The organism is Microcoleus sp. B9-D4 (assembly GCF_036705105.1).
Lineage (GTDB): Bacteria > Cyanobacteriota > Cyanobacteriia > Cyanobacteriales > Microcoleaceae > Microcoleus.
Window position 1 is genome coordinate 1 of the sequence record NZ_JAUBTS010000021.1, and the last position, 57,234, is coordinate 57,234.

54 protein-coding genes and 1 pseudogene (1 of these 55 only partly in view) are annotated in these 57,234 nt (G+C 46.0%); 26 read left to right on the forward strand and 29 right to left on the reverse strand.

Features of this window, described 5'->3' with window-relative positions:
* The first annotated feature begins 77 nt into the window (after positions 1-77).
* Positions 78-527 (forward strand): tRNA (adenosine(37)-N6)-threonylcarbamoyltransferase complex ATPase subunit type 1 TsaE, encoded by a 450-nt coding sequence (tsaE, locus tag QUB24_RS14780; protein WP_333153989.1) that lies wholly within the window; start codon positions 78-80, stop codon positions 525-527.
* Between the two features lie 148 nt (positions 528-675).
* On the opposite strand, the gene QUB24_RS14785 is transcribed toward tsaE, so the two are convergent.
* The 3 genes from QUB24_RS14785 to QUB24_RS14795 are packed head-to-tail and all read right to left on the reverse strand — an operon-like array spanning position 676 to position 2,736.
* Positions 676-1,008 carry a DUF5615 family PIN-like protein gene (locus QUB24_RS14785; RefSeq protein ID WP_333153906.1) on the reverse strand — a complete coding sequence of 111 codons (333 nt, stop codon included), beginning with the start codon at positions 1,006-1,008 and terminating at the stop codon, positions 676-678.
* Between the two features lie 3 nt (positions 1,009-1,011).
* Positions 1,012-1,353: a DUF433 domain-containing protein gene (locus QUB24_RS14790; protein ID WP_333153907.1), complete on the reverse strand. Its 342-nt coding sequence runs from the start codon at positions 1,351-1,353 to the stop codon at positions 1,012-1,014.
* A 60-nt stretch (positions 1,354-1,413) separates the two neighbouring features.
* Positions 1,414-2,736 (reverse strand): dihydroorotase, encoded by a 1,323-nt coding sequence (locus QUB24_RS14795; RefSeq protein ID WP_333153908.1) that lies wholly within the window; start codon positions 2,734-2,736, stop codon positions 1,414-1,416.
* Positions 2,737-2,825: 89 nt separating this feature from the next.
* Between QUB24_RS14795 and lepB the strand changes: the two genes are divergently transcribed.
* A complete protein-coding gene (lepB, locus tag QUB24_RS14800; protein WP_333153909.1) occupies positions 2,826-3,434 on the forward strand; it encodes a signal peptidase I in 609 nt (202 codons plus the stop codon).
* A gap of 172 nt (positions 3,435-3,606) precedes the next feature.
* On the opposite strand, the gene QUB24_RS14805 is transcribed toward lepB, so the two are convergent.
* Together QUB24_RS14805 and QUB24_RS14810 are read right to left on the reverse strand one after the other, a co-directional pair.
* Positions 3,607-5,142, reverse strand: a complete 1,536-nt coding sequence (locus QUB24_RS14805) for a peptide ligase PGM1-related protein (RefSeq protein WP_333153910.1) — start codon at positions 5,140-5,142, stop codon at positions 3,607-3,609.
* Positions 5,143-5,507: 365 nt separating this feature from the next.
* Entirely contained in the window at positions 5,508-7,121 is a 1,614-nt protein-coding gene (locus QUB24_RS14810; protein WP_333153911.1) for a glycosyltransferase family 39 protein, read from the reverse strand.
* Positions 7,122-7,419: 298 nt separating this feature from the next.
* On the opposite strand from QUB24_RS14810, the gene recA reads away from it, so the two are divergent.
* From recA to QUB24_RS14830, 4 genes are all read left to right on the forward strand, one after another.
* On the forward strand, positions 7,420-8,556 hold the full coding sequence (recA, locus tag QUB24_RS14815; protein ID WP_333153912.1) for a recombinase RecA: 1,137 nt from the start codon (positions 7,420-7,422) through the stop codon (positions 8,554-8,556).
* 511 nt (positions 8,557-9,067) lie between these two features.
* Complete coding sequence (locus QUB24_RS14820) at positions 9,068-9,322, forward strand: type II toxin-antitoxin system prevent-host-death family antitoxin (protein ID WP_333153913.1); 255 nt, start codon at positions 9,068-9,070, stop codon at positions 9,320-9,322.
* Complete coding sequence (locus tag QUB24_RS14825; protein ID WP_333153914.1) at positions 9,315-9,503, forward strand: type II toxin-antitoxin system YoeB family toxin; 189 nt, start codon at positions 9,315-9,317, stop codon at positions 9,501-9,503. Before QUB24_RS14820 ends, QUB24_RS14825 begins: the two co-directional genes overlap by 8 nt.
* Before the next feature lie 25 nt (positions 9,504-9,528).
* Positions 9,529-9,582: a hypothetical protein gene (locus QUB24_RS14830; protein WP_333153990.1), complete on the forward strand. Its 54-nt coding sequence runs from the start codon at positions 9,529-9,531 to the stop codon at positions 9,580-9,582.
* Between the two features lie 337 nt (positions 9,583-9,919).
* Here QUB24_RS14830 and QUB24_RS14835 read toward each other — a convergent pair whose 3' ends face one another.
* Together QUB24_RS14835 and QUB24_RS14840 are read right to left on the reverse strand one after the other, a co-directional pair.
* Complete coding sequence (locus QUB24_RS14835) at positions 9,920-10,192, reverse strand: hypothetical protein (RefSeq protein WP_333153915.1); 273 nt, start codon at positions 10,190-10,192, stop codon at positions 9,920-9,922.
* A 109-nt stretch (positions 10,193-10,301) separates the two neighbouring features.
* Positions 10,302-11,021: a hypothetical protein gene (locus QUB24_RS14840; protein ID WP_333153916.1), complete on the reverse strand. Its 720-nt coding sequence runs from the start codon at positions 11,019-11,021 to the stop codon at positions 10,302-10,304.
* A gap of 609 nt (positions 11,022-11,630) precedes the next feature.
* On the opposite strand from QUB24_RS14840, the gene QUB24_RS14845 reads away from it, so the two are divergent.
* Positions 11,631-11,840, forward strand: coding sequence for a hypothetical protein (locus QUB24_RS14845; protein WP_333153917.1), 210 nt, complete (start codon positions 11,631-11,633; stop codon positions 11,838-11,840).
* A gap of 293 nt (positions 11,841-12,133) precedes the next feature.
* Positions 12,134-12,358: a response regulator transcription factor gene (locus QUB24_RS14850; protein ID WP_083888111.1), complete on the forward strand. Its 225-nt coding sequence runs from the start codon at positions 12,134-12,136 to the stop codon at positions 12,356-12,358.
* A gap of 73 nt (positions 12,359-12,431) precedes the next feature.
* On the opposite strand, the gene QUB24_RS14855 is transcribed toward QUB24_RS14850, so the two are convergent.
* The 3 genes from QUB24_RS14855 to QUB24_RS14865 form a co-directional block, all read right to left on the reverse strand.
* Positions 12,432-13,328, reverse strand: a complete 897-nt coding sequence (locus tag QUB24_RS14855; RefSeq protein WP_333153918.1) for an alpha/beta hydrolase — start codon at positions 13,326-13,328, stop codon at positions 12,432-12,434.
* A 217-nt stretch (positions 13,329-13,545) separates the two neighbouring features.
* Positions 13,546-14,988 (reverse strand): D-alanyl-D-alanine carboxypeptidase/D-alanyl-D-alanine endopeptidase, encoded by a 1,443-nt coding sequence (dacB, locus tag QUB24_RS14860; RefSeq protein ID WP_445300411.1) that lies wholly within the window; start codon positions 14,986-14,988, stop codon positions 13,546-13,548.
* 81 nt (positions 14,989-15,069) lie between these two features.
* Complete coding sequence (locus tag QUB24_RS14865) at positions 15,070-15,396, reverse strand: (2Fe-2S) ferredoxin domain-containing protein (protein ID WP_333153920.1); 327 nt, start codon at positions 15,394-15,396, stop codon at positions 15,070-15,072.
* A 245-nt stretch (positions 15,397-15,641) separates the two neighbouring features.
* Between QUB24_RS14865 and QUB24_RS14870 the strand changes: the two genes are divergently transcribed.
* The 4 genes from QUB24_RS14870 to QUB24_RS14885 all read left to right on the forward strand — a co-directional run bounded on the left by QUB24_RS14870 (position 15,642) and on the right by QUB24_RS14885 (position 19,409).
* Positions 15,642-16,103: a CBS domain-containing protein gene (locus tag QUB24_RS14870; protein ID WP_333153921.1), complete on the forward strand. Its 462-nt coding sequence runs from the start codon at positions 15,642-15,644 to the stop codon at positions 16,101-16,103.
* Positions 16,104-16,248: 145 nt separating this feature from the next.
* Positions 16,249-16,923: a phycobilisome degradation protein NblB gene (nblB, locus tag QUB24_RS14875; protein ID WP_333153922.1), complete on the forward strand. Its 675-nt coding sequence runs from the start codon at positions 16,249-16,251 to the stop codon at positions 16,921-16,923.
* A 511-nt stretch (positions 16,924-17,434) separates the two neighbouring features.
* On the forward strand, positions 17,435-18,706 hold the full coding sequence (locus QUB24_RS14880) for a CAP domain-containing protein (RefSeq protein ID WP_333153923.1): 1,272 nt from the start codon (positions 17,435-17,437) through the stop codon (positions 18,704-18,706).
* A gap of 172 nt (positions 18,707-18,878) precedes the next feature.
* A complete protein-coding gene (locus QUB24_RS14885; protein ID WP_333153924.1) occupies positions 18,879-19,409 on the forward strand; it encodes an adenylate kinase in 531 nt (176 codons plus the stop codon).
* A gap of 62 nt (positions 19,410-19,471) precedes the next feature.
* Here QUB24_RS14885 and murQ read toward each other — a convergent pair whose 3' ends face one another.
* Together murQ and QUB24_RS14895 are read right to left on the reverse strand one after the other, a co-directional pair.
* Positions 19,472-20,386 carry an N-acetylmuramic acid 6-phosphate etherase gene (murQ, locus tag QUB24_RS14890; RefSeq protein ID WP_333153991.1) on the reverse strand — a complete coding sequence of 305 codons (915 nt, stop codon included), beginning with the start codon at positions 20,384-20,386 and terminating at the stop codon, positions 19,472-19,474.
* A gap of 292 nt (positions 20,387-20,678) precedes the next feature.
* Entirely contained in the window at positions 20,679-21,053 is a 375-nt protein-coding gene (locus QUB24_RS14895; RefSeq protein ID WP_333153925.1) for a DUF3110 domain-containing protein, read from the reverse strand.
* Between the two features lie 497 nt (positions 21,054-21,550).
* Between QUB24_RS14895 and QUB24_RS14900 the strand changes: the two genes are divergently transcribed.
* The 4 genes from QUB24_RS14900 to QUB24_RS14915 all read left to right on the forward strand — a co-directional run bounded on the left by QUB24_RS14900 (position 21,551) and on the right by QUB24_RS14915 (position 31,228).
* Positions 21,551-28,294: a translocation/assembly module TamB domain-containing protein gene (locus QUB24_RS14900; RefSeq protein ID WP_333153926.1), complete on the forward strand. Its 6,744-nt coding sequence runs from the start codon at positions 21,551-21,553 to the stop codon at positions 28,292-28,294.
* Positions 28,295-28,350: 56 nt separating this feature from the next.
* Positions 28,351-29,580, forward strand: a complete 1,230-nt coding sequence (locus QUB24_RS14905) for a clostripain-related cysteine peptidase (protein WP_333153927.1) — start codon at positions 28,351-28,353, stop codon at positions 29,578-29,580.
* Positions 29,581-29,745: 165 nt separating this feature from the next.
* Positions 29,746-30,111 carry a hypothetical protein gene (locus QUB24_RS14910; RefSeq protein WP_333153928.1) on the forward strand — a complete coding sequence of 122 codons (366 nt, stop codon included), beginning with the start codon at positions 29,746-29,748 and terminating at the stop codon, positions 30,109-30,111.
* Between the two features lie 142 nt (positions 30,112-30,253).
* Positions 30,254-31,228 (forward strand): Rpn family recombination-promoting nuclease/putative transposase, encoded by a 975-nt coding sequence (locus QUB24_RS14915; protein ID WP_333153929.1) that lies wholly within the window; start codon positions 30,254-30,256, stop codon positions 31,226-31,228.
* 128 nt (positions 31,229-31,356) lie between these two features.
* On the opposite strand, the gene QUB24_RS14920 is transcribed toward QUB24_RS14915, so the two are convergent.
* The 8 genes and pseudogenes from QUB24_RS14920 to QUB24_RS14955 all read right to left on the reverse strand — a co-directional run bounded on the left by QUB24_RS14920 (position 31,357) and on the right by QUB24_RS14955 (position 35,236).
* A complete protein-coding gene (locus tag QUB24_RS14920; protein WP_333153992.1) occupies positions 31,357-31,908 on the reverse strand; it encodes a Uma2 family endonuclease in 552 nt (183 codons plus the stop codon).
* 241 nt (positions 31,909-32,149) lie between these two features.
* Entirely contained in the window at positions 32,150-32,374 is a 225-nt protein-coding gene (locus tag QUB24_RS14925; RefSeq protein WP_333153930.1) for a hypothetical protein, read from the reverse strand.
* Positions 32,361-32,657, reverse strand: coding sequence for a hypothetical protein (locus QUB24_RS14930; protein ID WP_333153931.1), 297 nt, complete (start codon positions 32,655-32,657; stop codon positions 32,361-32,363). Before QUB24_RS14930 ends, QUB24_RS14925 begins: the two co-directional genes overlap by 14 nt.
* Positions 32,658-32,674: 17 nt before the next feature.
* Positions 32,675-32,836 (reverse strand): annotated as a pseudogene (locus QUB24_RS14935) (YgiT-type zinc finger protein); the annotation flags it as partial.
* A gap of 93 nt (positions 32,837-32,929) precedes the next feature.
* The gene (locus QUB24_RS14940) at positions 32,930-33,154 is read right to left on the reverse strand and encodes a hypothetical protein (protein WP_333145626.1); all 225 of its coding nucleotides are present in this window, start codon (positions 33,152-33,154) and stop codon (positions 32,930-32,932) included.
* An 8-nt stretch (positions 33,155-33,162) separates the two neighbouring features.
* Complete coding sequence (locus QUB24_RS14945) at positions 33,163-33,393, reverse strand: hypothetical protein (RefSeq protein WP_333145624.1); 231 nt, start codon at positions 33,391-33,393, stop codon at positions 33,163-33,165.
* 146 nt (positions 33,394-33,539) lie between these two features.
* A complete protein-coding gene (locus tag QUB24_RS14950) occupies positions 33,540-34,982 on the reverse strand; it encodes a serine/threonine-protein kinase (RefSeq protein WP_333153932.1) in 1,443 nt (480 codons plus the stop codon).
* 74 nt (positions 34,983-35,056) lie between these two features.
* Complete coding sequence (locus tag QUB24_RS14955; protein ID WP_333153933.1) at positions 35,057-35,236, reverse strand: hypothetical protein; 180 nt, start codon at positions 35,234-35,236, stop codon at positions 35,057-35,059.
* A gap of 40 nt (positions 35,237-35,276) precedes the next feature.
* On the opposite strand from QUB24_RS14955, the gene ispG reads away from it, so the two are divergent.
* On the forward strand, positions 35,277-36,497 hold the full coding sequence (gene ispG, locus QUB24_RS14960; protein WP_333153934.1) for a (E)-4-hydroxy-3-methylbut-2-enyl-diphosphate synthase: 1,221 nt from the start codon (positions 35,277-35,279) through the stop codon (positions 36,495-36,497).
* A gap of 315 nt (positions 36,498-36,812) precedes the next feature.
* Positions 36,813-38,168 carry a carboxyl-terminal processing protease CtpC gene (gene ctpC / locus QUB24_RS14965; protein WP_333153935.1) on the forward strand — a complete coding sequence of 452 codons (1,356 nt, stop codon included), beginning with the start codon at positions 36,813-36,815 and terminating at the stop codon, positions 38,166-38,168.
* 113 nt (positions 38,169-38,281) lie between these two features.
* Here the strand turns inward: ctpC and QUB24_RS14970 are convergent, their stop codons facing one another.
* The gene (locus QUB24_RS14970) at positions 38,282-38,494 is read right to left on the reverse strand and encodes a DDE transposase family protein (protein ID WP_333153936.1); all 213 of its coding nucleotides are present in this window, start codon (positions 38,492-38,494) and stop codon (positions 38,282-38,284) included.
* Positions 38,495-38,794: 300 nt separating this feature from the next.
* Between QUB24_RS14970 and QUB24_RS14975 the strand changes: the two genes are divergently transcribed.
* Entirely contained in the window at positions 38,795-41,302 is a 2,508-nt protein-coding gene (locus QUB24_RS14975; protein WP_333153937.1) for a heavy metal translocating P-type ATPase, read from the forward strand.
* A 197-nt stretch (positions 41,303-41,499) separates the two neighbouring features.
* Here the strand turns inward: QUB24_RS14975 and QUB24_RS14980 are convergent, their stop codons facing one another.
* A complete protein-coding gene (locus QUB24_RS14980; protein ID WP_190659999.1) occupies positions 41,500-41,847 on the reverse strand; it encodes a hypothetical protein in 348 nt (115 codons plus the stop codon).
* A gap of 105 nt (positions 41,848-41,952) precedes the next feature.
* Here QUB24_RS14980 and tmk point away from each other — a divergent pair, with 105 nt between their 5' ends.
* From tmk to QUB24_RS15000, 4 genes are all read left to right on the forward strand, one after another.
* Positions 41,953-42,621 (forward strand): dTMP kinase, encoded by a 669-nt coding sequence (tmk, locus tag QUB24_RS14985; RefSeq protein WP_333153938.1) that lies wholly within the window; start codon positions 41,953-41,955, stop codon positions 42,619-42,621.
* A 391-nt stretch (positions 42,622-43,012) separates the two neighbouring features.
* Complete coding sequence (locus QUB24_RS14990; protein ID WP_333153939.1) at positions 43,013-43,975, forward strand: DNA polymerase III subunit delta'; 963 nt, start codon at positions 43,013-43,015, stop codon at positions 43,973-43,975.
* Positions 43,976-44,002: 27 nt separating this feature from the next.
* Complete coding sequence (msrA, locus tag QUB24_RS14995) at positions 44,003-44,488, forward strand: peptide-methionine (S)-S-oxide reductase MsrA (RefSeq protein WP_445300410.1); 486 nt, start codon at positions 44,003-44,005, stop codon at positions 44,486-44,488.
* A gap of 520 nt (positions 44,489-45,008) precedes the next feature.
* Positions 45,009-45,845, forward strand: coding sequence for a metallophosphoesterase (locus QUB24_RS15000; protein WP_333153940.1), 837 nt, complete (start codon positions 45,009-45,011; stop codon positions 45,843-45,845).
* 109 nt (positions 45,846-45,954) lie between these two features.
* Here QUB24_RS15000 and rppA read toward each other — a convergent pair whose 3' ends face one another.
* From rppA to QUB24_RS15015, 3 genes are all read right to left on the reverse strand, one after another.
* Positions 45,955-46,641, reverse strand: coding sequence for a two-component system response regulator RppA (rppA, locus tag QUB24_RS15005; RefSeq protein WP_333153941.1), 687 nt, complete (start codon positions 46,639-46,641; stop codon positions 45,955-45,957).
* Positions 46,642-46,700: 59 nt separating this feature from the next.
* Positions 46,701-47,351: a glutathione S-transferase family protein gene (locus QUB24_RS15010; RefSeq protein WP_333153942.1), complete on the reverse strand. Its 651-nt coding sequence runs from the start codon at positions 47,349-47,351 to the stop codon at positions 46,701-46,703.
* Positions 47,352-47,875: 524 nt separating this feature from the next.
* Positions 47,876-48,133 (reverse strand): hypothetical protein, encoded by a 258-nt coding sequence (locus tag QUB24_RS15015; protein WP_333153943.1) that lies wholly within the window; start codon positions 48,131-48,133, stop codon positions 47,876-47,878.
* Positions 48,134-48,331: 198 nt separating this feature from the next.
* Here QUB24_RS15015 and hisG point away from each other — a divergent pair, with 198 nt between their 5' ends.
* The gene (hisG, locus tag QUB24_RS15020; protein ID WP_015174599.1) at positions 48,332-48,976 is read left to right on the forward strand and encodes an ATP phosphoribosyltransferase; all 645 of its coding nucleotides are present in this window, start codon (positions 48,332-48,334) and stop codon (positions 48,974-48,976) included.
* Here hisG and QUB24_RS15025 read toward each other — a convergent pair.
* From QUB24_RS15025 to QUB24_RS15040, 4 genes are all read right to left on the reverse strand, one after another.
* Entirely contained in the window at positions 48,973-49,155 is a 183-nt protein-coding gene (locus tag QUB24_RS15025) for a hypothetical protein (protein ID WP_333153944.1), read from the reverse strand. The genes hisG and QUB24_RS15025 overlap by 4 nt on opposite strands.
* A 308-nt stretch (positions 49,156-49,463) precedes the next feature.
* Positions 49,464-50,930, reverse strand: a complete 1,467-nt coding sequence (locus QUB24_RS15030; protein ID WP_333153945.1) for a response regulator — start codon at positions 50,928-50,930, stop codon at positions 49,464-49,466.
* Positions 50,931-51,155: 225 nt separating this feature from the next.
* Positions 51,156-53,369 carry an ATP-binding protein gene (locus tag QUB24_RS15035; protein ID WP_333153946.1) on the reverse strand — a complete coding sequence of 738 codons (2,214 nt, stop codon included), beginning with the start codon at positions 53,367-53,369 and terminating at the stop codon, positions 51,156-51,158.
* Between the two features lie 964 nt (positions 53,370-54,333).
* On the reverse strand, positions 54,334-55,047 hold the full coding sequence (locus QUB24_RS15040) for a DUF1997 domain-containing protein (RefSeq protein WP_333153947.1): 714 nt from the start codon (positions 55,045-55,047) through the stop codon (positions 54,334-54,336).
* Between the two features lie 121 nt (positions 55,048-55,168).
* On the opposite strand from QUB24_RS15040, the gene QUB24_RS15045 reads away from it, so the two are divergent.
* Both QUB24_RS15045 and QUB24_RS15050 read left to right on the forward strand, forming a co-directional pair.
* Complete coding sequence (locus tag QUB24_RS15045; RefSeq protein ID WP_333053110.1) at positions 55,169-55,828, forward strand: NAD(P)H-binding protein; 660 nt, start codon at positions 55,169-55,171, stop codon at positions 55,826-55,828.
* Between the two features lie 469 nt (positions 55,829-56,297).
* Positions 56,298-57,234: the 5' portion of a glycoside hydrolase family protein gene (locus QUB24_RS15050; RefSeq protein ID WP_333153948.1), read on the forward strand. It continues 350 nt past the right edge of the window; only the first 937 of its 1,287 coding nucleotides appear in the window; the start codon lies at positions 56,298-56,300; the stop codon falls past the right edge of the window.

The following is a 57,234-nucleotide window of genomic DNA, read 5'->3' on the forward strand; positions in this document are numbered from 1 at the left end:
GACTAATGACTAATGACTAATGACTAATGACTAATGACTAATGACTAATGACTAATGACTAATGACTAATGACTAATATGATACTTTCGCTTCCAGATTCTGAGGCTACGCGCAAGTTTGGTGTTGCGTTAGGTCGATCGCTCCCCCCCGGCACTGTAATCTTATTACAAGGAGATTTAGGTGCAGGCAAAACTACCTTGGTTCAAGGTATCGCTGAAGGTTTAGGAATCTCGGACTCGATTGAGAGTCCTACTTTTACGCTGATTAACGAGTATTTTGGAGGGAGAATTCCGCTGTATCATCTAGATTTGTATCGACTAGAACCCGAAGAAGCCGAGGCTTTGCACTTAGAAAGTTATTGGGACGGATTAGAAAGGGATTTGGGAATTGTGGCGATCGAATGGGCGGAAAGATTGCAGTACAAACCAGAAAATTATTGGCAAATTTATTTGACTTATCTAGATAACGGGCGGCAAATTGAAGTAATTGGTAATGGCGAGTTATTGGATTGGCAATTGGAAATTTGAGAAAAGGCGATTTAATTTAGATGTTGCACCATTCTCACTTAGCCTTCTCTGAACAGGCTTTTCGGCCTGTTCCCCAAGAAAATTCACTCTTTGTGGAACAGGCAGAAAAGCCTGTTAAGAGAGAATGGTGTAACATCTCAGCGCGTACTTACTGCGGACGGTTGACACGAATCAATTTGCCTCTCAAACTTTCTTCACCAGCAATAGCATCATTGATGCGTGTTGCCAACCTTTCTAGATTTTTATCGTCTGTACACACTATAATACCAGCATGGTTGGGTTGTTGAGCGTGCAAGCGAATGAAATGCCGACGATTTTGCGTCATAACCGCCCGATCGTTATTGACAGCAAAAGCTAATACTTCGGGGTCATCATCTCCGGCATTTCCTGCCTCTTGAATAGTCAGGGCATCGTGACCGAAATTTCGCAGCAATGCCACAACAGGAAACGGGAACTGTTCATCTGCATAGAGACGTGCCATAAATTATACTTCCTGCATCATTGCTGCTGCTTCTTCTCGGAGTGCTGTTTCAATTTCTTCGGAGTTAGCCTCAGCATAAGTCCAGACATTTACTAAGTTGGCAGCATTCAACTGGGGATAAAATTGTAGAAGTTCAGCATCACTTGAACCTTGACGGCGCAAACTCACGAACAGCCAAACGGGAAGTCTAGTTTTGGCAATGCAAGCATCGCCGCCACACAGGTCGGGAGTTTTGGTAATTCCTGGCCAGCTATTGTTTAAACTTTGGGTTAAAAGCCGGATGGCTTCAGCTTTCTCAGTAGGAGTTAAGGCCAGGAGTTGTGTTTCTAGTTCTTGGAGAAGCATGGGTAAAATCGCCTTTGCGAGCGGGAATACCCAATTATAACACTTGAGTTAAATTCATGCTTACTGAGCGTCAAATGTCAATGCTTCTCCCCTCACATTCGTATCCAATTTACCATCCTCAAAAACAACTTTTCCTCCCACAACCGTGACCACAGGCCATCCAGTTAAATTCCATCCTTCAAAGGAACTCCAGCCGCACTTGCTCGCCATCTCTGCGCCCACCACCGGGCGGTATTTCTCCAAATCAACTAATACCAAATCGGCGTCAAAACCCGGTGCAATTTGCCCTTTTTTCGGAATCTTATAAGCCTTAGCAACTGCCGCCGACATCCAATGAGAAACTTGCGCCACTGTACATCTTCCTTCTACTGCTTGGGTCAGCATCAAAGGCAAAGAAGTTTCGACACCGGGCATTCCCGACGGCGTATTCGGATAATCTTGAGCTTTTTCTGCTAATGTATGCGGCGCGTGGTCGGTGGCGATAAAATCAATTACGCCGTCTAGTAAAGCTTGCCAAAGTATTTCGTTATCGCGGGGTTCGCGCAAAGGCGGATTCATCTGAGCTAAACTGCCAATTTTTTGATAGGCGCTGGTATTTAACAACAAATGCTGCGGCGTTACTTCTGCCGTTACCCAACTCGGTTTTTCCTGGCGCAACAACTCAGCTTCATCCCCAGTTGAAAGGTGCAGAATGTGCAGTCGGCGCTGATATTTGTTAGAAAGTTTTAAGGCTAGCTGAGTTGCTAACAAAGCTGCTTGATTGTCTTGAATTTGGGAGTGAATCGCGACATCGGAAATCCCGGCAAATTCCTGACGCCTCTGGTTGATTCTAGCTTGGTCTTCTGCGTGCACTGCAATTAGCCGATCGCCCTTAGCAAAAATCGCCTCTAAAGTTGCTTCTCCATCCACCAACAACTGCCCGTGCATCGAACCCATAAACACCTTAATTCCCGGAGTCGGATTGGCATTCAACAAATCCGGCAAATTCTCCGGCGTTGCACCAATAAAAAAGCCGTAATTCACCAAACACTTCTCGGCAGCGCGACTTAGTTTATCATCTAAGGCAGCTTGGGTTGTGGTCAAAGGTCGCGTATTCGGCATTTCCAGAAACGATGTCACGCCGCCTTTAGCGCAAGCACAGCTAGCGGTAAATAAGTCTTCCTTGTGTTCTAAACCCGGTTCCCGGAAGTGTACCTGGGGATCAATTACTCCGGGTAACAGAGTTAAGCCTTTGGCATCTATTTCTCGATCGCCAGATTCGACAATTTCCGCAGCAACTTGGACAATTTTGCCATCGCATATTTGTACATCTCCTACCAAAAACTCACCATTGGGCAAAAGAATGCGAGCGCGACGGATTAACAAACTTGATTGGGTAGTCATAAGATATCCTTAATTCAGTAAACAGCGTGCTAGCATGGAAGCATTATTAAGTTTATAATTCGTATCCAGCTCAGTCACTACAATACCCTATGACTCGTCTAGACAAGTCAGCCGACGAAAAACCTCCGCAAGACACTGAAAATCCTTGGATCGAAGGAATTAAGACGATCGGCTTAGCAGCATTCTTAGCCTTTGGTATCCGCACCCTGGTTGCCGAAGCTCGCTACATTCCCACCGGCTCGATGCTCCCAACCCTACAAATTAACGATCGATTAATTATAGATAAGGTAAGCTATCGATTCCAAGAGCCCCAGCGAGGAGATATTATCGTATTTATGCCTCCTGACCAGGCTAGTTTGTGCACGGGACAGCCACCACCGATCAAAGATGCCTATATCAAGCGAGTGATCGGACTTCCAGGGGACACTGTGGAAGTCAGAGAGGGAAAAGTTTTTATTAACAAGCAGCCGCTACAGGAAAAATATATTGAAGAAATTCCACAGTATCCCTACGGGCCTGTAGTTGTAGCCCCAAATTCTTACTTGGTGCTCGGCGACAACCGCAACGCAAGCTGTGACAGTCATTACTGGGGCTTTGTACCCAAGCAAAATATCATCGGTAGGGCAATTGTGCGTTTTTGGCCACTCAACCGCACAGGTTCGATCGATCCCACGCCCATTTATCCCGCTAAAAATTAGCTCTAACGGAACCAAGAAGACCAATTCAATAATAGCAATGATTTGGGTGATTAAGAAGATCCTAATCGTCTTATCGTTTGCTATACAAAACGCTAACGATATTAGATCCCCAACTTCTTCAAGAAGCCGGGGATTTAAGCTGACTGGCTGGATCAATTCTAAATTCTAAAATCTAAAACCTCAAATCGCCTGACGTTTCGCGATCGAGAACTTTCACAACTTTGTTATACATATCCTCAGCTTCTTGCTGCGAATTGCCAATACTCGTCACTCCCAATTTGCCAAACTCCGACAAACAACCCATTAAATGAAACACACTGCCCGTCTCAGTACCGCTGTCAAAGTGCAGTTGATTGTCAGCAATAATATCCATCAAATCGTTCGGTAATAATCCCCGATAGCGCTCTTTTTTCAAATTGTCCGAAGCAACATAATATTTTGGACGGCCCTGCAGGCTGTAAAATAATCCTGTCGAACGTTCGTACCGACCATTGGTTAACAGCTTCAGCGCCATAAAAGGATGAGTTGTCCCTCCTTTACGTAAGTTAATTTCTATTGCTTGAATATCCCATTTCCCATCGGATTGCTTTACAGCGAGAAAATCTACTCCAAATCTCTCTAAAGCCCCTTTTTTAGCTAAGTTTTGCCCGACTTTCCATCCCAATTCTTGCAACGCCAGCCGGTAAGATTCGTCCGCAGGAAATCGGCAACCTAAGAAAATTTGGCCGTCTGGGCCTCCTAAAATCTGGTCGTGGGTTGAGAGAATTTCTACTTCGCCACTGGGGACAATTCTGCCTTGAACACTAGGCGAGAACTTTTCTTCTCCTTCGATAAATGCTTCGGCAATAGCCCCTAATTCTGGAATGCGGCTGCTAAAATTTTCCCAGGTTTCGCCCGTTGCTTGAAAGCGCAAATTATGGAAGTGATCGCCAATTGCCTTCGCTCTTTCTGTAGGTGCTTTACTCGCCAGGGAACGCAGATCGAGAATTGCATTTCCTTCCCCCGAAAAACCTTCATTTAACTTAATTACGATCCGCTGCAAATGTGGCTGCCGTTCCCACAACTTGGCTGCAGCTTCTGCTAAATCTTCCGCATTCCAAACCAACTCGGAACCGTCAGGATAAGGCACGCCACATTCTTTAAAAATTTGCCGGCTACCGCTTTTGGTTCCCCAGTATAACAGATCGGGATCGCTGGCCCACAAAGGAATCCCCAATTGAACAGATAACTCGCGTTCTAAGGGCGTCGAGTTGTAACAAACCATATAAGATTTTGTCGGCCGCACTGCTTGACGAATGCGCTCCATTAAGCGGGGACGATCTAAAATTTTATGGGTGAGGGATTTGGCAGAAGCATCGTAAGCACTGAATAGCACAAGCCGATCGCGCGCGTGAGAAAAAGGAATTCCCGGCAGCAATTGCAGGTAATAATCCACAATCATCGGGTGCAAGGGCTCGGAGGTAATGTAAATTAAGCGCGTGCGGGGATTTCGCAGGCGAATCAATGAAAATAAATGCCGCTCTTCGTAATGGTAAGCACCCTCAACTTTCTGCATTTCTTGCTGATCTAAGCTGACAGAAGGAATGATAATAATGTCACAATCTCCGCCGTCGAATTCTTCTATCGCTCGCCAACGTTCCCGTAATTGTGCCTGAAGATTGCGAAACTTCTGCGCGGATTCGGAAGATGAATTATTTAACTCTTGCATTGTGTTTAATCCTAAGTATTCAAATAATTATTGCTGATGATGATGTCGGGTGTGTCAGCCCGAATAGTTGAGACAACTCACACAGTTTTTTTCTAACGCACCTTACCGGGAATATTGACAAAAATGCCCAAATAGTGATTTAAGGTGCGTCAGTCGAAATATTTGAGGCAATTAAAACAGTTTTTTCTGCCCCCGGCCAAAAACCGATACCCTGCCACGTACTCCTATCGTGAAGAGCCAAAAATTTTAGACCAAAGTTTAATCTCCCAGATTCATCTGTGGAATAAATCTAAAATCTAAAATCTAAAATCTAAAATCCACTGACGTACACTATCGGGACGATCGTCCATTTCTGTCAATCTGCTCTAAGAAGCTCGCCGCGCTCGAAAAAGTCTGGCAGATTCCAATATCGGCTCTAAGCGGCGTTGATTTTGCTTGAGTGCCGAGATCAATTTTTCCGAAGGGCGGAACACCAGGGGAGCCGAATATTTGTTCAGCATCTCGATTTCTGGCGACTGGCTCATCAGCATCAGCCGCACGTCTTTGTCGAGCAAATAACTCAGAGACAGCAAATCTCCCATGTTCGTAAAATCGTTGCCGCGATCGCTAATTACAATTGTATCTTTAATCGATCGATTAGCTATCGCCTCTTTGTTAATAATTTTCGCAACTTCAGCATTAAAATAGCTCAAGTCTTTGCTCCACCAAGTATCAGAAAAAGCGCTAACCGTACAGGATGCTATACTTGCTGTAAAAACCAGGGCTAAAATGACTTGCCAAAACCGCTGCTGAGTTTTCAGGTAACAGGCGAGCAAGTAAGCAACTGCTAGCTGCACTCCCGGAAAGCAGGAAATCAGATACCGGCTGACGGCCGAACGTTGGCCGCCTAGGATTAGATCCGGTAAAGCCAAAAGCAAAAAAGGTACAAAAATTGATGTTACAATAAACACCCAAGTTGAGATGCTAGTCCGGCGGCATATTTGGTAAATGGCTACCGCAATTAACAGCAAAAAAGGCAATCTCAGCAGATAAATCCAGATATTTTTAGAGCTCGATTCGATGTCAAAAAATAAAGCTGTAAAGCTGAGCAGCCACATTCTGAGAATATACAGCCAGCCAGGAGACACTCGCGTCCAAGCTGCCCTAGCTGATGCTCGATCCAGGTTGGTCGCCATGACGTAGATCCACGGACTATACAATACTAAACCTGCTGTTATTGCTAAAAAAAATTTAGAAGTAGTTAAGTTACCTCGCAATTCTCTTTTGTTGACAAACAGCCAGTAAGAAATGATAAAAACTCCGTGTCCGATGAGTGTTAAACCGAAGAAAGGGTGAGTGTAGAAACCAATCGCGACCGCCAGCGAGTAACACGCCCAATTTTGCCAAGCCCGCAACCGCACTGCTCTCAGCAGCAGCCAACTGCTGCCAATAACTGCGACGGTCAGCAAACTGTACTGCCTTGCTGTCTGAGCCAACAAGATGTCAATGGGAGATAAAGCCAACAGTGCTGTTGCTAATAACGCTGCCAAATTCGAGGCGAAAAGTTCCTGAGCTAAAGCATACATCAAAGGTAACGACAGCAAACTCAATAGTGCAGGCAAACTGCGGGATGCTGTTAGAGAACTGCCAAATTGTTGCATCCAAACACGAGCCATCAGAAAGTACAAAGGCGGATGTTTCGGGTCTAGTGCTAAAGAACGAATTGTGTCTGCTGCTGTACTTCCCGGTTTGATCCGCTGGTATTTCTGCAATTCGGGTGCGGGAAAAATCCGGTTTTGGAAGAGTTCGTAGTGAATTTCTTCCGAGGTGAAACCAGCGGCGCGGATTGATGTGTAAGCTTCGTCGTGCCAGTAAACTTTGCGATCGATCTCAAAAAACCGAAATCCGATACCTAGTAAGATGCCGATCGCCAATAAGCTGATTAGCCACCGGGAATTTTTGGTATTAACAGATGTGTCTTGATGTGTTGTAGATTCCATGCTTGTCCTACCTAATTGTGGCGCTCGTCCGAGAGGAACTGTAGATCATCCTAGACCTCACTCCGAGAGCGATCGATACCCCGTACATACCCCAACAGACGATCATTCTACCCTCTGCCGGATGCCCAATACATCTACATCAGTGCCTTCTGAAAGCTGGCTCAGGCTGAACCACCCCCAAAATCAAGAATCTTCAGCCAGATCCTCCCAGAACCTCCAGACCCCAAAAATAACTGCTAACATACGTGTTGTACAGTTAATCAACAAGCTCCGCAAGGGGCCTACCCGCGTACCGCAAATGGCAAAAAAAGAAGCGTCTATAAAAACTTCCACTGAAAACTCAGAAAAGCAAAAAGCTCTAACTTCCGTACTCTCCCAAATCGAGCGCAGCTTTGGCAAAGGGGCGATCGTCCGATTGGGAGACTCCACTCGCATGAGGGTAGAAACCATTCCCACCGGAGCCCTGACACTGGACATTGCTTTGGGCGGCGGTTTGCCAAAAGGTCGAGTTATTGAAATTTACGGCCCGGAAAGTTCCGGTAAAACAACTCTAGCCCTCCACGCGATCGCCGAAGTCCAAAAATCCGGCGGTATCGCAGCCTTCGTCGATGCCGAACACGCCCTCGATCCCACCTACGCCTCAGCTTTAGGCGTGGATATTGAAAATCTCTTAGTTTCCCAGCCGGATACCGGCGAAATGGCCCTAGAAATAGTCGATCAACTCGTGCGTTCCGTCGCCGTCGATATCGTAGTAATTGACTCCGTAGCCGCCCTCGTCCCCCGCGCCGAAATCGAAGGCGACATGGGCGACTCCCACATGGGTTTGCAAGCGCGTTTGATGAGCCAAGCTTTGCGGAAAATCACCGGCAACATCGGCAAATCAGGCTGTACCGTCATCTTCCTCAACCAATTGCGGCAGAAAATCGGCATAACTTACGGCAACCCGGAAACAACAACCGGCGGTAACGCACTCAAGTTCTACGCCAGCGTGCGGCTTGACATTCGCCGCATTCAAAGCTTGAAAAAAGGTACAGAAGAATACGGCAACCGCACGAAAGTTAAAGTTGCTAAAAATAAAGTTGCTCCGCCTTTCCGTATTGCCGAATTTGACATTGTATTTGGCAAAGGCATTTCTACTTTAGGCTGTCTGACTGACTTGGCCGACGAAATGGGAGTAATTCTGAAAAAAGGTTCTTGGTATAGCTACAACGGAGAGAACATAGCTCAAGGACGAGACAAAGTGATCCAGCACATGGAGAAAAACATCGATTTCAAAAATGAAATTGAGGAGCTAGTTAAAAAGAAACTTGAGACTGGTGCTGTGGTTTCTGCTAATTCTGTCGCTCCTGTTGAGGTAGATGATGTAGATGATGTAGATGATGTAGATAATGTAGATGATGTAGATGAGGTAGAAGATTTGGACGAAGAAATCTAAGTTTTTTAGTCCTCAATTATTACTCCTTTACTGGTTGTTTACTCGTGTTATACCAATTTTTTATGAGGTTGCATAGAATCCGATCCCCCCTAGCCAAGAGGGCGGGCACTCTTAGCACCGCCCCTACAAGGGGGGGACAAGATTCTTCTCAAAGTCAACCCCTACTCCCCAACAATCAGGGGGATTTAGGGGGATCGAGATATGTGCAACTTCACATTAAATTGGTATTACTCGTTACTTTCACAAAGAACGAAAGTAACGCTCAACAGCGACAAGCGAGCCTCGAATTTAATTTTCGCTCGGCTTCGGCTCGCTTGTCGCTTAAATGGGTTAAGAAGCACAGCCCGTAAACCAGTAAACCAGTAATATCAATTCCGGCTGCACCGGAATGATATAAACCAGTAACAGAGCCATAGAACCAGTAAATTGACCGACATGATATGAGATCGGGATTGCCGAATATATTGCGGATTGGTATACTTGTACAGTAAGTAGTACAAATGTCAAGTACATGAATATTGTTTCTTTTAGCGAAGCGAGAAATAACCTCAAGGCTGTTTTAGACAGAGTAGTGGAAGATAGGGACTATACCATCATCACTAGACGGGATGCGGAGGATGCCGTGGTGATGTCGCTAGAGTTCTTTAATAGTTTGCTGGAAACAGTTCATTTACTCAAATCTCCCACCAATGCTGCCCATTTGGAGCGTTCTATCGCTCAGTTTAAGCAGGGGAAAGTGGTGGAGCGACATTTGTTGGATGACTAGAAAGTTAGCATGGACGGATGAGGCTTGGGGCGATTATTTATATTGGCAACGGCAAGACAAGAAAACGTTAAAACGAATTAACAAGCTAATTGAGGCAACAATCCGATTGCCGTTTGAGGGGGCTCGGAAAGCCAGAACCACTGAGGGAGAATCTGGCTGGTTTTTGATCGAGGCGAATTGATGATACGAATCGATTAGTTTATGGTATGGATGACGAGGATCTAACGATTATCTCTAGTCGATACCACTATTCTGATTGACATCCTCCTTGGCAGGCTGTAGCTATGGTGCGACGTTTTTGTTTAACAGGAAAGTCGGCGATTCTTTGAGCAGTTTAATTTTAATGTTATGACCAGGAATTTCTTGATGCTACCCGCCACGTGATTTATCCGTGGAATCAATCCCAAATCTCAAATCGAAGATCCTCAAGCCCCCGCATTTATCCGTGAGGTCGCCTCTAAAATCTAAAATCTAAAATCTAAAATCGATTGACGCAATACGCTTGGGTTAGTGCTAAAAAAACCGATCGTGCGTAGGTTGGGCCCGTGGAACGAACCCTCCGTTTCACTCCGCCCAACATTTTCGCTACAATTTTCCTTAACTGAATCGTATTGACTTATAAACAGGTTTATTCTTGAGCAAATCCTGTGGAAAAGAACCTGAATTATGAAAGGGATAAGCATATCGACGGTCTACATAACCCGTGCCTGGTAAAAACATTCCGTCCCCATCATATTCAATAACTTCCTGAACCATAAACCACGTAAAGTGATGCTCTATTCCAACAGAATTGTTTTCAAAATACTCCTTGTAAACTGGATTCATGTCTTTTGGTAAGCCGCGTGGCTCTGACAGCGGAACTGGGAGCATCTCATATTTGTAAAAATACTTCTCCTGGCTCCTTCCTTCTGCCTATTGCCTCAAAACTCCAATTTCAAGCTGGGCTGCTTTCATTGAGATGCTCCCTATTTACGAACACTTATTCAGGCATAGAAACTGGCTGAACGTATTGAGAATTAGCGCGCACATAACAGCCTTGTCTTGTCAGCAACCAGGGTTTACCGTTCGCCATCGTAATCGCATTTGCTCCCCTGAGTTCAGCAGCAATTGTATCTCTATCCGCGCGGTAAACTTGTTGAATTGCTCCGTTTGCGGTCTTGCGGCAGTTGAGTTGTCCATCTCGCGAGGTGACTCGCCAAGCAGGCCAAGTTACAAAACCATTTGTTGGACTCGACCAAGTATTAGCATTGCTAGAAGTATAGTCGCCACTTGCATTAGGACGCGGTAAAGCTTCGACTAAATTTACTTTAAATGTCTGGCCAATAGAAGGACAATTTTCTCCGGCTTTCACCTTCCAAGTAACTTCGGCTCCCAATTGGCTGCTTCTTCCAACTTGACGCCTGACAATGGCAATATCTCCAGAACAAACAATTTTTATACCAGGGCCAGTCGCACTGTCTTTGAAAGTTCCATTGTAATAGTAAGAGCCTGCTGCTCCTTCGGAACGGGTAATTTGAATATTGCCCAAAAATTCCCGATTGCCTACTTTGGTTAAGTAAAAACCGCTGCGATTGTTTCCTTTTTCTGACAAGTTTAAAGTAGTTTTACCGTTAGGATTAACATAAGTGGTAGCGCTAGCAGCAGCGCACCAAATCAATGACACAACTCCTGTGGATAACAAAATGGAAAGTTTTTTCATAGTAACACCTTGTATGAATCTCTACTTTATTTGTAGCTGTTGGTGAACATATTTGACCAGTCGCTCAAATGAGTGACACTCATTTGAGCGGCATTCTAACGACGGGCAATCGCCCATGATGACCACTACAAATTCGGCAACCACGGGGGATTGGCACTACTGCGTAATTCCTAAACATCAACTCTGGATAACTTCACCTTACTTCATCTCCCTTCTACTCTCTTCACTTGTATGCACCTGCATCACGAGGCCTGCAAGCTTCAACTTCTGACTCATTGCAGGTTCTAATAATTAGCAGCAGAATAAATTTATATACGTAAGTAAGGGAGTTCCAATCACCGCTAAATACTGTGGATTTTACGGCTACTCCCCGGTGGGTCAAGTTGCGATTACAAACACTCGGGCGATTTTTACAGGTAGCAGATTTCAAATCTAAGAATGCTTGTAAAGAAATGTAAAAGCTCCTGATCGCCGATTGGTTTGACAGAAAGTACGATTTCTAAGCTGAGTCCGTAAAAAAATTCGTCTTGATTCATCGCAAAAATGAACTTCACAAACACAAATTAAGTTTGCCAGAGAGTTAAATCATTGTTCGAGGGAGAATAAATCATGGCTGACGGTCAATTAGAAGTTATATTAAAGATTGCTCAAACAATTAATCCTCAAATTGAGAGCGATCGACACTTTGAAATAGACTTGGCAAAATTGCGCCAACTGCCAGCAGGAACATTAGGGTGCTCAGTGGCGCGATTTCTAGACGAACAAGGCTTTGAGCCGATCGCATCGGGAGACTGGATTCAGCGAAACCACGGCGTTTAACCGGTTCTGACCGGTCTATCGGCTTCAACAGAAGATGAATTTATACTTCAAGCGTTTACTCGCGCTCAAGTATTTCGTCCTTCTTGTGCGATTTTAGTGTTAGTTGGACTGATCGGCTGCCAATGCGCGATCGGACAAATTATCAAAGGCTTAAAACATGGAAAATTAGCCACTCGGTTAATTAATTGGGACGTTGCATCTGATTGGGAAACTCCTTTATCTGAAGTTCGAAAGAAACTCGGAATTCTACCCTTAATTGATTAGATTTTAACTCATTACCTCATTGCAAAAGTATGCAAAGCACAAGTTACAAACCGGAAATTAGCCTGAGTCCACGGGAAAGAGCGATCGCGCAATTAGTAGCCCAAGGCCTGCCAAACAAATGTATTGCCAAAAATTTAAATATCAGTCACTGGACGGTTGCTACTTACGTGAGGCGGATTTTTATCAAACTCGGTGTTTGTTCCAGAACAGCGATGATTGCACTGCTGATCCAAGAAAATTTGCTCTGGGACTAATAAATAAGTAGGGTGCGTCAGATATTAGGAACGGGCATCTTGCCCGTTCTTATGTGCAAGCGTTAATTTTTTTCTATGCCAAAGCCAAAGAAGGAGAAGAATTTCTCAGAAAACTCAGCAATTCTCGATTCACCGTCTGCGGCGCTTCCTGCTGAATCCAGTGACCGCAGTGAGGAACTAATTTCAACTTAAACGGAGCCGTAATTAATCTGTCTAAACCTTCTACAAGTTTGTGGCTCAAAAACGCATCTTCTTCTCCCCAAAGTACCAAAGTAGGCACTGTCACAGGTTCTAATTTCTGCCCCAAATTCCAAAGCCTCTGCGGATGAAACATCTGCCGATAATAATTGATAGCGGCGGCTAATACTCCCGGCTTTTCTAAAGCAGTCTGATAAATCTTAGTTTCCTCAGCGCTAAAAGCTCCTTTGCGAACAGCTTGTCCTTGGAAAACATTGTGAACAAAATCTTTCAAGTTTTGCCGGATCAACCATTCGGGAATGCCGGGAACCTGAAACGCCAAAACGTACCAACTGCGGCGGATTTGATCTAAATTGCTCGCCATTTCCTGCACGAATCGCTGCGGGTGCGGAGCGTTTAAAATTGCCAAGCGGTTGAGTTGTTCGGGGAATTTTTGAGCTAAGTGCCACGCAATCGCCCCTCCCCAATCATGACCTACAACGTGAGCTTTTGTATAACCGAGGCTCGAAATCAAACCGCGAATATCCGCGCTCAGCGTATCTAAATCATAGCCGCTTTCCGGCTTGTCGGAATCGTTGTAGCCCCGCAAATCCGGCACTACCACCTTGAAATGACGCGCTAAAGCAGGGATTTGATGACGCCAAGAGTACCAAAACTCTGGAAACCCATGCAGGAGGAGAACGAGCTCGCCTTCTCCTTGAGAAACGCAGTGCAGGCGGATGTTGTTGGTTTCGACAAAGATGTGTTGCTGTTCGGAATCTAAAGAATTCATAGTGGGAAAGTTAGACTTATTTTCGGTCAGTACAGAACCCGCCGACTGGTAGCAGGCTAAAACGTCCCAATGGTGTTAATTTTTCTACTTTTATTGTAGCTGCTTTTCGATCCCCGCCGCTGCAATCTAATTAAACTTAAAACTTGTAAGGTTTTGGGGTGTCCTGTGTTTTAGGTGTAACTACTGAGTTCAAGTTTATCACCTTAAATGTATTGTTTTAACAGCGGCGGAGGCGATTCAATAATAGCACAATTTCGTCCGTTGCCGATCGCATTTTTGCAGTCGATAGGTCAGATTGATTGACGATAATGCTAAACACCAGCGGCTCGTAATTCGGAACTTCGATATATCCCGACAGCGCCGAAACTCCGCTCATAGTTCCTGTTTTTGCTTGCAAAATTACGCGGTTTGGGGTAATATTAAAGCGATTTTTCAAAGTGCCGCTCTCGCCCGCGATCGGCAGTGACTGGCGGTAAATAGATGCAGCAGGTGAATTGGCCATAAATCTCAAAGTTTGCACCAAGGCTTCTGGACTAATTAAATTGTGCCGAGACAAGCCGGAACCGTCGGCTAATATGTAGCTGTTTGGATTTACTCCTAATTGAGTTAAAACTGTTTTTAGCTCTTTCAAACCGCTTTCACCTGTATCCTCTTGTGGCACAGGCATCTTGTCTGTAACTTTTCCCAGCAATCTCAATAAAACTTCTGCATAAAGATTGTTGCTTTCTCGATTAGTTTCTCTCACCAATTCCGCCATCGCTGGCGATTCAACGGTTGCTAATTCTTGATTTAAATTGCGAGAAGCCGATGCAACTAAACTCTGTTTAACAGGAATTCCCTCAGTCGCCAGGGCTTGTTGAAAATACTGCAAAAAATTATTAGCGGGGTTGACAACGGCGACATAAGCTGATTCAGGTTCGCCACCAACTTTCAACTGTCCACTAACTCGAATTATAGGTCGATCGAACTCCCGACCAACTTCAATAAACTCAGATTCGTTTTGAGCGACGGTAACAGTATTGTTCTGAAGTTGCCACTGATTTGCCAGCTTTGCTTCGACAAAAGTAACTTTCAGAGGTTGCCCCAGAGCCTGCGGGGACAAGAGAAGGTCGATCGCGTTTTGATTGAAAATTAAACTGTTAATCGGTGCTCCGTAGCCAGCTTGCGCGTCTTCCCATTCCCAATTCGGATTGACTGCACTGCCTTGAAAATAGCTGTCATCGCCAATCAACTGGTTAACTTGACTGATTCCCCGCTGCTTCAACTGCTGCGCCAAAGATTTCAACTGAGCCTCAGCAATGCTCGGATCTCCCCTGCCGGCCACGTACAAACTGCCATTTTCGCCGCTGTAAACCGATGTCTTAATCCGAAAATCTGCACCGAGTTTCTGTAAAGCAGCGGCTGTGGTTAGCAGCTTGGCATTTGATGCAGGAATAAAATATTTTTGGGCGTCGCGGCTGTAGAGAGTAGCAGTAGAAGATAGAGGTTGAATCAAAATGCCCCAGCGCGATCGGCTAAATTCGGGACGGTTGGCGATCGCATCTACTTGCGCCCCCAATTCCCCAGGACAAATATCCCCAGCAACCGCCGACGTTTGAGCAGCAACCGCCGACGGACGCCCCAGAATTAGGATTAACAAACTCAGCGCAATTCCTTTGATTTTCAAAGTGCCAGTTCCTTAACAATAACTATTAAAATTAGATGCGCCAGAGCTTGGAAGTTTCACCGAATTAAGTCCATACTAATAATAATAACGCGCATGAATTCTCGGATTGAACAGCGGCTCTACAGGTTTTCCCCCTTTGAGGTGTTCTTCCACAATTAACAGTACATCACTCGGTTTAACTCGACAATACCAAATTTCGTCCGGGGTAACTCGTACAGTCGGGCCAGTGGTGCACTGTCCCTGACAACTACAGGCCTCCACTTTCACCCCTGCAACTTGTTGAGCTTCAAAAGCAGCTAGCACTGCTGCTGAACCATTTTTCAGGCAAGATTGATACTGGCAAACCAATACACAGCGCGTTTCTGGTTGGGAGTCTGGTTTTCGGGCTGGAGATTCGGGCATTGGTAAGGATTTATCCGCTCTTTAAGATATCTTAACAATCTTGTCAGGTCGATCGCTCGCCGGAAAGAGGCAAACGGCAGAATTTTATAGTGCGATCGAAAAAAACAGCAAAATTCTGGCATTCAAACTTTTTCCTTCTTTACTACCTTCTAACGAATCCCTTCGGCAGAGCTGCCTTTCTTCAGTCTGTGTCACGCTTTCCCTATATGATCGATAAGGAGAGATAACTCAATCAACCGCTAATCATGCCAAAAACAGTAGCCGATGTAATGAGCCGCGAGCCGATTTTGGCGCGACCCGAAATGCCCTTGAACGAAGCGATTAAAATTTTAGCCGAACGACGCATTAGCGGTCTTCCCGTCGTAGATGAGAATGACTTGTTGGTAGGAGTCATCTCCGAAACCGACTTGATGTGGCGGGAAACCGGCGTAACTCCGCCCGCTTATATCATGGTGCTCGACAGCGTAATTTATTTGGAAAATCCCTCTCGTTACGAGCGAGAACTCCACAAGGCTTTAGGACAAACAGTAGGAGAAGCCATGAGTACAGAGCCAGTTACCATCGGGCCCGACAAATCTGTCCAAGAAGCTGCCAAACTGATGCACGATCGCAGTATCCATCGATTGCCGGTGCTTGATACTGCGGGCAAAGTAATCGGCATCCTCACTAGGGGAGATATTATCCGATCGATGGCGGCGGAGTCTTAAATTAACTGTTGCAGTTCCAGGACTGTATCAGAAAATGAGTCGTGAAGCGAAGCTATCCCGTAGGGAATCGCTCCTTAAATCTCGTTCGCTTTTGGCAATTACCAATTACCAAATCTAAAATCTAAAATCTAAAATCTAAAATCCGATGAGCATTACCCCTGAGTCTGTCGAACAATTGCTGAATTCCGAGGATTTTGGCGAAAGGCTGCGAGCAGTCAACCAACTGCGGCAACTAGAACCCGCGATAGCCTATAAACTGATTCAAATTGCGATCGGCGACAACAACGTCCGGGTTCGCTACGCAGCAGTCAGCCAATTATCAACCCTCGGCACGCAGAATCTGCCGAACGCTTTAGAGGTACTGCGAAACTGCTTGAACAACGACCCCGAACCCGACGTGCAAGCAGCAGCAGCCGATGCTTTGGGCGCATTGAAATTAACCGATGCTTTAGAAGATTTGCAGCAAGTTTACAGCAGTACCTCTGAATGGCTGGTGCAACTGAGCATCGTTGCGGCTTTGGGAGAAATGGGAGATCCGAAAGCTTTTCCGATGTTAGAAAATGCCCTGACTTCTGAAAACGAATTGATCCAAACCATTGCCATCAGCGCATTAGGTGAATTGGGAGATAAACGCGCACTGCCGCTGCTGCTTCCCTACGCTTCCAATGCAGATTGGCAGATCCGTTACAGAGTCGCCCAAGCTTTGGGGCGGTTGGGCGGTGCAGAAGCACAGACAGCTTTGGAAATTCTCGCCAAAGATGAGGTTGAGCAAGTTGCTCAGGAGGCTAGAGGCGGACAAGAAAATAGTTTGAAATCTTGAGATTGCTTTGGCGATCGCGAACAACCCTGCGCGGCTGTGAATTTTGAATTAATTTAGAATTTTTTGTGAGGATTCTACTAAAAACTCTGTTCGCGAGCGCACACAGAATTCAGAAACCCGGTTTCTTCCTATATTTGTCGTTCCTCTCTGCAAAAATCGTAGAAACCGGGTTTCTAGCCAGCCAGCAGGCTGGGTGCGCCGCCTAAACCATACTAATCAGGAAAAATCTAAAATCTAAAATCTAAAATCTAAAATTGTATTGATGCCAGGGCCGATCGCAAATTCTTTTGAAACTCTCCTTAAAGTCGATCATACTCTTCCCGATCCCAACCAGAGCCGGGACCTTGACATCCCCACTTTGACAACAGCTATAATCAAAATAGATAAAGCAGCGGCAGGGATTAATACAATTATTGAATTGTGTCCAGCCAGCTAGCGATCGGGGAAACTATCGTTAAGACGGTAAGCCATCTACCAGCAAAACCAAGTCTTAAAACTGTTGATCATCCCCATGCTTGAACAACTACAAAATTCAGGTTCTCAGTCCTCGGACATTTTAACAGGAGAGCGATCGGCCTCTCAAGTAGCACCAAGCCCAACCACTCAAAACTTTATTAATAGAGTTTTAGAACTTACCAACATCGAACGCGGCAAATTGAGTTTCTCCCCGCTAACCTTAAATACTCAGTTACTAAATGCGGCGGCAAATCACAGCCAAAACATGGCACTGCAAGACTTCTTTTCCCATACCGGAAAAGATGGTTCGTCATTAGGAAGTCGGATTTCTGCAACGGGCTATCAATTCTCAGCGGCGGCAGAAAACATTGCTGCGGGTTCTTCTACACCCGAACAAGTTGTATCATCGTGGATGAACAGCAGCGGCCACCGGACTAATATTCTTAACCCGAATCTCAAAGAAATTGGGATTGGTTACTATTTCTTAGCCGACGATACTGGCACAGAAAATTGGAATCACTATTGGACGCAAGTTTTTGCGACTTCTCTTGACGGTAGTGTCAATCCCGCACCCACACCGACACCTACTCCCACACCAAACACTATATCTATTACTTCGCCAATACCCAATGCTACAGGGGACGGCAGCGCGACACAAGCACCCAAAAATACAGCCAGTGGCGGCAATTATTTCCTATCAGATAGTGCCGATACTCAAATACCAACAAATGCTGCGGGCTTGCCAATTTTTGCCCTTTCCGGCAAAGACAATATCACGGGGGGAGAAGGTGCTGATAGCATTAATGGGATGCAAGGTGCGGATACAATTAATGGCGCAGGAGGGAATGACAGCTTATCCGGCGGCAAAGAATCCGATTTAATTGATGGCGGTGTTGGCAATGATTTTATCAGCGGCAACAATGATAACGATCGACTAATCGGAGGAGACGGTAACAATACTATCCGTGGCGGCAAAGAAGATGATGTCTTGATTGGCGGTAACGGCGAAGATTTGTTGGCGGGCGATCGCCGTCAAGATATGCTGACGGGCGGCGCTGGAAATGATACGTTTATCTTAGCAGGAGGTTTGTCTGCTACGCCTACTTTAATTAGTGCAGATGTGATTACCGATTTTGGGGCTGGGGATAAAATTGGTTTGACTGACGGTATCGGATTTCCAAATTTGACTTTGGAATCTGTGAGTTTGCAGTTAGATGGAGGGGCAAGCATCGCTTCTACGGCGATTAAGTCTGGCAGTAATTATTTGGGCATCGTGCAAGGTGTAAGTCAAAGTCAGCTTACATCTTCTGTTTTTGTCAACGCCTAAAAAACATCATATCCAGATTCCCGACTCCTCCAAGAAGTCGGGAATATAAAAACAAGAGCGCTTTACGTTGAATTTGGAGAGGATAATCAAGGGGGCTATTTTGATAAATTGATTATTATAGTAATAATATCAAGTATTGCTACAAACTGCATGATTACTAAGAGGGATAACTATGAAAAAAGTAGCCGTGTTTGGCAACACTGGAGGCGGTAAATCAACTCTCAGCAAGAGATTATCAGAAATCACTGGTTTGCCACTTTACGCCTTGGATAAGATTAAATATCAATCTGGGGGCGCTGAGGTTCCAAATGAAGAATATAAGCGTACCCATGAGAAAATTTTGGCTACTGACCGATGGATTATAGACGGTTTTGGTTGTATGGAAACCGTCTGGCTTCGACTCAACGAGGCAGATAGTCTGGTTTTTGTCGATCTGCCCTTATACGTGCATTTCTGGTGGGTGACTAAACGGCTGATTACAGGTAGCTTTAGGCTACCAGAAGGCTGGCCGGAAAAGAGCCCCATCTTGAAGAGTTCAATTAATAGTTACCGCGTTCTTTGGTTGTGTCACAAGTATTTGACTCCCAGATATCGCGAGTATGTCGATCGCGCCCAAAATACCAAAAGTGTTTATCACATCAGATCCACTGAAGAGATTTCACAATTTTTTGCATCGATATCGCAAATGACAGTTGACTGTTGACAGTTGGCAGTTGGCAGTTGTTAATGACTAATGACTGCTGACTGCTGACTGCTGACTACTGACTAATGACCAATCGATGCTACTGCCGATCGCAAATTCCCTTGAAACTCGCCCAAAATGCGATCGCACTCTTCCTTCTCCAAATTAGTCCAGTGCATCATCAAAGCTAACTTAACCGACTTGCCACTTTTTTCGAGCAAAAAACCCGCCTCATCCCGGTTTAAATCAGTCAAATCCTGCAACATCCGCACAGCCCGATCGCGCAATTTCTTATTAGTAACCGCCACGTCAACCATCCGATTGCCGTAAACCTTGCCCAGCTTCACCATTACCCCAGTCGAAAGGATATTTAAAGCCATTTTTGTTACTGTACCGGCTTTCAAGCGCGTCGATCCCGCCACTACCTCCGGGCCAACCAACAACCGAATATCAACATCAGCCTCAAAATTCACTTGTTCGACGGGTACGCAGGCCATAAACACAGTTTTCGCCCCCCGCTGGCGTGCCGCCTGCAAAGCGCCCGCCACAAAAGGCGTCGTACCCCCAGCCGTAATCCCGACAACTACATCTAAGTTGGTAATGTGACGGTGGGCGATCGCCTCGGCCCCATCCTCAGCCCGATCCTCCAAATCCTCCGAACTCCGCACCAAAGCCCCCGCACCCCCGGCAATTATGCCCTGTACGAGTTCTGGCGGCGTGCAGAAGGTGGGGGGACACTCGGCGGCATCCAGCACCCCCAAACGCCCGGAAGTACCCGCACCGACGTAAAACAGGCGACCTCCTTGACGTAGAGACTCGGCTGCAATGTCGATCGCATGGGCTAACTGTTCGCGGGCACGGGCGATCGCGCTTAAGGTTTGGGCGTCTTCCCGGTTGAACAAGTCCACTAATTCGATCGAACTGAGTTGGTCTAAATTCTCGCTGTTGGTATTCACCTGTTCAGTCAGCAGATGGCCCCGTTCTTCTAAATTTTTCATGTTTTTTGATGAGTCATTAGTCATTGGTCATTAGTCACCAGTCATTAGTCAACAGTCAACAGTCAACAGTCAACAGTCATTAGTCAACAGTCATTAGGTGTACAAAATAGGGTACGCATTGCCAGCCCTCTGGTGAGCTTGGTGAAGTCGTGACTCAAAGGCTCGAAATTTGCGCTTGCGGGCGATCGGCTAAATCTACTTCCGAGAGAGAGGCAATTACCCATTACCCATTAGCCATTACCAATAACTGCTGACTAATGACCAATAACTGCTGACTAATGACTAATGACTATTACAAAAGTCCTTCGAGTCGGCGGCGAATAGAATCCAGTTCGTTTTGGGAAACCTCAGAATCCGGATCGGGATCTGGTTTGGACTCCGGCTGCCACTGAGTCTGTGTTACATTGTCTTCTGGCGGGATCGCCAGCGCGCCCGCGGGCACAAGTTCCCAATCATAATCAACACTGTTGCAGAACTCCTTAATTTCCTCATCGTCGATCGCCTCGACAGCGGGTTCGGGAAAATCCTGAGCTTCCAACATCACGCCAAAGCGGGTGGCGTCGTCTTCTGACTCAAACATCAGAACTTTATTGCGATCGCCGAGTTGAATGGTATGAATTCCCTCATTCTCGGTGCGGGCATTGAAGAGTAAGACGAACACTCGCATAAGTTTTAAAGACCTTCTTAACCACCGTTTTTTTATCTTAGGAGCGATCGTGCGATTTTAGATTTTAGATTTTAGATTTTAGATTGACTGTCGGTTTTAGGTGGTGTTGCGTGTTTTGATTAAGTTCGCTAAAGGTTTCTGGAGTCTACCCTGGAGGGGGACGTGTTTAGATTTTAGATTTTAGATTTTAGATTGACCACCGAGCCTGCACTAGCGGGATCGAGAGGATTTAGGGGAGTTGGAGGACTTGGTATTAGGTGGTGTTGCGTGTTTTGATTAAGTTTAGTAAAGGTTATTGGACTCTGCCCCGGAGTGGGACGTGAATCTTGAAATTCGATCCTCTGCTGCAAGCTTCGCTAACGCCCGATCGGCACTTCCGACCTCACTTGTGAGTCTACCAAAGGCAGAAGCCACCCAGGCGGAGCGCAGAAATTATACCTGTCTAAAATCGGCTGATTCCCTTAATTCCTGAATTCTCTGATTTCTGAGAAACACCCATGACTAACTCGGACGATAACAAAAATCAACTCGCACCCCGCCCCCACCGCCGCTGGTGGCGTCTGCTGCTGCTTAGCGGTACGGGATTGGGCATTATCGCCTTGGTTGGGGCGGCGGTAGGATACCAGTGGGTGCGGGAAAAGTTAGCTCCTTTGGTGGAAACTGAAGTCAGTCAGTTGCTGAAGCGGCCTGTGCAACTCGGACGTTTGGAGGGATTTTCTCTGACAAGTTTGCGGTTTGGCCGATCGACTTTACCTGCAACTGCTACCGATCCCGATTATGCTTCTACAGAAGCAGTTAAAGTCAAGTTTTCGGTTTTGCAACTGCTGTTTACCCGCACTCTCAAATTAGATATTACTTTAGTTAAAGCCAACGCTTATATCGAACAGGATGCTAAAGGCCGCTGGGTTAATCTTCCAACGGCGGAGCGGAAATCTCCGGGTTTATTTAAAACTGAAGTTGAAGCATTTCGAGCTGAAAATTCCGCCGCAGTTTTGGTACCGAGTCCCGCATTAGGACAGAAAACTTCGGCTCCGATTTCTGTAAATTTGAAAAATGGCAGTGCTCTATTTCGCGACCAAAATCAGCGCGTTCTCTACGAAGTAAACGGTCAGTTTACTAACAGCGATAATTTTATACTTAAAGCTGATTCTATGTTACCTGCAGCTCAAACTAACCTGCAGTTGCAAGGTCAAAATTTGCCGTTGCCCGACCTCGCTCGCTTGCTAAGACTTTCCAGCATTTCTTTACAAAAAGGTCTTGCTAATGGCAATTTGACCGTGCAAGTGCGAGAGAATAAAGTATCGGGAATTACCGGGACGGCTAGTTTTGGAGGAGTGCAAGCGAGTATTGCTTCACTGAAACAAATCATACAAAATAGCAGCGGTCAGTTGCGGTTTCAGGGAACTAATATTATTGTCGATAGTCTGGCGGCTAATTACGGTCTAATTCCCCTTAGAATAGCAGGCACAGTTGCCACTGGAACTAATTTTAATTTGGAGAACGCTAGCTTCAATCTAACAACTAACGTGCAACCAGTTGCTTTTGCAAGTGTTGTCAGTGCGGTGGAGACAGAGTTAGGGCAGAAAGTAGTATTACCCGTAGCTGTTGCGGGGGAGGTGAAGGCGGATGCCAAGCTGACTGGAACAGTTGCAATGCCGGTGCTCACAGGTACGATCGCCTCGACAAAACCAGCTACGGTCGATCGACTGCAATTAAACAATATTAGCACTAATTTCAAATTGGAACGCGGGAGAATGGCTCAAACCCCAACTCCCAATTCTCAATCTTCTATTCCCCCTTTTTCCTCTTTAGCTTTGACTGTGAGCGATATTTTGGTAGTGCCGGCGGCGGGTGGTAAAATTGGCGGAAAAGGTGAAGTCGATCTAGCTTTATCAAAGGATAATTCGCGATCGGGTTTAGTGTTTGACTTCCAAGCTGAAAATGTACCCGGAGACGCGATCGCCCAAATTTACGCTCTCCCAATTCCTGCTACTGTTAATATTGGCACTGTCTCCGCAAAAGCTCAAATTTTCGGCCCGTTAGACAACATTCAAGCGAGAGTTCAATGGCAAGCACCGCAAGGAACTTTCCCCGCTGCGGGCGAAATTCGAGCCGCAAGGAATTCGGCTGATTTGCAAAATACGGTTGTGAAAATTGGCGACGCTTCTGTTAACGTGGATGCTGCGCTAAAAGACCGTCAATGGCAAGCTTTGATCGAGGGCAATGGCGTGGATATAAACAGTTTGCAGCAAATCCTGCCAGACCTTAATTTGCCTCCTGAACTAGCGGGTTTGTTCAGCGGAACCGTCGAAGCAGCAGGAACTCTGGACGATTTAAGTTTAAATGCGATCGCTGCGACGGGCAAAGGAACGCTGAATATTGCTGACAGTATTGTTGATGTTAATGGCGAACTAGAATCGGGTCGATGGCAAGTTTTTGGCAATACTGAAAAAGTTGCAGTCAATCAATTGATTGATATTGGCTTGCCGTTATTAACACGGGAAACGACCGCAGATATAGACAATCTAAAATCCAAAATCGAAAATCTAAAATCGTTAGGCGGACAGCTAGCCGGTGAATTTCGAGTGGCGGGAAATGTTGACGATTTGACGGCTGGCGGAATCAATGTTACTGGCAACGGTAGGCTCAATTTTGCCGACAGCAATGTGAATTTAAACGGAGAATTGGTAGCGGGAAATTGGCAAGCAACAGCAGAAACAGATCGCACTTCCATCAGTCGCTTGGTAGATTTGACACTGCCGATTTTAGATGTGGCTTCAGCATTCAATACCGAAAATCAGCAATCTGCCAATCTCAACAATCTAAAATCCAAAATCCAAAATCTAAAATCGATTGACGGACTGCTATCGAGTCAATTTACAGCATCGGGAAGTCTTGACAATTTGACTGCTAGCAGCATCAATGCCAGCGGCAGCGGCAGACTCAATCTTGCCGGCAGTGATGTGAATTTTAAAGGAGAATTGGCAGCGGGAAATTGGCAGGGAACCGCAGAAACCGATCGCACTTCCATCAGTCGTCTGGTAGATTTAGGATTGCCGATTTTAGATGTGGCTTCAGCATTCAATCCCGAAAATCCCCAAACAGTCGCCAATATCAACAATCTAAAATCCCAAATCCAAAATCTCAAATCGCTTGAGGGACAAATATCCAATCAAATTCAAGCCAGCGGCAGTCTTGATAATTCAACCGCCGCTAACATAGGCGTCAGCAGCAGCGGCACACTCAATATAGGGGACGGTACTCTTGCTTTTAGAGGTAAATTAGAAGACAGACGCTGGCAAGCTTTCGCCGATGCCGATCGAGTTATTCTCAGTCGCTTAGCACTAGATTTGGGAATACCTATTTTAGATGTAGCTTCAGCATTTAATCCCGGAAGTCAGCAAACTGCCAACATCAACAATCTAAAATCCAAAATCCAAAATCTAAAATCGATTGACGGCAGAGTTAACGGCGAATTCCAAGCAGCGGGCAGTTTGGATAACTTGACAGCCAAGGGAATTAGTGGTAGTGGAGAAGGACGGATTTTGGTCGATCGACTCGGGGCGATCGATACTACGGCAAAATTGGAAAACGGCAACTTGCAAGCATTGCTGGAAACCAACGGAATTGCCGTCAGTAATTTAGAACAAACCCTCAAAGAAACAGGTTTGCTGACAGCGGATTTACCGCCAGAAATTGAGGGAACCCTCGACGGCCAAGTCCGCATTCTGGGAACAGTAGATAATCTAACCGCCAACGGCATCACCGCCAACGGCGACGGACAAATTCGACTCGCCAACGGCGGAGGAATTGTCAATGCTAAAGGCAGCGCCGCATCGGGGAATTGGCGGGCGTCTATCGAGGGCGAGCAAATTGCTCTAAGTCGCTTCCAGCAAGCCTTTGAGTCGCAGCGACAAAGCTTGCAAACCGGAGGTGTAGTCTCTGGTTCCCAAAATCTCCCCCAGCTTGCAGGACTGTTTAACGGCAATATCAATTTATCCGGCCCGATTGCGGCGGGCACGGGGGCACCGCCCCTACAAAATGTTCGCGCCGGCGGCAGTTTCCGCATCTCGGAATTGCCGTTTTTGAAACAACCTTTTGAGGCAGTATTTAATTGGGACGGCCAACGGGTGGAAATTGAGAACGCCACAACTCCCGGTTTGACAGCCAACGGCTTTGTTAACGTCGCACTCGCAGGTCAAGGAGGGCCCTCAATTTCCAACTTAGATTTGGATGTCAGACTCGCCAACTTTAACCTGGAAGCCTTACCAGCAGAACAAGTAGGATTTTTGTCTACAATTGCGGACAAAAATTCCTCACAGCAAAACCCACCCCTGCGCGGCAATGTCGATTTTACCGGCAGCCTCAGCGGAACCCTCGCCGCCCTCAGCTTAGTGGGCGACGTGGAAGTGCGGGATTTAGCCGTAAATCAAATCGCTTTTGACCCGGTACTGGCGGGGACTGTGAATGCGGATGCTGGGAAAAGTGTAGATTTGCGTTTGACCGGCGCCAGCGACAAAATCGAAGTAGCTTTAAATCAATCTTTTTTGCCGACATCTTTCTTAATTCAACGCGGGGAATCTGTCGCTAGGGGCCAAACCGAGGGAGAAACTTTGCGAGTTAATTTAAGCGATTTTCCCCTCGCTGCTTTGAATTTATCACCGGGTAAAGAGGCGGGTTTGGGGCCGATAACTGGTACAGTTTCGGGACAAGTAAATGTGCCCGGTTGGAAGATGCCGTTAAATCCGGCGACTTTGCAAGCAAGCGGACAAATTGCGATCGCCCAACCGGCGATCGGCTACATTAAAGGTGACAGTTTCCAAGCCGAATTCAGCTACGCTAACGGCAGCGCCACTCTCACAAATGGCATATTCCGCCAAGGCAGCGGTCAATACTTAATTTCCGGTAATGTTCAAACAGGCGCAAACCCTCAATTTGCCGGGAAAGTTAACGTACAGCAAGGCAATTTGCAACAGGTTTTAGCCGCTTTGCAATATTTCAATTTAGGCGACTTGGCTAGAGGCCTAAAACCTCCCGTTTACGGTGACAGTGGCGACGTGCAAACTGTGGCAGTGGGAGAACCAGAAGCCCCGCTAATCGAACAGTTGCGCCGCTTGGCAGAAATTGAAATACTTTTGCAGCAGCAGCAGCAAGCAGTGGAAGCATCAGAAAAATTGCCTCCCTTATCCCAATTGCAAGGCACTTTTGGTGCGGAAATTGCTGTCGCAGGTTCTTTGCAAACGGGTGTGCAAGCTCAATTTAATGTGAAAGGTGATAACTGGCAGTGGGGAGAATATGTTGCTGAAACGTTCAGCCTTGAAGGCAGTTTTCAGGACGGGATTTTAACTGTTTTGCCTCTGGAAATTCGATCGGGCAAAAGTGCGATCGGCTTTTCGGGACAACTCGGACAAAAAGCTCAATCCGGGCAGTTGCGCGTAGAAAATGTGCCCGTCGAAGAGTTAGCAAAACTGGTGGAATTGCCTTTTGTGGATGTCACTGGAAATTTGAATTTGCGGGCGAACTTGGCCGGCAGTTTGGAAAACCCGCAAGCCACTGGGGAATTGAGTTTGCTTGAGGGTACGCTAAACGGAGAACCGATTAAACAAGCCGACGGCAGTTTCAGTTACAGCAATGCCCGCCTGAATTTTGGCGGCAGCGCTTTGGTAACTCAAACCGAACCGATTGAGGTCGCCGGAAGTTTGCCTTTTGAGTTGCCGTTTGCAGCGGTGAAAGCTGACAGCAATCAAATCGATTTGAGGGCGAATTTGCAAAATGAAGGTTTGGCAATTATTAATGTATTGACTCCGCAAGTTGAGTGGGTCAGCGGTCAGGGACAGGTGCAAATTCGCGTGGGAGGGACGCTGCAAGACCCTGTAGCGCAAGGAATTGCAAATTTTGAAAATGCAACCGTCCGCGCGCAAGCCTTCCCAGAACCGCTGACAGGGCTGACTGGGACGATGCGCTTTGAGGGCGATCGTATTCGGGTAGAAGGAATTCGGGGACAGTTGAGTCAGGGAGAAGTTGTCGCCGCTGGCGTGATTCCGTTGTCTGTGCCCTTTGCGGAGGGCGATGTCGATGCGGATAATGCTTTGGCTGTAAATTTAGACAAGTTGGCAGTGAACCTCAGAGGATTGTACAGTGGCGGCGTAGTCGGTCAAGTGCAGGCAAGGGGCACGGCTAGGCGTCCGCAGTTGAGCGGTAATATTGAACTGTACAACGGTGAAGTATTTCTCCGAAGTCCCGGCGGCGGCAGAACTGAGTTAGCTTCTTCCTCTTCTGCTTCTGATTCTGATTCTGATTCCACATCTTCTGCTTCTCCTGCGACAGAGGTTTCTGATTCCCCTTCTGCTGCGACTTCCCCTTCCCCTTCCCCTTCCCCTTCCCCTTCCTTTGAAGTTGGATTGAACGATTTGCGGCTGAATTTGGGCCGGGGAATTCGGGTAACGAGTGCGCCGATATTGAGTTTTCAGGCGACTGGGGGCTTGACGGTGAATGGAACTTTAGATGACCTTCGCCCGGAGGGTACGATTCGGTTGACTTCCGGGTCGGTGAATTTGTTTACGACGCAGTTTAGACTCGATCGAGGATACCCGCAGACTGCGACCTTTGTACCAACACAAGGACTCGATCCGACGCTGGATGTGAGATTAGCAACTTCGGTGCAGGAAGTAACGCGGTTCCGCACTCCCGGCGCATCTGTAGCCTCTGAAATAGCAGACGAACCGACAACTTTCGGCAGCGTGCGGAGTGTCCGAGTTCAAGCGTTAGTGCAGGGAAGGGCTTCTCAGTTGGGGGAAAATCTGGAGTTGAGGAGTTCTCCGAGTCGATCGGAAACAGAGATTGTAGCGCTGTTGGGCGGCAGTTTCGTGCAGACTTTGGGACAGGGAGACAGTACACTGGCGATCGCAAATTTAGCCGGTGCGGGTTTATTGAACAACCTTCAATCTGCGATTACCAACGCCACAGGATTGAGCGAATTTCGCTTATTTCCCACTCGGATTAGAGGTAACGAAGCACAAACTGCTAGTTCCAGTTCTGGTGCGGGTTCTCTCGGCTTAGGTTTAGAAGTTGGGTTTGACATCACGCGCAATATTTCAGCATCAATCATTCGAGTTTTGTCAGCAAATCAACCGACAGAATTTACTGTGCGCTATCGATTGAGCGATAAAATTTTACTCAGAAGTTCCAGTAATTTTCAAGGAGACAATCGCGTCACCGCTGAATATGAATTGAGGTTTTAGTTGGCAAAAAATACTGTATACAAAAAGCTGACTATCCTCAATCAGGAGCAGAGAACGTGAAAAGAAGAGAAGCACTCAAATTGGTAACAGTAAGCATGAGTTCTTTAATAGGGACAATATATTACTCTGGAAACCAATATATGCTTGGAAGTACGGTCAAAAATTATTATGACTGGATATTACTCTACTGGATGCCCTATGACAATAATCTCTCAAGATTCGGGCAACCAATTATTCAAATGCTAAGTAAAGGTGTAAAAAATGACAAAATTTTAGTAGTAGTACAATCAGACTTTAGTGGGTCAGCACAAGTTTCTAGAAGCATCATTAGCCAAGGTAAAGTTGATACGCAATACTTAGAAACAGCAGATAGTAGTAGTGCAGAAGTTTTGAGTGAATATCTGACTTGGGCACAATCTAAATTTCAAGCCAAACGCTGGGCTATTGTGTTTTTAGGTCATGGTGGAACGCTTATGGAAATTAGCCCCGATGAACATCCCACCTCCCCTTTAATTTCAGAAATTAGATGGATGAACATTCAAAAAATCAATCAAGTTATATTTAATTTTAACCAATCTGTAAAGGGAAATCTAGAATTATTATTTTTTCAAAATTGTAACAAAGGAAATATTGAAGTACACCATACCTTCCAAAATACTGCTAAGTATACGCTTTCATCTCAACTCCAACTTGGAGTGCCAAATTACTATTATGAGCAATTATTAAGTGATTTGAGCGATTATCCAGACATTGATGGTTCTCAGCTAGCTCAAAAGATTATGGATTATGAACCGCATAATATGTACCATAGTTTGACATTAACTAACAATCATTATTTTCGCTATTTTCCCGAAAAAGTTAATGTGGTAATTGATTCTATTTTGCAAGCAGACATTGCGCCTGTGAAAGTTTTTATATCCTCCATTTTAGGGGCGGAAGTCAATTTTCCCAATAACAATACTGTAGTAGTTTATCGTAACTTTGGAGAAACCTTTGTTGATGTCGCCACTTTTTTACAAAAGCTTACTCAATTATCAGGTGCAAGTCCGTCAGCTTGTAACGATTTATTGTTATTTTTAAATAATTTTCTTATTCAGAGAGTGCAACAGCATGGTGAATTACTTGATTTAAAAATTAGAGATAAGTATAAAAACTTATCAGGTTTAGGTTTATTTTTACCTAGAAATCCGCAGCAACTGGAAAAGTATTTGTATTTATCGGTTTATTCAGACTTAAAGCTTGTAGAGCTTTTTGAGGCAGTTGTATTCGCGACAAAAAAGAACTAAAGATATGGGGAATATTTTACTTTCCCGACTTCACAGAAGCAGTCAGGGAAGTAAAACAACAGCCAGCATTCGCTCCCAATTCCCACTTCCCAATGCTATAATATAAATAGCAGAATTAAAGCCCTGCTGTTAACCCCGCACACAAGGTTAGAGGAGTTAAGTCAAATGGCAAACAAACTCCAAGTCAATACACAGTCGATCGGCTACAGCGACTTTTACTGGAACCGCTTTAGTCCGAAAGTTGCGACTATCAGCAGCGTCCGCAACGCCAATCACTGGGACGGCGGATTCATCACCTATATTGCATTTCCCACAAAAGTAGAAGCTACAGCAGCAATGAAATATTTGCTCTTGCATCAAAAAGCTGCTGATGTCGATATGCGGAAAGCCAAGCGCATGAAAGCAAAAGGCATTCGGTGGGAACTTAAAATTCGGGGTTTAGCTTTTAATGAAGTGCTGAAACTGGCAACAATGGATATAACTGGAAAGCTAGTTATGTCGCATGCAACTACTACTGAAGCCACAGGCTGATAAAAGCATTCAGATAATAGGTTGGGTTGAGACAACAAAACCCAACCCTTCCCATATTTGTCAATATCCATCTTCCTCTCTTTTCTCCTCCTCTGTGTCCTCTGCGCCCTCTGCGGTTAATAAAAAAAATCCTATAAAATATATGCGTTTCATCAGCCCCAAAACAGACTTTGCATTCAAAAAAATATTCGCTTCTTCCGAACATCCAGAAATTCTCATCAGCTTCCTAAATGCAATGCTGTATAACGGAGAACCAACCATCCAAGAAATAGAAATCATTGACCCTTATTCAGCCGGCAGCGTTACAGGATTGAAAGACACTTACCTGGATGTCAAAGCCAAGATTACCGGGAACAAAACCGTGATTGTGGAAATGCAGGTACTCAATGTAGCCGCTTTTGAAAAACGAGTAGTGTACAATGCAGCCAAAACCTATTCTACTCAACTCAAAGCTGGAGAAGGTTATTTAAAGTTAAATCCGGTCATTGCTTTAACCATCACCGACTTTATCTTATTTGAAAACACCGAAAAACTAATTTCCAAGTTTGAATTCACAGAAATTGAAGAGAAATTCGTCTATCCCAACTGCGAGTTAAAATTAGTGTTTGTGGAGTTACCAAAATTTAAAAAAGAATTGAATGAACTCGAAACTCTGCCGGAAAAATGGCTCTACTTTGTGAAAAACGCGCCCTCTTTGGAAGCAGTACCAGATACATTGGGGTCTGTTGAAGAGATTAATACCGCGCTGGGAATTGCCAACCGAGCAAATTTGACACTAGACGAATTGAATGATGTAGACAAGCGAGAAATGTTTATCCAAGACCAAATCGGGTCTGTGATGAAAGGGATAGAAATTGGTCTACAACAGGGGATTGAACAGGGAATACAACAAGGAATCGAACAGGGAATCGAACAGGGAATCGAAAGGGGTAAAATTGAAGGGGAAATAGGATTAATTATGCGTCTACTGGTGCGGCGGGTGGGTGAGGTAACACAGGAAGTTCAAACTCGCATCCAGGGATTATCTGGGGAACAGTTAGATGATTTGGGAGATGCTTTGTTGGATTTTAGGAGTCAAGAGGATTTGATGGCGTGGTTGGATTCGGCGGCGGGATGAATTCTCGTAGGGGCGAGTTTTACAAACAATCTGTGCCTTTGACCCATAATCTCATAAACCCGCTCCCACCCAACGGCAAATCTCGCTCTACCTCTATCAAACCTGCCTTAAATCATAGGAGAATTGCCTTAATTGCTGACGATCGCACTTACGGATATAATTACATCGGGAAATGCGATCGGGTTAACTGTTCCACCTGTTAGCGTGAATTTGGAACCGTAATCTCCGTCTTGGGGGTCTCGAAATACGACCAACTGTCTGTTGTTGAGGTTAACTACCCAGTATTCGGGGATTCCGACTTCAGCATAGATTTTCGTTTTCGTCTCCAAGTCTTTGACGAGTGTGGAATCAGAGTATTCAATCAGCCAAAAAATGTTTTCTGGATAGGGGTGATGTTCGAGGTATGTGCGGCCCAAGGGCTGTACGATCGCAATATCTGGTTCTGGTTCCGAGTTGTTAGGAAGGGTAATGGGTTTTGCCGATCGGATTGTAGCGCGATCGCCTAACAGCCGGATCAGATATGCTCCTGCTTCGCTGCTAAAATAGGCGTGGGGTTCTCCTTCCGGCGACATTTCTACAATTTCTCCTTTTAGCAACTCTACGCGCCGATGTTCCAAGATGCCCGCAGATATCATTTGGTGGTATTGGGCGATCGTCCATTTGGCTGCAATTACGCTCATGGCGATGTTTTTTGATTGCTTTTTAATTTTTAATTGTAGCTGATTTTTGATTTTAGGCGATCGGCGGTTGAAATCGTTTCTTGTCAAACGAAGTCCTAGCAGAGGGGGACTGAAGAATCAACCCGAGATTAAAGCAGGATTTGCTATGATATCGAATGTGGCTTAAATGCCTCCTCGATTTCGCTTGTCTGCGGAGGCAGACTTTGTTTGTGCGCGATCGGTTTCAACCGCCGGGTGCAATCTATGCAAATACTGCTTCTACGGCTTTCGGCAATGCGATGGGTACGAAATATGCGACTGGATACAAATAATCTTCACCTGATTCATCAATAACTCGGATAAATTGATGTTTCGCAGCGCGATTATCCGGTATTATTCGATAAATTTTTCGCACTTCCAAGGATGCTTGATAGTCTTGATTGTTAATGCAAACTACAAATTGTGTTTCTAAGTTAAACTTCAACATATTTGCATAAAGTAGTCTGTTCAGAAGCAGTTGCATCTGTCAACAAAATCGTCCCCTCAGTTGTCAATTCCCATCTATCGCGAGGCGAACCTGTTTCTATATATCGCTGAACCAAGCCATCAGCAGCCAGTTTTTTTAAGACAACCATCATGTCAGGTTCTCGCGGTACATCTCGACGGGAAAGTGCATTCGCGAGTTCGTACCAACTCCACTTTCCTTGACCTTTAGCTACTAATTCCAGCAGCACTAATTCAAGCTGGGTTAATTGAGTTAGGTTTTTCATTGGTTTTATCGTATAACTTATCCAACTCGAAAAGATTGCCCCATCGCTTGAAATTCTTGAGTCTCTTCTCGCTGCAATTGCTGTCTAATTTTGGCAAATTTCCTAACTGTTTCCACAGAGTACAACCGTTCTCCACAGCTTAGGCAAACTTCAGCGGATACTTTTAAGATAGCAGTATGCTTGCCGCCCCGTCAAAGTTTATCGACTTCTTTGATAACTATTTCACCGCCGCAATTAGGGCATTTTTCTACAGAGTTCATTCGTAATTTCTCCTAGGCAAATACTGCTTCTACGGCTTTCGGCAATGCGATGGGTACGAAATATGCGACTGGATACAAATAATCTTCACCTGATTCATCAATAACTCGGATAAATTGATGTTCCCCAGCGCGAATATCCGGTATTATTTGGTAGATTTTTCGCACTTCTAAGGATGCTTGATAGTCTTGATTGTTAATGCAAACTACAAATTGTGTTTCTAAGTTATGGGGATTCATGACTCCTCCTATAAAATATATTTGATTTTAATTTCTTTTTTTCCAATGCCGTGTGCTTCGTACCAATGTAGCTCAGCTTCGCAGGCTGTACCATCAGTAAGGATAATTGTTGCAATTCCTTTGAGTTTTCTCCAACGTCCATTACCATAATTTTTATGCAAACGTTCCACTTCCCGAATTGAGTTGCCAACTGCTATTGTTTCAATATTAGTAATGTTTCCGATAATTTGAAAGTTCATTCGACATCAAACATGATGTTAACAATTAGTATCACTGGTAGGCTTTTAGCCCAGTCCGGTGAATGCCAGGTATACGAAACGTAGAAGTAGCGAGGTTTCGTGGTTCAAGCTTTGGTTATTATAACCTTCACGAAACTCTGTAACCCTTAGATGTTACACTCTACAAGTCTCGACGCGAGAGAAGAGAGATTCCCTCCTCCACACACACCCCCCCCACACACTCCCAACCCACCCAATCTCGCCCCCACTGGGAGGTGCCCCCTATGTGCTTTGGTGTTGAATTTTAATTCGTTGTAGTACAACCATTTGTTATTCACACGCCAACCTATTCGATCGCCAAAAGCGTCCCAAATTTCCCGATCGTATTCTCTGCTTCCTCCCAGACTTTGATAGATGCGTTTCTGCACCGAAAAGCCGAAACGTCCGTTACTGTATTTTACCCAAAGTTGGTCAATAGTTCGTAAGTCTTCACAGGGGAATCGATCGATATCTTCAGCCCTCAGCCAGCCATCCCCCGCTCTCCCCGCTACTTCCAGCATTTTTATTGCCGTTTCCCCATCCGCCTCTTGCCATTTTCCGCTAGCCAACAGCCGATCGAGGTTGCGATAATTGACTCCTTTTGCTGAAATCAAATTTATACGTTGTGGCTGTGGCTGCGGGCTAGGAATATTTTGTTTGGGGCGCCAAAGGGTTCCTATCCATTGTAGAATTGGTGGCGGTGGCTGCGGGCTAGGAATCGTTGGTGAAACACCCCCTCTTTGTCCCCAATTGCCAATGGTGGCTTGTGGAAGCATAGCCAACCATTTTTCCACCGACTGAGGGCGCTTTGTCGCATCCATTTCCATCCCTTTCATAATTGCCTGATGCACCGCATCGCTAATATTAGGATTAATCTGAAACGGCGGCTTTAAAGGATGATTTAAAGCCCTCATAAATGCAGCAGTTGGTGGTGTTTTCGTTAGCAGATAGTATAGCGTTGCCGCCAGAGCATAAACATCTGTGTACTCAGCAAATCTGCCCATTTCCCCGTACTGTTCGGGAGGCGCAAAACCATGTGTTAACCCAAAAGTCATTTGTTGAGTGCGATCTGGAATAAAACCCCGCGCTAAACCAAAATCAATCAAAACTGCATCTTGATTGTCACGCACCATAATGTTTTGTGGCTTGATATCCCTATGGAGTAAACCTTTTTCGTGAACTATTATTACGGCTTCTCCTGCTTGGCAGATGTAGTTTAAAGCTTCAGTTTCTGACAAAATACCGCGCCTTTCCACCCATTTCCACAAATCTTCTCCTGCCACATATTCCATCGCAATGCAAGGCAAATTACCATGATCGAAATAGTTGTCTATTTGCACAATATTGGGATGCCTGCACACAGATAGCTTTACCGCCTCATCCCGGAATCTGTCCCGATACCGGGCAAAATTTGGATCTCTCAATAATTCATCTTTCAGCGTTTTGATGACAACCCGCTGCCTGTTTTGCGCCTTCTGCGCTAGGTACGTGACCCCAAAGCCACCCTCACCTAACTTGCCTTCAATGATATACCGATCGCCATTTAACCGCTGCCCCGGCGTCCAAACCATTCTCCTCACCGCCAACCAATATTAATTTTTATCTCGGCCTAGCCTGTATTTTAACTGTATTTTCTAAGTTCGGTTTAGTTCCACGGGCCCAACTTCAGTTCGCCTTCCCGGTGATGGTTGGCTTTTAGTTCGATCGCCCTTTTCCCACATAATTCGATCGACAAATTCGCAGCAATCTCATTAAGAATCATAAATCGTAAAACCTGTTTGTCCAAACAGACCCTTTCTATGGCAACCTGAAAAACAGCAGACACATTTTTATAGACCTTAGTAACAAAACTCTACCAACCAGTTATGCAAACTCTGCCGAACCCCACTAAAATCCCCGCCACCGAACCAACCTTCGACACCACCATCAAACGCCGCAAAACCCGTCCCGTAAAAGTCGGTAGCGTCACCATCGGCGGCGGCAACCCCGTCGTAGTCCAGTCGATGATTAACGAAGACACCCTCGACATCGACGGTTCAGTCGCCGGAATTCGGCGCTTGCACGAGATTGGCTGCGAAATCGTCCGCGTCACCGTGCCCAGCATGGCCCACGCCAAAGCTTTAGCCGAAATCAAGCAAAAACTGCACGCCACCTACCAACCCGTGCCCCTCGTCGCCGATGTCCACCACAACGGCATGAAAATTGCCCTCGAAGTCGCCAAACACGTAGACAAAGTGAGAATCAATCCCGGACTTTACGTGTTCGAGAAGCCGAAAGCCGACAGAAGCGAATACACCGACGCCGAATTCGCGGAAATTGGCGAAAAAATCCGCGAAACCCTGGAACCTCTGGTGATTTCCCTGCGCGACCAAGGCAAAGCTTTGCGAATCGGCGTCAATCACGGTTCCCTCGCCGAACGGATGCTGTTTACCTACGGCGACACGCCCGAAGGCATGGTGGAATCGGCCCTGGAATTCATCAAAATTTGCGAATCCCTCGACTTCCGAAATATTGTAATTTCCCTGAAAGCCTCCCGCGCGCCCGTGATGGTGGCTGCTTACCGCTTGATGGTGCACCGGATGGACGAACTCGGCATGGATTACCCGCTGCATTTGGGCGTCACGGAAGCAGGAGACGGCGAATACGGCCGCATCAAATCCACCGCAGGCCTCGCACCGCTGCTGACTGACGGTATCGGCGACACCATCCGCGTCTCGTTGACCGAGGCGCCGGAAAAGGAGATTCCCGTCTGCTACAGCATTCTGCAAGCCTTGGGACTGCGGAAAACGATGGTTGAGTATGTCGCTTGTCCTTCCTGCGGTCGCACTTTGTTTAATTTAGAGGAAGTGTTACACAAAGTGAGAGAGGCGACGAAGCATCTCACCGGTTTGGATATAGCAGTAATGGGCTGTATTGTCAATGGGCCGGGAGAAATGGCTGATGCTGATTACGGCTATGTCGGGAAGCAACCGGGTTATATTTCGCTGTACCGGGGCCGGGAAGAAATTAAGAAGGTGCCGGAAGACCGGGGCGTGGCAGAATTGATTGACTTGATTAAATCGGACGATCGCTGGGTTGATCCTTAATTGCTGTCGATCGTCCCTAGGGAGTGTTTTTAAACCCGGAGATCCCCCCTAACCCCCCTTAGTAAGGGGGGGACAAGAGCGCTCAAAGTCCTTGTTCAGGGGGGACAATAACGCTCAAAGTCCCCCTTCTTAAGGGGGATTTAGGGGGATCGAGACTTTGATACAAACGAAAGAGATAGAGGGTTTCAGTCTTAAGTTGACACCGCAGAAGTCGGCAAAGTGGAATAATATATGTAGGCCAAACGCGAGCCGGCCTTGCCTGTGTTAGATTGAGCGTAATTATTCTGAACTCTTTTCCTCCCGCGCGTCAGACAAATGGTTATAACAAAACGAGGGCTTGTTCTAAGTGCAGCAGCAGTGGTACTCACTGCTGTAACTCTTGCGAACACTGGTTGCAGTTCTAAATCTCTGGCTTCTTTTCGGGGAAGCCCTAAAGAGTTGGTTGATGAAGTTTGGCAAATTATTGACAAAAGTTATGTAGATGGCACTTTTAACCAGGTTGACTGGAAAGCGGTGCGAAATGATTATTTGAACCGGACTTATACCAGCGACGACGAAGCTTACAAAGCAATTCGGGAAATGTTGAAGAAGCTGGATGATCCTTATACGCGGTTTATGGACCCTCAAGAGTTCAGAAATATGCAGGTTGAAACTTCTGGGGAACTGACAGGAGTTGGGATTCAGTTGACTCAAGATGAGGAAACTAAGAAGTTGGTGGTGATTTCGCCGATCGAAGATACCCCTGCTTTTAGTGCTGGTATTCTGGCCAAAGATATCATTACTAAGATTGACGGCAAGAGCACAGAAGGCATGGATACGAATCAAGCGGTAAGTTTGATTCGCGGTCAGGTGAATACTGAGGTGACGCTGACTATTTTGCGGGGAAGCAAGGAATTAGAATTTAAGCTGAAGCGCGCTAAAATTGAAATTCATCCTGTGCGGAAGTCGGTGCAGAAAACTCCAATCGGAGAAGTGGGCTATATTCGCTTAAATCAGTTTAGTGCCAATGCTGCATCGGAAATGCGATCGGCAATTAAGGATTTGGAACAGAAAAAGGTAACGGGCTATATTTTAGACTTGCGTTCCAATCCCGGCGGGTTGCTGTACGGAAGTATTGAAATTGCTCGGATGTGGCTCAAAGAAGGTACGATCGTCTCGACGGTCGATCGAGTCGGTGAGGCCGATAAACAAACGGCAAATAAGGGAGCGATCACAGACAAACCGTTAGTTATACTGGTAGACGGCGGTTCAGCAAGTGCTAGCGAGATTCTATCCGGTGCTTTGCAAGACAACAAACGCGCGGTTTTGGTGGGAACAAAGACGTTTGGTAAAGGTTTAGTTCAGTCAGTACGCGGTGTGGGAAATGGTGCCGGTTTAGCGGTGACAATTGCCAAGTATTTTACTCCCAACGGCACTGATATTAACCACGCCGGGATTGAACCAGATTTCAAGGTAGAACTCACCGACGCTCAAAAACAGGAATTGAGGCGCGATCGCGATAAAATTGCTACGACGGCAGATCCGCAATACGCGAAAGCTATGGAAGTTTTGACAAAGCAAGTTACTGGTAAAACAGGGAACAATAAGGCGGAGGCGAAACCGAATGCTGCGCCAGCTAAGCCGACGGCGGCGCAGGCCAAACCGAGTGTGGCACCGGCTAAATCCAAGTAGTTTTTAGTCACAAAAACTTCAGTAAAGAAGGACTAAAGTCCTCACTACGAACCTGGTTTGTAGTGAGGACTTTAGTCCTTCTTATCTTCAATCTAAAATCTAAAATCTAAAATCTAAAATTTGGTTGGTTGGCATTTGCCGGCGCGAATTAATCCAATGCGGCGGGCAATGGCATCTTCGGGCGAATCGTAAGGGCCCCACTTTTCAATAATACTGGGGTTTTGTTCTTCGAGTTGCGCGATCCTCTGCGAGGACTCCGCCAACGGCAAAATTTCGCAATTACCGGCAGGACGTTTGATAATATAAAATTTGGGTGTTTCTGTCATAGCTAAATTCGTCAAATAAAAGCTGGATACTAACTAGGCAATTGGCTCATTATATCAAATAAGGAAACGGCAGTGCCGTGTCCCAAGCGTGTCTTAGCATTAAACTCGCATTCCAGTAGTGGCTGAAACCCCTTCTGGGCTGCGGATTTAACCGCCTGCAACTAATAAGAATTAAAAAAAACTAACACTTTGGGAAGATGCCACAAAATTTATCTATGATAAAAATATAGACATTTGTCTAAACAGTGCATTAAACCCTTTCAGAACTACCCAAATATTGTAATCAATACCAAAAAAACCATGCAATTTTTGCCCAAAACAATTCCTGAAATTCAACCAGAAATTCAACCAGTTAACGAATCACCGCCAGAACTTGTTACTTTCGATGTCGGCGGGATGAAATGTGCCGGCTGCGCTAAAGCTGTGGAACGCCAACTCATGCAGTATTCAGGCGTGATTTCAGCTTGCGTTAACTTGGCGGTAGAAGTCGCGACGGTTGAGTGTCAACCGGGGGCTGTCGATGCAGAGGCTTTAGCGAAAAAGTTGACTGATAATGGATTTCCCTCTCAGTCTCGTTTAGGGGAAAATCAGCGGGAAGCAGAAGCGGCAACAATTGAACGACGGCGACAAGAAATTCGACAGCAAATCAAGCAATTGACGATCGCCCTTATCCTAATTATTCTATCCGGTTTAGGTCACGTACTCGGCACAAAAGCCCCAATTCTCAGCAATATTTGGTTTCACTGGGGACTCGCCACCCTAGCTTTGCTGCTACCGGGCCGCCCGATTATCGTTGATGGGTGCCGCAGTTTGTGGCGAAATGCACCCAACATGAATACTTTGGTAGCTTTAGGCGCTGTTACAGCTTACACAGCTAGCAACGCGGCGCTGCTGTTTCCACGGATGGGATGGGAGTGCTTTTTTGACGAACCGGTGATGCTGCTGGGCTTTATTCTGTTGGGCAAAACTCTCGAACAGCAAGCCAGACGGCGCGCTGCATCAGCTTTGCAAGCTTTAATCGCATTGCAACCGGCGAAAGCCCGCTTAGTTGATTTTAAACTCCCAAGTTTAGATTGGCGATCGGAAGAATTGCCTTTAAATTCGACATCAGAGGTCTACAATCCACAATACATTGAAATTCCAGCCGATCGCGTCCGAGTCGGAGAATGGCTGCAAGTTTTGCCAGGGGAAAAAATTCCGGTAGATGGTGAAATTTGCGAAGGCAAAACAACCATAGATGAGTCGATGCTGACTGGCGAATCGCTGCCGGTTTTGAAGCAGCCAGGAGATACAGTTGCGGCGGGAACTATCAATAAATCCGGGGCAGTTGTGATGCGGGCCACTCGCACCGGTAAGGAAACAACTGTAGCTCAAATGGTGGCTTTGGTGCAGGCAGCCCAAACTCGCAAAGCGCCGATTCAAAATTTAGCTGATACTGTGGCGGGATATTTTGTGTATGGGGTGATGGCGATATCGGTTTTAACTTTCCTATTTTGGTATTTTGCCGGCACTCATATTTGGCCTTCTGTGCTTTTAGGACACGGGGCAATGGATATGGGACACGGGGCAATGAATATGGGAAATGAATTGCCAATTATCCATTATCAATCGCCTTTGCTCTTAAGTTTGAAATTGGCGATCGCAGTTTTAGTGATTGCTTGTCCTTGCGCTTTGGGACTGGCTACCCCAACTGCAATTTTAGTCGGTTCTGGCATCGGGGCGGAGCGCGGGCTTTTAATTCGCGGTGGTGATGTTTTAGAACGGGTGCATCAATTAGATACGGTGGTTTTTGACAAGACTGGCACTCTGACAACCGGAAATCTAACACTCACAGATTATTTGCCGATTTTCCAGAATTCGGAGTGGGATTTGAACTCAGATATTAATGTTGGAAACAGGCAAGATGCCTGTTCCACAATTGATGGGGTTTCTGGCAGGGTTGACTCCAAACTGCTGCAACTTGCGGCGGCGGTGGAAAGGGGCGCTTGTCATCCCATCGCCGCAGCGATTTTGCTGGAAGCTCAACAGCAAGGTTTGCCGCTGCTAGCTGCTGAGGATTTCTGCACGGAACCGGGCTTGGGGGTTTCTGCTTTGGTGGAGGGCCGGCGGGTGTTCGCGGGGAATGCGGAGTGGATGAAGGAGCAGGGGGTCGCTGTGGCGACGGAATTGTCGGGGTCTTTGCAAGGCAAAACGGCGGTTTACGTGGCTTCTGAGGGCGTTTTGCTGGGGGTAATCGGGCTAAAAGATACTCTGAGGCCGGATGCTAAGGCGACCGTGGAACGTTTGCGAGGCATGGGATTGCGGGTGATGATGCTGACGGGGGATACGCCGTCGGCGGCGGCGGCGACGGCGCAGCAGCTAGGTTTGGCGGCGGCTGATGTTTTGGCCGGGGTGCGGCCGGAGGGGAAGGCGAGGGCGATCGCACTTTTGCAAGCCCAAGGCTGTAAAGTGGCTGTGGTGGGGGATGGTATCAATGATGCGCCGGCTTTGGCTCAAGCTGATGTCGGTATCGGTTTGCACTGCGGCACTGATGTAGCAGTTGAAACTGCTCAAATTGTGCTGATGCGAAATGCTTTGATGGATGTTGTTGAGTCGATCGAGCTGGGGCGCGCTACTTTTAATAAGATTCGCCAAAATTTATTTTGGGCTTTTGGTTACAATACTCTGGGAATTCCGGTGGCAGCGGGTATCTTGCTGCCTGCAACCGGAATTCTACTCAGTCCTGCGGCGGCCGGAGCATTTATGGCGTTTAGTTCTGTTAGCGTGGTTACAAATTCTTTGTTTTTGCGCCGAGGATTTCGAGCTTAAATTTAGGGATTGCATATAAAAGTCGGAGGCCATCGGTCATTAGCTAGAAACTAATGACTAATGGCCTCATTCCAAGACGGATACAAGCCCCCCACACCAGGAGTCGAGACCAAAGAAGTTTCGACGTTAGTTCGAGGCCCCAGATTTATCTGTGGAGTCACTCTAAAATCTAAAATGTAAAATCGACTGACTGATGGCTACAGTGCCATACTTTCCAAAAGTCGCCAGTTATTGTTGTTCATAATTGAACGACTCACTAGCTCGAACATTTGACGGCAGTGGTTGTTGGTTTGCAGGGGCAGTTCTTCGTTTTTAATCACGAAGTTCATGCGAACCTCTGAGTCGCTGGCCGTGTTTTTCTCAATTAGGACTTCTGCGGTGACAAGTTTGGCAATGGAAACTTGACCGGGAAGCTCGCGAGCCATGACGGAATCTCCTGTATTGTAGATAATATCAAGATTGCATGACTCTAAAATTTCAATCAGGGATTGACGGAGACGGTCGATCGGAACGGCAACGATAAAAAAACCAGTATAGCGAGCCATAGACAACTCCAGCCGTGAGGCATTTAGACTTTATTATCATACCGAACCTAGAACAGATGCACAGAACAATATGGATTTATTTTATTCAGGTGGAAAGTTAGGGCAATGAAAGGCAAACTTATCGTGTTTGAGGGGGTTGAAGGTGCGGGTAAAACTACGCAAATGCAGCGCTTGATACAGTTCCTGCAAGTAAGTTGCTTTCTGAGAGTCCGCTTGGTGGCTACTCGCGAACCGGGGGGTACTGACCTGGGAAGGGGACTGCGACATTTGCTGCTGAAACAAGATGGGGCCGAATCTGTATCCGATCGAGCAGAATTACTCATGTACGCGGCCGATCGCGCTCAACACGTCGAAACTTTTCTCAAACCCGAGTTATCTAAGGGAACGATTGTTTTATGCGATCGCTTTACTGACTCTACGATTGCTTATCAGGGCTACGGCCGCAGTCTTAACTTAAATTTAATTAAGCAGTTGAATGAAATTGCCACGGGTGGCTTGGAAAGCGATCTGACTTTGTGGCTGGATATTAATGTGGAGGAGGGTTTGGCGAGGGTAAGGGCGAGGGGAGGGTGCGATCGGATCGAGCAAGCTGATTTGAAGTTTCACCGCCTTGTGCAGCAAGGTTTTGCGGAGTTAGCCAAGGCAAATAAATCTCGAATTGTCCGGATAAATGCCGATCGGCCTGAATATGAAGTCGCTCAGGAAATTCAAGCTATTGTCACTCGCAGGTTAGAAGCTTGGGGATATTTAAATAATACCAATTCTGAAAAATAGCGCTAGATAATTTGTAGAGACACAGCAATGCCCTGTCCGGCGCCGCCAACTTACAATTTAACTTCTTAACTCACAACAATTATTTAGCATTACGTTAAAACACAATAACCTTTTGGTATTATAGCAACCCCGCCCGACGCTTAAGATGTTCTTAATTGCTGAAACCCTACATTTTATTCCTTCATCCTTCATCCTGATATCCGTTACATCTGAGATATTGCAACATTCTCAATTACTTGTTTAGGAACAGGCAAGATGCCTGTTCCACAAAGAGTAAATTTTCTTGTGGAACAGGCATCTTGCCTGTTCCTGAGAATGGTGCAAGATGTGAGTTACATCCGTTACATCCGTTACCGAATCCGTTGCCGAACTTCCTTCTTCCTAAGCAAACATGAATTATTTCACATCATTAATCGGACAAGAGCGAGCAGTAGAATTGCTAACTCAAGCAGTCGAGCAAAACCGAATTGCTCCTGGTTATTTATTTGTCGGTTCTAACGGCATCGGCAAAAGTTTAGCTGCTCAGTGTTTCATCGAGCTTTTATTCTCAGCCAATATTCCCGAAACCAGACTAATAGCCTCCGTGCAAAATCGCGTGAGACAGCGAAATCATCCAGACTTACTTTGGGTAGAACCAACTTACATGAACCAAGGCAAACGGCTTACACCAAAGGAAGCAGAGGAAGCCGGTTTAAAGCGGAAAGCACCACCACAAATTCGCTTAGAACAAGTTCGAGAAATCAGTGATTTTCTCAGCCGACCGCCGCTAGAAGCTGGGCGTTCAGTCGTAGTTTTGGAACAAGCAGAAACAATGGGTGAGGGAGCCGCTAACGGCTTGTTGAAGACATTGGAAGAACCGGGAAAAGCAGCGCTAATCTTAATTGCTCCGACTGTGGAAGCTTTGCTGCCAACTTTAATTTCTCGTTGTCAAAAAATCCAGTTTTCACGGCTGAATCCCGAAGCAATGGCACAAGTTTTGCAGCAAGCCGGATTCGCGCAGATATTGGATCATTCCGAGGTACTGGGGATGGCTCAGGGCAGTCCTGGGGAGGCAATTGCTATTTGGCAGCAACTGCAATCAATACCCGATGATTTGCTGCAAAAGGTGAAGCAGTTGCCTCAAAATCTGCGGTCTGCTTTGGAATTAGCCAAGGAAATTGATAAAACTTTAGATACTGAATCTCAGTTGTGGTTAATCGATTATTTACAACACTGTTATTGGCAGCAATTTTTGGCAGGGGGAATTAGTCGATCGCCCTTAGAACCCTTGGAAAAAGCGCGACAATATTTGCTAAACTACGTACAGCCGCGATTAGTTTGGGAATGCACACTTATGGGAATATGTCAAGCATAATTTATTGCCAAGTTTGAACCAAATACGATGAGTAACACGATGGAAAAAGCCACATTTGCCGCCGGTTGTTTTTGGGGAGTTGAACACAAGTTTCGCGCCGTTGCGGGTGTCGTCTCGACTGCTGCGGGCTACACAGGAGGCCACTGGCCGAATCCCTGTTACCTGGATGTTTGCGCCAGAGTCACCGGTCACGCTGAATCAGTGCTGCTAGAGTACGATCGATCGCAGGTGAGTTACGAAACACTGCTAGATGTATTTTGGAACTGTCACGATCCTACCCAAATCAATCGCCAAGGCCCCGACAGAGGCGAACACTACAGGTCTGTGATTTTTTATCACAATTGGGAACAAGAAAAAGCCGCTCGCGAATCCAAACAAAAATTACAACTTTCCGGTAAATACGACAAAGATATTGCCACCGAAATCAAACCTGCTGGTGAATTTTATATGGCAGAGGATTACCACCAGCAATATATTGAGAAAAAGCGGCAGTCGTCAAAAGTGATTAGTTAAAAAGTAGGCAGACGCGAGCAAAAATCAAAAATATTAGGGGTGGGTAAGGCAATGATCTATACTAGCGGCCAGTTTATTATTAATGCAAAACCCTGCCTCCTCCAAGCCATGTTTATTTCCACCTACTCAGTAATAAATCATTAGTGATGAGATAGTGTTTGGTAGGGGCAATCCCCGCGTGGTAAGCCGATGCGATGGGGATGCGGTGCAAGTCTCAGCTTTGAAAATTGCTAAAAGAATATAGATGCGGGGCTGAAAAAGCCAGTCTGAAGAGGATTGAGAGCGTTTTAAACAGCTTGTTACGCAAGTCATAATTTTATAAAAATGCTGTATTAGTTGGGCGCGTAAGACCCAAACAATTTTGCAATAAAGCCTAAATAAAGATAGGGCATTTCTGTTTCTATTTTCCTCAGTAATCCCAGTTTTTGCGTCCCGGAGGGAAGAGTATGTAGTTTGGCAGTCTTGCTTGTTTATTTGCTAAGCTAGAGGTGGCGCTCTGTCATCAATAAACTTTAGATTTATGCACAGGTTATTAACTGGGAAACTGCGAATAGAGTATTTAACAATACCAATCGCTAATCTTCCAGCAAATCTATCCGGTACTAAAATTGTACAGCTTACGGACTTTCACTATGACGGGGTGCGGCTGTCGGAATGGTTGCTAGAAGAGGCGATTGCTGCGGCCAATGAAGCTGAACCAGACATGATTTTTTTAACTGGTGACTTTATTAGCTACGATCCCGCACCTATTTACGGCTTAGTGCAGCGATTGAAAAACTTGCAAAGTCGAGTGGGAATTTACGCGGTTTTGGGCAATCACGACCACTATTGGCCAGGGGCAAAAACAGAGGTTGCTAATGCTTTAAATAGCGTCGGGATTCGGGTTTTGTACAACGAAGCAATCTATCCTTTGGGGTCTGAATTGGCTTTAGTTGGGCTGGCTGATTTTTGGTCGGGGGATTTTGCGCCTAAACCTGTCATGGCATCAATAAATCCCGCGATTTCTCGGATTGTCTTGTCTCACAATCCTGATACTGCTGAAAATCTGCAAAATTGGCGGATTGATTTGCAGTTGTCTGGGCACACTCACGGCGGTCAAATCGTTATTCCCGGTATCGGCCCTTTGTACGCTTGGGTCAGAAAAATTGGCTCTTTGATTCCTCAACGAATCGGAAAGTTCATTCCTTTTGTCTCGGCTTGGGATCGAGTAGTTACTCACTGGGAATGGGCTAGCGGTTTGCATCAGGTTGGGAGTAATTTGCTGTACGTGAATCGCGGTTTGGGAACTTATGCGCCGGGGAGGCTATTTTGTCCGCCGGAGGTGACAGTAATTACTTTGGTTTGTCAACACCCGTAAGGGCGGTTTAGGGTGCACACTTTCCCGATAATAGATAATATAGCCCCAGGAAGAAGGAAGAAGGAAGAGGGAAGAAGGAAGAGGGATTTTTCTATAATTTCTATTATTTTTAATTGGCTTCTCCAAAGCGATAGCCTCTGCCATAGACTGTGTGAATTAGGACTGATTCGCCCGGAACTTCTATTTTGCGGCGCAGCAGGCGAATTTGAGCGGCTAATACATTGCTGCTGGGTTTTTCTGCTTCACTCCACAAATACTGGTGGATTTGTTCGTGTGTTAGCAATTGACCGGGATGGCGCATTAAGTATTCTAATAACTGACATTCTTTTTCTGATAAGTCAATTGTGCGATCGCCCCGATAAGCTAATTGATTGTCGTAGTCTAGCTGTAAATCTGCAACTTGCAGCCGCCCGACAGCAACCTCGGCATCAAAAGTAGGAGGCCGCCGCAGTAATGCGCGGACTCTGGCTAGCAGTTCTCGCAGTTCAAAAGGTTTGACTAAATAGTCGTCTGCACCGGCGTCGAGTCCTTGTACGCGATCGTCTACGGTATCTTTGGCGGTGAGAAATAGCACTGGCGTATTCCGTCCTTGCGATCGCAACTTCTGGCAAATTGCCAGTCCGGTTTGTCTCGGTAGCATCCAATCCAAAATTAGCAAATCGTAATTGCCCTGCATTGCTAAATTGCTGCCACTTGCTCCGTCAAATGCCACATCAACTGTATAACCTTCGCGCGTTAAAACTCGACTCAAAGGGTCAGTTAACTCAACTTCATCATCAACTAAAAGAATCCGCATCCTGATTTCATATTTGAGACTTGAAATTTGAGATTTTAGGTTAAGTAAACTGATTTTTCCTAGATTTTAATGTGTGGAATACTTTCCGATTCGCTGCAAGCTGCTGCTAGCCATTCCTGGATGGCAGGCAAGGCCAAAATCGCATCCGCATACGCTTTTGTTACTGAATCTAATTTGACTCCGTAGGTGACAAAACGCATGACAACGGGGGCAAACATAGCGTCCACTACTGTGAATTTGCCGAACAGCATATTGCCGCCTGTTCCGAATTTTTGACGGCATTCGCGCCAAATGGAAAAGATGCGATCGATCTCTGCTTCTACACCGGCAGTCATCCCTTCTCCCGGATAGCGGTTGCGGCAGTCCATCGGCATATTGTCGCGCAAATTTTGGAACCCCGCGTGCATTTCGGCAGCAATGGAACGGGCGATCGCCCGTTCCGCTACATCTGTCGGCCACAAATCATTTGCAAAGCGTTCTGCAACGTATTCGCAAATTGCTAAAGATTCCCACACTTTCAAGTCGCCGTCGATTAAAACTGGCACTTTTCCCGATGGAGAATAGCGCCGAATTTCCTCATGGGTTGTCGGCCAGTCTAAGGGGATTCTCACCTCGGCAAATTCCAGTCCAGCTTGTTTCATCGCCAGCCAAGCGCGCAGCGACCAAGAGGAATAATTTTTGTTGCCGATTACCAGAGTCAATTTGGTCATAATGTAGCTGTCAGCTATTTCCGATCGTCCGTGCAATTTTAAGTTTTAGAGTTGAATACACAAAAGCGTGACACACAATGGCTATCGCGCGTTAGCGAAGCCCTCGAAGAGGATCGCCGCGTTGTCTGCACCAGCCTCTGCAAGAATTTTACCAAAAAATTGGGTCTAAAGCCCCGTCCTTCTAGGACGACTTTTTATTCTTGGTCGTGATAATATTGTAATGTGGCTAGGGTATTCAACCACATTAAAAACCCAGTCGCCTGAAGGCAACGCACCTTGAAAACTGAAGTTATGGGCTTGGGCGCAGAAAAGCTTGCGCGGGTAAAAACTTCGAGTAACAAGTACGCCTAGAAACCAGTATTTTGGGTTTTGAATTGTACCGTGGGGCACACGGGAACAAGACTCTGCAATGAGTCGAAAGCTTGAGGACAGAACCATCTTGCGGTAAGTACAGGAAGCTGTACTTATTAAGTGGACTGAATGATACAAGAATCTCTGCCCTTCTAGGGCCCAGAGTTGTCAAATTAACAGCCTCCCAGCGTTCCGCGTTTTTCTGCAAACTTCGATCGGGGGGCGCGATCGAACACGCTTGATTGCACATGAGATGAGAAGCCTCTGTCCCTGGGAACCCTTGCCTGGTTAGCGCTAGGTACAGCTACTGTATAGTCCATTTCCTCCCTCTCTACACCACCGCCTGAGAGGATTTCATCTACTTTAATCTTTTTCAGGGAATCCTGGTCTACACTGTGAAAATTTTCCTCAAATTCTTGATTATTTTCCATACCGACCGCCATTGAAAAAAGTGACTAAATAAAAAATTACTAAATATAATATATCCTCAAATAAAGGATCGAGCAATACCCGAAATTTATTTTTAGCTATGAACTCTATGTGTTATTCTGAGTTTGGTAAAAGCTGTTTCTGCTTAGACCGCGATCGCCCCCTTCCCAAATTAAGAAATTTACCCTCTAAAAATTGACATGATTACTGTTGCACTTCCCAAAGGCGGATTGTTAGGAGATAGCATTCGGCTGTTTAAATCCGTTGGATTAGACTTCAGTGCTTTTCTCGATTCCTCGAACCGACAACTTCAAATTTATGACCCAACAGGCACTGCCAAAGCTTTGCTAGTAAGGACGCACGACGTACCTGTTTATGTGGAATACGGCCAAGCGGATTTGGGGATTGCTGGTTATGATGTTTTGCGGGAAAAAAAGCCGAAAGTTGCCAATTTAATTGATTTAAAATTTGGCAAGTGTCGGCTGTCGGTGGCGGTCAAGGAATCTAGTTCTTATCGACGAACTGTGGATTTGCCTCCTCATGGTAGAGTTGCTTCTAAGTTCGTACACTGTGCGAGGGAATATTTTCACAATTTGAATTTGCCGGTGGAAATTGTGCCGCTTTACGGTTCTGTGGAGTTAGGGCCGATTACCGGGATGTCGGAGGCAATTGTGGATTTGGTTTCGACTGGCAAAACTTTGCGAGAAAATGGTTTGGTGGAAATTGATGTTTTGTTTGAAAGTTCGGCTTATTTAATCGGTCATCCTCTGAGTTACCGTTTGAATGCGGGGGGGGTGAATGAGTTGATCGGGAAGTTGAGAGAGCAAGTTTTGACGGCTGTTTAATGGTCTAAAATTAGAGTGCTTTGATTGGTTCCTAGATAAGTAGAGAAACGGCATTGGCCATTGGCGTCAAATTTAGCTGTCAGTCCGCCCAGTTTTTCCGTCCGCCCGTCAGTCCGCCAGGGAATGAATTCCACGAGGCTGATAGCTAAAGTCCTCTCAAAGAGGACTGAATAACTCATTAATCCTATGCAAGAGGACTTTAGCTTTGAGGCAGGGGTTTCAATCCCTGCCGGACTATTAGTTGTACGTTAAGTTGACACTAAACGGCAATGTCGTGTCCTACTCCCTGCGCCGGACACGGCATGGCCGTGTCCCTACAGATGCTAGCCTACTTTTCATAATTGGTATAGGTTCGTAGCCAGGACTTTAGTCCTTATTTGCGCTAAGAAAGAGGACTGAAGTCCTCACTAGGAACAGGATTATTTTAGCTTAGCTGGTATTTGCTGTAAGAAAGAGGACTGAACTACTCAGTACGAACTGGTTCTATTTATTTGATTTCTGATCGGTTACTTACAGGTATAAAACCTAGTTTTTCCTGGCAGCGACTTATATAAAAACGGACGACTGTATCAGCAGGGTTTTGCTCAATTAGTTGCTGAAAATATCCCAAAGCTGCGACAAATCTTTCGGATTGCCATCCTTGAATTCCTTTGTCAAATAAACCTTGGGTAAGCTGCTTTGCCTCAGAGTCGGGACAGGAGGCTGCCCAGATTTCGTAGATTTCAATAGCTTGCTGCTTGCCGCGCGGGGTTACTCGATCGATCCAGCGATAGTAATAATTGTTGCTGGGCAAATGGCTGTCAGCAGCAGTCGCCCCAGAAGTAGAAATAATACTCTCCTGTGTTTCCACTTCTAAGTCGCACTTTAATAATAGACTTTCTTTTGAGTTTGAGTTGAGACTTATGCCATTTAGAAATTCTCTCGCATGAACGATCGCATTTTCGCTAACAATAATTTGGCAGCCGTATATTTTAGTTAAATTTTCTAATCTAGAAGCTGTATTTACCACATCACCGATGACTGTAGAGTCCATGCGGCGATCGGAACCTAAAGTGCCGATCATGCCGATACCTGTGTTAATTCCCGTACCAATATTGACGGGAGATTCTAAATTGTATTTGTGGCGACTGGCATTAAATTCTTGCAAAGTTTCTTGCATTGCTACTGCGGCTTCGATCGCATTCATCGCGTGAGAATTTGGCTGGTCAAATACTGCCATGATTGCATCGCCTAGGTATTTGTCAATAAACCCGCCGTGAGACGTTATGCACTCGTTCATTTTAGTAAAAAAAGCGTTCAACCATTCAAAAGTCTCGCGAGCTTGTTGAGATTCGGCGATCGCAGTAAACCCGCGAATGTCACAAAATAAAACAGTCAGCTCTTCTTCTGTAACATTGCCCAACTGAATTGATTCTATTCCTTGCGGCGCAATTCGTTCGAGAAGTTGCTCTGGCACAAATAGCTGAAATTTTTCGGAAAGATATTCGTTGGCTTCCCAAGCTGCGGCGATTTGGCGTTTGCTTTGTTCTTTTACCTGCTGGTGGAATTGGGAAGATACAGCTTGCGATCGCATTTGACTCAACTGCAAAATATTTTCCACTTTTGCCAGCAACAAACGACTGTTAAAAGGCTTTGTCAAATAATCATCAGCCATCATTTCTAACCCTTTGATGCGAGACATATCGTCATCGAGGGCAGTTAAAAAAATCACCGGTACAGTTTGCAATGCCGTATCCTTCCGTAGGATATCGCACACATCAAAACCGTCCATCTCCGGCATCATAATATCTAGTAAAATTAAATCGGGTCGAGAGGCGCGGGCAAGCGAGAGCGCTTCATGGCCAGATAGCGCTGATACTGTAGCGTATCCTTTCAGGTGCAATAACTCTTCCAGTAAAGTCAGATTAGCTGGCTCGTCATCAACCAACATGATGCAGGGCGACTTGTTTGACATGGAATATGATATAATATATTGAATTTAGCTCGGAAGTTGCGCGTGGGGAAGCTCGAAAACGGGTTGATTGGTATATTCTCCTTACTAAACTCGATATTTTTCGTAGGAACAGGCTTTCGGAGGCAAGTGCGGGCAAGTCATATAGATATTTATCTACTATTGAGTTTAACCTTGGTTGTTATCAATTATCATAAATTGCAGTGCTGGAACTGCAAATAATTATTGTTAGCCAAGAAAAGAACGGACTGTAGCGATCGTCAAATTCAAATCCAGTGGCTTGCTTAAATAAGCAGAAGCGCCAGCTTCCAAACATCGCTCACTGTCACCGGGCATCGCCATCGCCGTCACCGCAATCATCGGTACCGAATCCCAGACAGGATCTGCTTTAACTCGGCGCATCAACTCAAAGCCGTCAACATCCGGCAACTGAATATCCATCAAAATCAAATCCGGCAGCAACTCCGGGGCAGCAGAGGCGGCGAGAATACGATCGACCATCGCCTTCCCATCCGCGAGTATCTCTACCCCGTACCCCTCCAATTCCATCACCTCAGAAATTAACATTTGGTTAAAAGGCTGGTCTTCAACAATCAAAATCCGCTTCCTGGCAATTGGTAAAGCAATCGCAGAAGCAGGAACTAACTTGGTATCCAAAGCACAAGAAGCAAAGTTTCCCAACTGTTGACGCATCTCTGTCAAAGGCAGCCAAACGCGGAAAAGACTTCCCCGATCGCAAACCGATTGAAAAGAAACAGTTCCCCCGTGCAATTCTGCCAGACGTTTAGTCAAAGCCAAACCCAAACCTGTACCTTCGTGCCTCCGAGTCAGGGAAGAATCCACCTGTTGAAAAGGTCGAAATAGCAAGTGCCAGCGGTCTTGAGGAATGCCGATGCCGGAGTCTTTTACCTCTAAACAAAAATAAGGAGTGCTGGCATTTACAGGAGAACAATCCGGCCGGTAGTCGCCGTCTATTTCGCTGCCGTAGGCCAGACGCCCGCTGAGTTTAACTTGTCCCTGTTCGGGGGTAAATTTGATGGCATTGGAAAGTAAATTAATCACAATTTGTCGCACTCGCCGTTCGTCGAGCCAAACTTTAGTAATACGGTAGTCGAGTTCTAAAGACAAACCGATTCGCTTTTTGTCTGCCCGTGGCTGCATCATTTTTAGACAGTCTGTCGCGAGTTCGTGAACGCGAACAGGTTGTAAATTGAGTTCTACTTTCCCGGCTTCAATTTTAGAAAGATCGAGAATATCGTTAATTAACTGCAACAAGTGCTGGCCGCTTTTTTCGATCAGGTCTAAATAGTTGATTTGTCGATCGCTCAAGTGTCCAGCAGTTTGCCGCAGCAGCAAGTCAGAAAAGCCGAGAATGCTGTTGAGAGGCGTCCGCAATTCGTGGGACATTGATGCTAAAAACTCAGATTTCAACTGAGAAGAATACTCTAATTGTTCGTTAACTTGGCGCAGGTTTTCTTGTGTCTGAGCCCGCTCGATGGCCGCCCCCAAAGTCCGGCAAGCAGCCTCCAGCACTTCTTGGTTGAGGGCGGTTTGCAGTTTTTTGACGTTGCGAGACTCCAGCGTCAGTACGCCAATAATTGTACCGTCGGTGGCTGCGATCGGAAAAATGCCCAGTTGTCCGATTCCCGGATGCCGAAATTCCGGCACGGCATTGGGATGTTGGGCATAATCCTCGACAAACACAGGTTTACCAGTTTTCACCACTTCCCACAGCAAACCGATGCCGTAGGGAATGCCTTGGTCGAGCAATGCTTGCATTCCTGCGACTACGGGTTCCCCGTAAGTAGCCAAAAATTGACTAGAAACTTGGTTGCAAATCCCCGACGCTTGCCGATCGTTTCCCTTGCCGTTAATCACCTTGACATCTCCGAAAGCTGCATTCATTGCCTCTACTAAATAGGTGAGGGCAAACTGACCTATTTCTTGCAAACTGTCAGACTTTTGCAGGCGTTCGGTTAAACCTAAAAGAAATCTCAGCCGCCTGACTTCTGCGTTCAAGCTAGCTTGGGAGTTTTGGTATACCGTAACATCTCGAAAGGTAAACAGCCGTCCGCCGCTGTTGGTAATCGTGGCGCACACCTCCAAACAAACCGCATTGGATTGCTCGAAATAAAATGATAAACTTTCATGCTGAGATTTTTCGAGTGCTTGCTGAAACTCTTGCCACTGCTGAAGGGACAAGTAACCCCGATCGACAATTTCCGCAAACAGCAAGTGGCACTTCGGCTTTGTTTCCAGCCATTCTGGGGACAGTCCCCAGATTCCCGCCAATTTTTTGTTAAACAAAACTAAGCAGTCAGACGAGTCGAACAGAGCGATCGCATTGTCTACTTGATTGAGAATCAGTTCTTGGTCTGCCCTCAACTCGTGCAAGTCTCTCTCCATTTTCTCTGTGTGTTTAGCTCTTAGTTTTGTTGTCATAACTTTCTACGGATATGGCAAGAGTTCTTTGATAACTCTTTACATAATGTTACATAATTTTACGGTTTTGGGCAGTGAGGGCGATCGATCTGCCTTGTGATCTGAGACACTTGCTGGTTTCCGAGGGCGATCGGAGCCACCTTTTAAGTGCGTCGGCTACATTGCTTAATCAGGAGGCAATAAGGAGGGAAAGCATGATGACAGAAGCAGAATTTTTTAATAACAATGTTGTCGAAGTTGATGGCATCTGACTTGAAACTATTGTGTCCAACCCTGTGCTAAATTGACCCATAATAAAAACTAATTCCCGTAATAAGAAATCAGCATATAGCAATCCTCGCATCATTTGTGAATTTCTTACGGACTCCCAGCGGGTTCGGGGAGGGTTGGGGTGGGGTCAAAAATTTACGACTCCTGCAAGGATTGCTATATGGCAAATGCAATCATGACCTTACCCTTAAATTTTATTAGCAATAACTTGGTTATTTTGATTAACTGCTCAAGCAAGTGTTGGATTCAAAAACATAGGCATAAGGCTCGCTCTAAGCACCTGGAGGAAGTGATATCAGTTTCAAAAAAGCAACTGTAGACTCGTGATCCCAACCCATACACAATCAGTTATATCAAATCCGTTAGCATCGGAATAGTAAATTCCAGTTAACGGTTGACGGTGGACTGTTGACAGTGAACCGTCAACAGTCCACCGTCAACATCATTCCGGTGTAACCGGAAATGATATTATTCCCAATAATTTCATCTAAAATTGTGCGACTGAGCACTCACGCCGAAGTCTAACTTATGAGTAAGGTGTGCAGTGCACACCCTACAAATGTGAGTTAAGCTAATCCGCATTTAAATTGCAGAGTAAAATAAATCTTTACTCTTGTGGGGAGTAGGGGTTGGGCAGGAGAACCCGCACTTAACATACAATTTAAATGCACAACAGGTTAGAGCGTAAGTATTCTTAATGTTTCTTAGGATTTTTCGGAAAAGGAATGCCCAAACTTTCGTGAAAAACAAGCTGAGTTTTATAAGTCAAGCGCCGATTAACTTGTTTGATGATTTTTTCCAAAAGCGCATCGCCGGTTTTTTCTATTAAAGGTTGAGACATCGATCGAATAAACTTAGGAAAACAAACCCCCACAGCCAAATCCAGCTTCCAGGTAGCGCTGGTAATCGCAGGCGGCAGCTTAGCACGTTCCGAGCTCGGCCAATCGGCGGCAAACTCCTGAGACGGTATCTCCACTAGCTTCATTGCCGATCGAAAATCCACTTCATACCCAGGCGAGGTATAATTCGGAACCGGAATAGTCTTAATCAAATAGCAGCCTTCAGCATCCGGCGGCAGCAACTCTAAACCAATTCTCGCTTCAACGCGGTAGCCGAAAGCCCCAAAACGCCCGATTAATAAATCATAGCCGTTTTCGCCGATCGGCTCGGCCTTCATCGGCGAAGCGCACTGGCAAAACCAACTCTTGTGGTTGTTCAAATGCTGCGCCACCGTCTCCGCATCCGCGTACATCTCCATGCTGTCTTCAAAATGCGTGTGAAACCAAATCGGCTCAACTTCCTCTGGTGCATCCGCGCTTCCACTTTCGGGCTGTTGGAAAGTCGCATCTGGGTAGTAATTTTCGTCAGAAGCTTCAACAGTTTGATATTCAGCGGAATCGTGCTTCATATTATGCTCTCCTGTTATACACGCCAATCAATCTGGTTGGGGATGTGTTAAGGAAGTTTCCTCCCTACAATTGAGAAATTGATAGTAACAAAACTTACCCTAGTTCAGCATAACTCGACATATGAAAGCATTTGTAGCAGGAGCCACAGGTCAGACTGGCCGCCGAATCGTCGCAGAATTAGTCAAGCGAGGTATTCCCGTGCGCGCCTTAGTCCGAAATCTAGACACAGCTAGACAAATTTTACCACCGGAGGCTGAGTTAGTTACTGGGGATGTATTAAATGCAACTTCCCTGGGCGATGCCATCGGCGATAGTACGGTATTGCTGTGCGCGACAGGGGCGGCCCCTGGTTTTGACCCGACAGCGCCTTACAAGGTGGATTTTGAAGGTACTAAAAATTTGGTGGATGCAGCTAAGGCTAAGGGCATTGAGCATTTTGTGCTTGTGACTTCTCTGTGCGTCTCTCAGTTTTTTCACCCGCTGAATTTGTTCTGGCTGATTTTGGTTTGGAAAAAGCAAGCCGAGGAGTATTTGCAAAAAAGCGGCTTGACTTATACGATCGTCCGTCCGGGCGGTCTCAAAAATGAGGATAATTCAGATGCGATCGTCATGACTGGTGCCGACAAAATGTTTGAGAGCAGCATTCCCCGCACCAAGGTAGCCCAAGTGTGCGTGGAGGCGCTGTTTCAGCCGACTTCTCGCAACAAGGTTGTGGAAATTGTGGCGAAGTCGGAGGCTCCGCAAAAGAGTTTTGAGGAGTTGTTTGCCAGTGTGATTTGATTGAATTAGCCTCGCTTGGGTTCGGTGCGTCAATCGATTTTAGATTTTAGATTTGAGATTTTAGATTGAAGCATTGACCCCACCGATAAATTCGGGGGCTCCTTTATCGGATACAGGTTTTTTATTTCTGGGTCCTGAGTCTGCTTTCGGAATGAATCACGTGGCGGGTATCCTGGATGCTTTCGGTCAGACAAAAAACCATTTGATTTGGGTCTGAGATGTTGCACCATTGTCAAGAACAGGCTTTCCGGCCTGTTCCACAAAAAGTGCATTTTCTTGTAGGGCGGGCAGGATGCCTGCCCAAAAAAGCCTTATCCTGCCCGCCCAAAAAAGGCCGATCGAGAATGGTGCAAGATGTGAGTTGGGTCAAAGATTGGGGCTGACGCACCCTACAACTATTTTCCGATCGCCAAATCTGGCAAAATCTTTATAGTTTTATGATTCGCCGTTGAAATTTCCCTCTCCCAGCATGAAAACTCTCAAGTGGCCAGCTTGGTTCCCCTATCCGATTTCGTGGTTAAGGGCATTTGCTCTCGCTCAGAGTTTTAGTTTTGTCCTTCGCAGGGGCATTCCTTTTGTCAGCGACGATATCGGCTTTCTGACTCTACTGCTGGCGGCTTGGCTGATTCAGTTGCCTGTGTTTTTTGTTTGTCACTTTTTAGCAGTCAAAATCTTAAATCCCTTACTAATTATGCTGCCGGGCCGCTTTCGCGTTGCGCGCAAGTTCAAGCGTCGGCATACGGGTATTCGATCGCACTTGCGAGAAGGCTTGAATGCTGTTGTAGTGATTTTTTTTGCATTTAATTTGTCGCTGTTGGTGCAACTTGCGATTTTTTATTGGCCCGCGCGATCGATCGATCCGGCTCAGTTACTAACAGGAATATCTACTCTGACAAATGTTGCGGTAGCCGGTGAATTAGATTTCTGGATGATTAAATTGGCGGGGGTTTTATCGAGTCTAACGCTGGTAGCCGCGCCGCTATATCAATACGATTTTCGGGTGCGCCGGATGCGGGCGGCTCGAAAATTAGCCGAATTTGCGGAAATGGAAATGACTTTGCTAGAAGCTGAGAAATTGGGCCGTCGCAAAAGAGGTTTGCTGAGGCGATCGGAGATTCAAATCCTCGGATTTATACTTTTAATCGGCGCTGTGATTGGCGGCGGTGTTTTTTTGGTTGACAGTTTGCGGGGAAATCAGCAGTTGTCGCAGTCGGTAAGCGGGCGGGGAAAATTCCCGCCGCTGGCTATTAAAACGGGCGATCCTTACATTCGAGCCCTGATGCGAACTATTTCTGCTAGCGAGTCGAATGTTTCTCGGCCTTATCACGTTGTTTACGGTGGCAAATATATATTAGATTTGAGCCGCCATCCTGACTGGTGCGTGAAGATTGTTAATGGCCCGAATC

Excerpts from the sequence above, each read along its gene's own strand:
- QUB24_RS14845 (WP_333153917.1), top strand. The coding sequence starts at position 11,631 with ATGGCTGACGGTCAATTAGAAGTTATATTAAAGATTGCTCAAACAATT.
- QUB24_RS14900 (WP_333153926.1), top strand. The coding sequence starts at position 21,551 with ATGACTAACTCGGACGATAACAAAAATCAACTCGCACCCCGCCCCCAC.
- QUB24_RS15040 (WP_333153947.1), bottom strand. The coding sequence starts at position 55,047 with ATGAAGCACGATTCCGCTGAATATCAAACTGTTGAAGCTTCTGACGAA.
- lepB (WP_333153909.1), top strand. The coding sequence starts at position 2,826 with ATGACTCGTCTAGACAAGTCAGCCGACGAAAAACCTCCGCAAGACACT.
- rppA (WP_333153941.1), bottom strand. The coding sequence starts at position 46,641 with ATGCGGATTCTTTTAGTTGATGATGAAGTTGAGTTAACTGACCCTTTG.
- QUB24_RS15030 (WP_333153945.1), bottom strand. The coding sequence starts at position 50,930 with ATGTCAAACAAGTCGCCCTGCATCATGTTGGTTGATGACGAGCCAGCT.
- QUB24_RS14950 (WP_333153932.1), bottom strand. The coding sequence starts at position 34,982 with ATGGTTTGGACGCCGGGGCAGCGGTTAAATGGCGATCGGTATATCATT.
- QUB24_RS14925 (WP_333153930.1), bottom strand. The coding sequence starts at position 32,374 with ATGTTGAAGTTTAACTTAGAAACACAATTTGTAGTTTGCATTAACAAT.
- QUB24_RS14810 (WP_333153911.1), bottom strand. The coding sequence starts at position 7,121 with ATGGAATCTACAACACATCAAGACACATCTGTTAATACCAAAAATTCC.
- QUB24_RS15000 (WP_333153940.1), top strand. The coding sequence starts at position 45,009 with ATGCACAGGTTATTAACTGGGAAACTGCGAATAGAGTATTTAACAATA.
- QUB24_RS14940 (WP_333145626.1), bottom strand. The coding sequence starts at position 33,154 with ATGAATCCCCATAACTTAGAAACACAATTTGTAGTTTGCATTAACAAT.
- QUB24_RS14990 (WP_333153939.1), top strand. The coding sequence starts at position 43,013 with ATGAATTATTTCACATCATTAATCGGACAAGAGCGAGCAGTAGAATTG.
- QUB24_RS14930 (WP_333153931.1), bottom strand. The coding sequence starts at position 32,657 with ATGAAAAACCTAACTCAATTAACCCAGCTTGAATTAGTGCTGCTGGAA.
- QUB24_RS14870 (WP_333153921.1), top strand. The coding sequence starts at position 15,642 with ATGCCAAAAACAGTAGCCGATGTAATGAGCCGCGAGCCGATTTTGGCG.
- QUB24_RS14920 (WP_333153992.1), bottom strand. The coding sequence starts at position 31,908 with ATGAGCGTAATTGCAGCCAAATGGACGATCGCCCAATACCACCAAATG.
- QUB24_RS14880 (WP_333153923.1), top strand. The coding sequence starts at position 17,435 with ATGCTTGAACAACTACAAAATTCAGGTTCTCAGTCCTCGGACATTTTA.
- QUB24_RS14795 (WP_333153908.1), bottom strand. The coding sequence starts at position 2,736 with ATGACTACCCAATCAAGTTTGTTAATCCGTCGCGCTCGCATTCTTTTG.
- msrA (WP_445300410.1), top strand. The coding sequence starts at position 44,003 with ATGAGTAACACGATGGAAAAAGCCACATTTGCCGCCGGTTGTTTTTGG.
- QUB24_RS15045 (WP_333053110.1), top strand. The coding sequence starts at position 55,169 with ATGAAAGCATTTGTAGCAGGAGCCACAGGTCAGACTGGCCGCCGAATC.
- QUB24_RS15035 (WP_333153946.1), bottom strand. The coding sequence starts at position 53,369 with ATGACAACAAAACTAAGAGCTAAACACACAGAGAAAATGGAGAGAGAC.
- QUB24_RS15015 (WP_333153943.1), bottom strand. The coding sequence starts at position 48,133 with ATGGAAAATAATCAAGAATTTGAGGAAAATTTTCACAGTGTAGACCAG.
- QUB24_RS14825 (WP_333153914.1), top strand. The coding sequence starts at position 9,315 with ATGACTAGAAAGTTAGCATGGACGGATGAGGCTTGGGGCGATTATTTA.
- QUB24_RS14850 (WP_083888111.1), top strand. The coding sequence starts at position 12,134 with ATGCAAAGCACAAGTTACAAACCGGAAATTAGCCTGAGTCCACGGGAA.
- QUB24_RS14855 (WP_333153918.1), bottom strand. The coding sequence starts at position 13,328 with ATGAATTCTTTAGATTCCGAACAGCAACACATCTTTGTCGAAACCAAC.
- ispG (WP_333153934.1), top strand. The coding sequence starts at position 35,277 with ATGCAAACTCTGCCGAACCCCACTAAAATCCCCGCCACCGAACCAACC.
- QUB24_RS14835 (WP_333153915.1), bottom strand. The coding sequence starts at position 10,192 with ATGCTCCCAGTTCCGCTGTCAGAGCCACGCGGCTTACCAAAAGACATG.
- QUB24_RS14945 (WP_333145624.1), bottom strand. The coding sequence starts at position 33,393 with ATGAACTTTCAAATTATCGGAAACATTACTAATATTGAAACAATAGCA.
- QUB24_RS14915 (WP_333153929.1), top strand. The coding sequence starts at position 30,254 with ATGCGTTTCATCAGCCCCAAAACAGACTTTGCATTCAAAAAAATATTC.
- QUB24_RS14895 (WP_333153925.1), bottom strand. The coding sequence starts at position 21,053 with ATGCGAGTGTTCGTCTTACTCTTCAATGCCCGCACCGAGAATGAGGGA.
- murQ (WP_333153991.1), bottom strand. The coding sequence starts at position 20,386 with ATGAAAAATTTAGAAGAACGGGGCCATCTGCTGACTGAACAGGTGAAT.
- nblB (WP_333153922.1), top strand. The coding sequence starts at position 16,249 with ATGAGCATTACCCCTGAGTCTGTCGAACAATTGCTGAATTCCGAGGAT.
- QUB24_RS15025 (WP_333153944.1), bottom strand. The coding sequence starts at position 49,155 with ATGAGTTATTCAGTCCTCTTTGAGAGGACTTTAGCTATCAGCCTCGTG.
- hisG (WP_015174599.1), top strand. The coding sequence starts at position 48,332 with ATGATTACTGTTGCACTTCCCAAAGGCGGATTGTTAGGAGATAGCATT.
- QUB24_RS14910 (WP_333153928.1), top strand. The coding sequence starts at position 29,746 with ATGGCAAACAAACTCCAAGTCAATACACAGTCGATCGGCTACAGCGAC.
- QUB24_RS14785 (WP_333153906.1), bottom strand. The coding sequence starts at position 1,008 with ATGGCACGTCTCTATGCAGATGAACAGTTCCCGTTTCCTGTTGTGGCA.
- QUB24_RS14975 (WP_333153937.1), top strand. The coding sequence starts at position 38,795 with ATGCAATTTTTGCCCAAAACAATTCCTGAAATTCAACCAGAAATTCAA.
- QUB24_RS14885 (WP_333153924.1), top strand. The coding sequence starts at position 18,879 with ATGAAAAAAGTAGCCGTGTTTGGCAACACTGGAGGCGGTAAATCAACT.
- QUB24_RS14970 (WP_333153936.1), bottom strand. The coding sequence starts at position 38,494 with ATGACAGAAACACCCAAATTTTATATTATCAAACGTCCTGCCGGTAAT.
- QUB24_RS14865 (WP_333153920.1), bottom strand. The coding sequence starts at position 15,396 with ATGCCCGAATCTCCAGCCCGAAAACCAGACTCCCAACCAGAAACGCGC.
- QUB24_RS14840 (WP_333153916.1), bottom strand. The coding sequence starts at position 11,021 with ATGAAAAAACTTTCCATTTTGTTATCCACAGGAGTTGTGTCATTGATT.
- QUB24_RS14790 (WP_333153907.1), bottom strand. The coding sequence starts at position 1,353 with ATGCTTCTCCAAGAACTAGAAACACAACTCCTGGCCTTAACTCCTACT.
- ctpC (WP_333153935.1), top strand. The coding sequence starts at position 36,813 with ATGGTTATAACAAAACGAGGGCTTGTTCTAAGTGCAGCAGCAGTGGTA.
- tsaE (WP_333153989.1), top strand. The coding sequence starts at position 78 with ATGATACTTTCGCTTCCAGATTCTGAGGCTACGCGCAAGTTTGGTGTT.
- QUB24_RS15010 (WP_333153942.1), bottom strand. The coding sequence starts at position 47,351 with ATGACCAAATTGACTCTGGTAATCGGCAACAAAAATTATTCCTCTTGG.
- tmk (WP_333153938.1), top strand. The coding sequence starts at position 41,953 with ATGAAAGGCAAACTTATCGTGTTTGAGGGGGTTGAAGGTGCGGGTAAA.
- QUB24_RS14805 (WP_333153910.1), bottom strand. The coding sequence starts at position 5,142 with ATGCAAGAGTTAAATAATTCATCTTCCGAATCCGCGCAGAAGTTTCGC.
- recA (WP_333153912.1), top strand. The coding sequence starts at position 7,420 with ATGGCAAAAAAAGAAGCGTCTATAAAAACTTCCACTGAAAACTCAGAA.
- QUB24_RS14820 (WP_333153913.1), top strand. The coding sequence starts at position 9,068 with ATGAATATTGTTTCTTTTAGCGAAGCGAGAAATAACCTCAAGGCTGTT.
- QUB24_RS14980 (WP_190659999.1), bottom strand. The coding sequence starts at position 41,847 with ATGGCTCGCTATACTGGTTTTTTTATCGTTGCCGTTCCGATCGACCGT.